Source organism: Hydrogenophaga sp. 2FB (assembly GCF_005503365.1).
Lineage (GTDB): Bacteria > Pseudomonadota > Gammaproteobacteria > Burkholderiales > Burkholderiaceae_C > Hydrogenophaga.
The window spans coordinates 1-55,656 of sequence record NZ_SCML01000003.1 but is presented as its reverse complement, the minus strand read 5'-3'; the positions used below and the strand labels follow the sequence as shown (position 1 = coordinate 55,656).

54 protein-coding genes (1 of these 54 only partly in view) are annotated in these 55,656 nt (G+C 67.8%); 32 read left to right on the top strand and 22 right to left on the bottom strand.

What is annotated here, in order from left to right:
- Positions 1-497: the 5' portion of an amino acid synthesis family protein gene (locus FFS09_RS02440; protein WP_171019840.1), read on the bottom strand. The gene continues 85 nt to the left of window position 1, outside the view; the window shows 497 of its 582 coding nt (coding positions 1-497); it begins with the start codon at positions 495-497; its stop codon lies off the left edge, out of view.
- Between the two features lie 87 nt (positions 498-584).
- On the opposite strand from FFS09_RS02440, the gene FFS09_RS02435 reads away from it, so the two are divergent.
- Genes FFS09_RS02435 through FFS09_RS02425 form a run of 3 tightly spaced genes read left to right on the top strand, consistent with a single transcriptional unit; the run spans position 585 to position 2,960 of the window.
- A complete protein-coding gene (locus FFS09_RS02435; protein ID WP_137917277.1) occupies positions 585-1,265 on the top strand; it encodes a DUF4286 family protein in 681 nt (226 codons plus the stop codon).
- A 20-nt stretch (positions 1,266-1,285) separates the two neighbouring features.
- Complete coding sequence (locus FFS09_RS02430) at positions 1,286-1,963, top strand: GntR family transcriptional regulator (RefSeq protein ID WP_171019839.1); 678 nt, start codon at positions 1,286-1,288, stop codon at positions 1,961-1,963.
- 28 nt (positions 1,964-1,991) lie between these two features.
- On the top strand, positions 1,992-2,960 hold the full coding sequence (locus FFS09_RS02425; protein ID WP_171019838.1) for a Bug family tripartite tricarboxylate transporter substrate binding protein: 969 nt from the start codon (positions 1,992-1,994) through the stop codon (positions 2,958-2,960).
- Between the two features lie 12 nt (positions 2,961-2,972).
- Here the strand turns inward: FFS09_RS02425 and ubiA are convergent, their stop codons facing one another.
- The 4 genes from ubiA to recG form a co-directional block, all read right to left on the bottom strand.
- Positions 2,973-3,827: a 4-hydroxybenzoate octaprenyltransferase gene (gene ubiA, locus FFS09_RS02420; RefSeq protein WP_137917274.1), complete on the bottom strand. Its 855-nt coding sequence runs from the start codon at positions 3,825-3,827 to the stop codon at positions 2,973-2,975.
- Between the two features lie 136 nt (positions 3,828-3,963).
- On the bottom strand, positions 3,964-4,467 hold the full coding sequence (locus FFS09_RS02415; protein WP_137917273.1) for a Dps family protein: 504 nt from the start codon (positions 4,465-4,467) through the stop codon (positions 3,964-3,966).
- A 45-nt stretch (positions 4,468-4,512) separates the two neighbouring features.
- Positions 4,513-5,472, bottom strand: a complete 960-nt coding sequence (locus FFS09_RS02410; RefSeq protein ID WP_137917272.1) for a hydrogen peroxide-inducible genes activator — start codon at positions 5,470-5,472, stop codon at positions 4,513-4,515.
- Between the two features lie 55 nt (positions 5,473-5,527).
- Positions 5,528-7,624: an ATP-dependent DNA helicase RecG gene (gene recG, locus FFS09_RS02405; protein ID WP_137917271.1), complete on the bottom strand. Its 2,097-nt coding sequence runs from the start codon at positions 7,622-7,624 to the stop codon at positions 5,528-5,530.
- Between the two features lie 70 nt (positions 7,625-7,694).
- Here recG and queA point away from each other — a divergent pair, with 70 nt between their 5' ends.
- Genes queA through FFS09_RS02390 form a run of 3 tightly spaced genes read left to right on the top strand, consistent with a single transcriptional unit; the run spans position 7,695 to position 11,173 of the window.
- Positions 7,695-8,795 carry a tRNA preQ1(34) S-adenosylmethionine ribosyltransferase-isomerase QueA gene (queA, locus tag FFS09_RS02400; protein WP_137917270.1) on the top strand — a complete coding sequence of 367 codons (1,101 nt, stop codon included), beginning with the start codon at positions 7,695-7,697 and terminating at the stop codon, positions 8,793-8,795.
- A 10-nt stretch (positions 8,796-8,805) separates the two neighbouring features.
- A complete protein-coding gene (locus tag FFS09_RS02395; RefSeq protein ID WP_252374197.1) occupies positions 8,806-9,903 on the top strand; it encodes a saccharopine dehydrogenase family protein in 1,098 nt (365 codons plus the stop codon).
- A gap of 4 nt (positions 9,904-9,907) precedes the next feature.
- A complete protein-coding gene (locus tag FFS09_RS02390) occupies positions 9,908-11,173 on the top strand; it encodes a PQQ-dependent sugar dehydrogenase (RefSeq protein WP_171019837.1) in 1,266 nt (421 codons plus the stop codon).
- A 3-nt stretch (positions 11,174-11,176) separates the two neighbouring features.
- Here the strand turns inward: FFS09_RS02390 and FFS09_RS02385 are convergent, their stop codons facing one another.
- Complete coding sequence (locus FFS09_RS02385) at positions 11,177-12,517, bottom strand: MFS transporter (protein ID WP_137917268.1); 1,341 nt, start codon at positions 12,515-12,517, stop codon at positions 11,177-11,179.
- A gap of 154 nt (positions 12,518-12,671) precedes the next feature.
- On the opposite strand from FFS09_RS02385, the gene tgt reads away from it, so the two are divergent.
- Together tgt and yiaA are read left to right on the top strand one after the other, a co-directional pair.
- Entirely contained in the window at positions 12,672-13,838 is a 1,167-nt protein-coding gene (tgt, locus tag FFS09_RS02380; protein WP_137917267.1) for a tRNA guanosine(34) transglycosylase Tgt, read from the top strand.
- 80 nt (positions 13,839-13,918) lie between these two features.
- Positions 13,919-14,365, top strand: coding sequence for an inner membrane protein YiaA (gene yiaA, locus FFS09_RS02375; protein ID WP_137917266.1), 447 nt, complete (start codon positions 13,919-13,921; stop codon positions 14,363-14,365).
- Between the two features lie 10 nt (positions 14,366-14,375).
- Here yiaA and FFS09_RS02370 read toward each other — a convergent pair whose 3' ends face one another.
- The 6 genes from FFS09_RS02370 to FFS09_RS02345 all read right to left on the bottom strand — a co-directional run bounded on the left by FFS09_RS02370 (position 14,376) and on the right by FFS09_RS02345 (position 20,219).
- Positions 14,376-15,425 (bottom strand): zinc ribbon domain-containing protein, encoded by a 1,050-nt coding sequence (locus FFS09_RS02370; protein WP_137917265.1) that lies wholly within the window; start codon positions 15,423-15,425, stop codon positions 14,376-14,378.
- A gap of 27 nt (positions 15,426-15,452) precedes the next feature.
- Positions 15,453-16,256, bottom strand: coding sequence for a DUF2145 domain-containing protein (locus FFS09_RS02365; protein ID WP_137917264.1), 804 nt, complete (start codon positions 16,254-16,256; stop codon positions 15,453-15,455).
- On the bottom strand, positions 16,253-16,720 hold the full coding sequence (locus tag FFS09_RS02360; RefSeq protein ID WP_137917263.1) for a hypothetical protein: 468 nt from the start codon (positions 16,718-16,720) through the stop codon (positions 16,253-16,255). The genes FFS09_RS02365 and FFS09_RS02360 overlap by 4 nt, the downstream gene beginning before the upstream one ends.
- Before the next feature lie 34 nt (positions 16,721-16,754).
- Positions 16,755-17,258: a YiaA/YiaB family inner membrane protein gene (locus FFS09_RS02355; protein WP_137917262.1), complete on the bottom strand. Its 504-nt coding sequence runs from the start codon at positions 17,256-17,258 to the stop codon at positions 16,755-16,757.
- Positions 17,259-17,403: 145 nt separating this feature from the next.
- A complete protein-coding gene (locus FFS09_RS02350) occupies positions 17,404-19,362 on the bottom strand; it encodes an MFS transporter (protein WP_137917261.1) in 1,959 nt (652 codons plus the stop codon).
- 26 nt (positions 19,363-19,388) lie between these two features.
- Complete coding sequence (locus tag FFS09_RS02345; protein ID WP_252374196.1) at positions 19,389-20,219, bottom strand: hypothetical protein; 831 nt, start codon at positions 20,217-20,219, stop codon at positions 19,389-19,391.
- Positions 20,220-20,341: 122 nt separating this feature from the next.
- Here FFS09_RS02345 and FFS09_RS02340 point away from each other — a divergent pair, with 122 nt between their 5' ends.
- Together FFS09_RS02340 and FFS09_RS02335 are read left to right on the top strand one after the other, a co-directional pair.
- Positions 20,342-21,073 carry a helix-turn-helix domain-containing protein gene (locus FFS09_RS02340; protein ID WP_137917260.1) on the top strand — a complete coding sequence of 244 codons (732 nt, stop codon included), beginning with the start codon at positions 20,342-20,344 and terminating at the stop codon, positions 21,071-21,073.
- A gap of 5 nt (positions 21,074-21,078) precedes the next feature.
- Positions 21,079-22,272, top strand: a complete 1,194-nt coding sequence (locus FFS09_RS02335; protein WP_137917259.1) for an MFS transporter — start codon at positions 21,079-21,081, stop codon at positions 22,270-22,272.
- A gap of 61 nt (positions 22,273-22,333) precedes the next feature.
- Here the strand turns inward: FFS09_RS02335 and FFS09_RS02330 are convergent, their stop codons facing one another.
- Both FFS09_RS02330 and FFS09_RS02325 read right to left on the bottom strand, forming a co-directional pair.
- Positions 22,334-22,498, bottom strand: a complete 165-nt coding sequence (locus tag FFS09_RS02330; RefSeq protein ID WP_137917258.1) for a DUF1328 domain-containing protein — start codon at positions 22,496-22,498, stop codon at positions 22,334-22,336.
- A 140-nt stretch (positions 22,499-22,638) separates the two neighbouring features.
- Positions 22,639-23,271: a response regulator gene (locus FFS09_RS02325; RefSeq protein ID WP_137917257.1), complete on the bottom strand. Its 633-nt coding sequence runs from the start codon at positions 23,269-23,271 to the stop codon at positions 22,639-22,641.
- 239 nt (positions 23,272-23,510) lie between these two features.
- Between FFS09_RS02325 and FFS09_RS02320 the strand changes: the two genes are divergently transcribed.
- From FFS09_RS02320 to pyk, 7 genes are all read left to right on the top strand, one after another.
- A complete protein-coding gene (locus FFS09_RS02320) occupies positions 23,511-23,762 on the top strand; it encodes a CsbD family protein (protein WP_137917256.1) in 252 nt (83 codons plus the stop codon).
- A 75-nt stretch (positions 23,763-23,837) separates the two neighbouring features.
- Positions 23,838-24,299: a BON domain-containing protein gene (locus FFS09_RS02315; RefSeq protein ID WP_137917255.1), complete on the top strand. Its 462-nt coding sequence runs from the start codon at positions 23,838-23,840 to the stop codon at positions 24,297-24,299.
- 113 nt (positions 24,300-24,412) lie between these two features.
- Positions 24,413-24,727: a BON domain-containing protein gene (locus tag FFS09_RS02310; protein ID WP_137917254.1), complete on the top strand. Its 315-nt coding sequence runs from the start codon at positions 24,413-24,415 to the stop codon at positions 24,725-24,727.
- A gap of 129 nt (positions 24,728-24,856) precedes the next feature.
- A complete protein-coding gene (locus tag FFS09_RS02305; RefSeq protein ID WP_137917253.1) occupies positions 24,857-25,258 on the top strand; it encodes a response regulator in 402 nt (133 codons plus the stop codon).
- A gap of 20 nt (positions 25,259-25,278) precedes the next feature.
- Complete coding sequence (locus tag FFS09_RS02300) at positions 25,279-26,664, top strand: CHASE3 domain-containing protein (RefSeq protein WP_137917252.1); 1,386 nt, start codon at positions 25,279-25,281, stop codon at positions 26,662-26,664.
- Complete coding sequence (locus tag FFS09_RS02295) at positions 26,661-28,022, top strand: sensor histidine kinase (protein ID WP_137917251.1); 1,362 nt, start codon at positions 26,661-26,663, stop codon at positions 28,020-28,022. Before FFS09_RS02300 ends, FFS09_RS02295 begins: the two co-directional genes overlap by 4 nt.
- Positions 28,023-28,122: 100 nt before the next feature.
- Entirely contained in the window at positions 28,123-29,556 is a 1,434-nt protein-coding gene (gene pyk, locus FFS09_RS02290; protein ID WP_137917250.1) for a pyruvate kinase, read from the top strand.
- 7 nt (positions 29,557-29,563) lie between these two features.
- Here pyk and FFS09_RS02285 read toward each other — a convergent pair whose 3' ends face one another.
- Positions 29,564-30,331, bottom strand: coding sequence for a DUF481 domain-containing protein (locus tag FFS09_RS02285; RefSeq protein ID WP_137917249.1), 768 nt, complete (start codon positions 30,329-30,331; stop codon positions 29,564-29,566).
- A 33-nt stretch (positions 30,332-30,364) separates the two neighbouring features.
- Positions 30,365-30,949, bottom strand: a complete 585-nt coding sequence (locus FFS09_RS02280; protein WP_171019836.1) for a phosphatase PAP2 family protein — start codon at positions 30,947-30,949, stop codon at positions 30,365-30,367.
- A gap of 140 nt (positions 30,950-31,089) precedes the next feature.
- On the opposite strand from FFS09_RS02280, the gene fba reads away from it, so the two are divergent.
- A complete protein-coding gene (gene fba, locus FFS09_RS02275) occupies positions 31,090-32,154 on the top strand; it encodes a class II fructose-bisphosphate aldolase (protein WP_137917247.1) in 1,065 nt (354 codons plus the stop codon).
- 156 nt (positions 32,155-32,310) lie between these two features.
- Complete coding sequence (locus FFS09_RS02270) at positions 32,311-33,219, top strand: phosphoribosylaminoimidazolesuccinocarboxamide synthase (protein ID WP_137917246.1); 909 nt, start codon at positions 32,311-32,313, stop codon at positions 33,217-33,219.
- A gap of 27 nt (positions 33,220-33,246) precedes the next feature.
- Here FFS09_RS02270 and trxA read toward each other — a convergent pair whose 3' ends face one another.
- Entirely contained in the window at positions 33,247-34,155 is a 909-nt protein-coding gene (trxA, locus tag FFS09_RS02265) for a thioredoxin (RefSeq protein WP_137917245.1), read from the bottom strand.
- A 113-nt stretch (positions 34,156-34,268) separates the two neighbouring features.
- On the opposite strand from trxA, the gene purE reads away from it, so the two are divergent.
- The 3 genes from purE to FFS09_RS02250 all read left to right on the top strand — a co-directional run bounded on the left by purE (position 34,269) and on the right by FFS09_RS02250 (position 37,145).
- The gene (gene purE / locus FFS09_RS02260) at positions 34,269-34,757 is read left to right on the top strand and encodes a 5-(carboxyamino)imidazole ribonucleotide mutase (RefSeq protein ID WP_137917244.1); all 489 of its coding nucleotides are present in this window, start codon (positions 34,269-34,271) and stop codon (positions 34,755-34,757) included.
- A gap of 128 nt (positions 34,758-34,885) precedes the next feature.
- Positions 34,886-36,124 carry a 5-(carboxyamino)imidazole ribonucleotide synthase gene (locus FFS09_RS02255; RefSeq protein WP_137917243.1) on the top strand — a complete coding sequence of 413 codons (1,239 nt, stop codon included), beginning with the start codon at positions 34,886-34,888 and terminating at the stop codon, positions 36,122-36,124.
- A 13-nt stretch (positions 36,125-36,137) separates the two neighbouring features.
- Positions 36,138-37,145, top strand: coding sequence for an L-threonylcarbamoyladenylate synthase (locus FFS09_RS02250; RefSeq protein WP_502703711.1), 1,008 nt, complete (start codon positions 36,138-36,140; stop codon positions 37,143-37,145).
- 4 nt (positions 37,146-37,149) lie between these two features.
- On the opposite strand, the gene FFS09_RS02245 is transcribed toward FFS09_RS02250, so the two are convergent.
- The gene (locus FFS09_RS02245) at positions 37,150-38,313 is read right to left on the bottom strand and encodes an SGNH/GDSL hydrolase family protein (protein ID WP_212745038.1); all 1,164 of its coding nucleotides are present in this window, start codon (positions 38,311-38,313) and stop codon (positions 37,150-37,152) included.
- A 201-nt stretch (positions 38,314-38,514) separates the two neighbouring features.
- Positions 38,515-40,053 (bottom strand): D-alanyl-D-alanine carboxypeptidase/D-alanyl-D-alanine endopeptidase, encoded by a 1,539-nt coding sequence (gene dacB, locus FFS09_RS02240; protein ID WP_137917240.1) that lies wholly within the window; start codon positions 40,051-40,053, stop codon positions 38,515-38,517.
- Between the two features lie 117 nt (positions 40,054-40,170).
- Between dacB and tsaB the strand changes: the two genes are divergently transcribed.
- From tsaB to FFS09_RS02225, 3 genes are read left to right on the top strand one after another with little or no spacing between them, the layout of a single operon-like run.
- A complete protein-coding gene (gene tsaB / locus FFS09_RS02235) occupies positions 40,171-40,947 on the top strand; it encodes a tRNA (adenosine(37)-N6)-threonylcarbamoyltransferase complex dimerization subunit type 1 TsaB (protein WP_171019835.1) in 777 nt (258 codons plus the stop codon).
- Positions 40,948-40,960: 13 nt separating this feature from the next.
- Positions 40,961-41,563, top strand: a complete 603-nt coding sequence (gene rimI / locus FFS09_RS02230; protein WP_137917239.1) for a ribosomal protein S18-alanine N-acetyltransferase — start codon at positions 40,961-40,963, stop codon at positions 41,561-41,563.
- A gap of 50 nt (positions 41,564-41,613) precedes the next feature.
- Positions 41,614-42,411 (top strand): uracil-DNA glycosylase, encoded by a 798-nt coding sequence (locus FFS09_RS02225; protein ID WP_137917420.1) that lies wholly within the window; start codon positions 41,614-41,616, stop codon positions 42,409-42,411.
- On the opposite strand, the gene FFS09_RS02220 is transcribed toward FFS09_RS02225, so the two are convergent.
- Positions 42,408-43,307, bottom strand: a complete 900-nt coding sequence (locus FFS09_RS02220) for a DMT family transporter (protein WP_137917238.1) — start codon at positions 43,305-43,307, stop codon at positions 42,408-42,410. The two genes, FFS09_RS02225 and FFS09_RS02220, sit on opposite strands and share 4 nt — an antisense overlap.
- A 76-nt stretch (positions 43,308-43,383) precedes the next feature.
- Here FFS09_RS02220 and pyrF point away from each other — a divergent pair, with 76 nt between their 5' ends.
- The 6 genes from pyrF to FFS09_RS02190 all read left to right on the top strand — a co-directional run bounded on the left by pyrF (position 43,384) and on the right by FFS09_RS02190 (position 49,881).
- Positions 43,384-44,223: an orotidine-5'-phosphate decarboxylase gene (gene pyrF, locus FFS09_RS02215; protein ID WP_171019834.1), complete on the top strand. Its 840-nt coding sequence runs from the start codon at positions 43,384-43,386 to the stop codon at positions 44,221-44,223.
- A 155-nt stretch (positions 44,224-44,378) separates the two neighbouring features.
- A complete protein-coding gene (locus FFS09_RS02210) occupies positions 44,379-46,247 on the top strand; it encodes a DUF1800 domain-containing protein (RefSeq protein ID WP_252374195.1) in 1,869 nt (622 codons plus the stop codon).
- Between the two features lie 10 nt (positions 46,248-46,257).
- Positions 46,258-47,721 (top strand): DUF1501 domain-containing protein, encoded by a 1,464-nt coding sequence (locus FFS09_RS02205; protein ID WP_137917237.1) that lies wholly within the window; start codon positions 46,258-46,260, stop codon positions 47,719-47,721.
- A gap of 75 nt (positions 47,722-47,796) precedes the next feature.
- Positions 47,797-48,525 carry a glutathione S-transferase family protein gene (locus FFS09_RS02200; protein ID WP_137917236.1) on the top strand — a complete coding sequence of 243 codons (729 nt, stop codon included), beginning with the start codon at positions 47,797-47,799 and terminating at the stop codon, positions 48,523-48,525.
- Positions 48,522-49,139: a glutathione S-transferase family protein gene (locus tag FFS09_RS02195; protein ID WP_137917235.1), complete on the top strand. Its 618-nt coding sequence runs from the start codon at positions 48,522-48,524 to the stop codon at positions 49,137-49,139. Before FFS09_RS02200 ends, FFS09_RS02195 begins: the two co-directional genes overlap by 4 nt.
- Before the next feature lie 181 nt (positions 49,140-49,320).
- Positions 49,321-49,881, top strand: coding sequence for a hypothetical protein (locus FFS09_RS02190; protein ID WP_137917234.1), 561 nt, complete (start codon positions 49,321-49,323; stop codon positions 49,879-49,881).
- Between the two features lie 30 nt (positions 49,882-49,911).
- On the opposite strand, the gene FFS09_RS02185 is transcribed toward FFS09_RS02190, so the two are convergent.
- Positions 49,912-51,471 (bottom strand): CYTH and CHAD domain-containing protein, encoded by a 1,560-nt coding sequence (locus FFS09_RS02185; RefSeq protein WP_137917233.1) that lies wholly within the window; start codon positions 51,469-51,471, stop codon positions 49,912-49,914.
- A gap of 89 nt (positions 51,472-51,560) precedes the next feature.
- Between FFS09_RS02185 and FFS09_RS02180 the strand changes: the two genes are divergently transcribed.
- On the top strand, positions 51,561-52,376 hold the full coding sequence (locus FFS09_RS02180) for a MipA/OmpV family protein (RefSeq protein WP_137917232.1): 816 nt from the start codon (positions 51,561-51,563) through the stop codon (positions 52,374-52,376).
- On the opposite strand, the gene uvrA is transcribed toward FFS09_RS02180, so the two are convergent.
- Positions 52,373-55,534: an excinuclease ABC subunit UvrA gene (gene uvrA, locus FFS09_RS02175; protein WP_137917231.1), complete on the bottom strand. Its 3,162-nt coding sequence runs from the start codon at positions 55,532-55,534 to the stop codon at positions 52,373-52,375. The two genes, FFS09_RS02180 and uvrA, sit on opposite strands and share 4 nt — an antisense overlap.
- Positions 55,535-55,656: the final 122 nt, after the last annotated feature.

Here is a 55,656-nt window from a genome sequence, read left to right as displayed (position 1 = left end):
AAAATCATGGCGATTTCTTCGGGACCGGGCACATCGTGCAGCGTGAGCGTCATGCCGTTGTAGTGCGAGCGCACATAGACCGCGTGGCGGTGGTTCATGGGCACGTCGATCGGTGTGCCGGGCGTGACCACCTTGGTCATCGACGAAATCCAGGCCTTGCCACCACCAATGGCGCGGCGGATCGGCTCGGCGAAGTCGCTGGTCAACAAGGCATTGGCGTGCTCCTGCTCGCCATGGATGCCGACCAGGCCGGCCTTGCCGTAGCTCTCGACGCCGTGGCCCCCCATCGCCTGCACCGCCATGGCGCCCATGCGCTCGCCGATCCCGACGCTGGCACGAATATAGGGCGTGAGGTCTTCGACATAGCGCCCCGCGAAGGGGTTGTCCACGACCACCACCACGGCGGCCCTCACCAGCGGTGGCTCGGCCACCAGCCCCTGGTGGTCGATGAGTTGGTTGTCGATCACCGTCATGGTGCGTTTGATCTTCAGCTGCATGGCATCTCCTGGTTGTTCCGTGAAAAGGTGTTGCATTATTTTTGTCAGATCGTAGAATTGTCAAACAATTTATCGATCGAGGTCACCATGCAAGGCCACTCCATCCTGTTCTCCGAGATGACGCCGCCCCCCAACGAGGAGGCGTCTTTCAACCATTGGTACGACGAGGAACACATCCCGCTGCGCATGGGCGTGCCGGGCTTTCGCTCCGCCCAGCGCTACCGGTCGCTCAAGGACGCGAGCTACCTCGCGGTCTATGAGATGGATTCGCTGGACACGCTGCAATCCCCGGCCTACCAGCAAGTCAAGGGCCAACCCAGCGAACGCTCGCGCCACATGCTGGGTGCGGTCTCCGGCTTCACACGCTACCTGTGCGACACGATCTGGCAAGCCACCGCGCCGCACGCCACGGCCGACGCGCTGGGCGCGGCGGTGCTCTACCCGGTGTTCTTCAACGTGCCCGAAGCGCGGGAGGACGACTTCAACGCCTGGTACGAGCAGGACCACGTGCCCCTGCTGTTCGGCAACCAGGACTGGCTGATGTGCCGGCGCTTTCGCATCCGCGACGGCGAGCCCGGCCGTTGGACACACCTCGCCCTGCACTACCTCGCCCACGAAGACGCGCTGAACTCTCCCGAACGGAAGCGGGCGCGTGCCACACCCTGGCGCGCCCGCCTGGCCAGCGAACCCTGGTTCAACGCGCACTACCTGCTGTTCCAGCGCCAGGGCGCGCGGCAGACCGCCACCCATTCAGCAGCCCAAGCATGACAACGAGAGGAAACAACCCCATGGACCTGAAGATTCAAAGCCAGAGCGTGCAGGAACAAGCGGTCGAAAAAATGCGCACCGCCATCCTGCGCGGCGTGTTCCAGCCCGGCGAGAAGCTGGTCGAGGCCACCTTGGGCGAGATGCTCGGCATCAGCCGCGGCTCCTTGCGCGAGGCGCTGCGGCAGCTCGCGGCGGAGAAGCTGGTGACCATCATCCCCAACCGCGGGCCCTTCATCGCCGACGTCGGCATCGAAGAAGCGCTGGAGATCTACCACGTGCGCGCCATGCTCGAGGGCGAGGCCTGTTACCTGTACGCATCGCGCGCGGACGAAGCCGGCATCGAGCAGATGCGCCAGGCGCTCAAGGACTTCGAGCGCGCCGTGAAAAAGGGCGATGCACCCGAGCGCCTGGAATCCACCGCCCGCTTCTACCAGGTGATCCTCGCCGGCTGCGGCAACCGGATCATCGCGGAGATGCTGCAAGGCCTGATCGCCCGCATCAACTTCCTGCGATCGCGCTCCATGGCGACGCCCGGCCGCGCTCGCCACAGCCTGGCCGAGCTCACCGACATGTTCACGGCGATCGAAGCGCGCAACGCCCGGTCCGCGCGCGCGGCCGCTGTCCATCACGTTCAACAAGCCTGCGATGCCGCGCGCAGCTCATTCGAGGAGACATCGGAAGCGGCCCAAGCCAAATGATCCACGCCAGTCCAGAAAGGAAACCTCCATGCCCAGCCTTCGTGCCCTTGGCACCTTCCTCGTTCTCGCCCTCCTCGGTTCGGCCGCGTTAGCGCAGCAGAACTGGCCCAACAAACCCATCCGCATCCTGGTGCCGTTCGCAGCCGGTGGCAACACGGACAGCATCGCCCGTGTGACGGCCGAATCGCTGGCGCGCAAGCTCAACACCTCGGTGATCGTGGAGAACCGGCCCGGCGCCAACGGCGCATTGGCCGCCGAAGCCGTGATGCGCGCCCCGGCCGACGGCTACACCTTGTTCATGTCCACGGCGCCGCAGATGGCGATCCTGCCGCAGCTGACCAAGACCAAGTACGACCCGGTGAAGGACTTCGAGCCGATCTCGATCGTCGCGAGCAACGTGTTCGCGCTGGCGGTGGGGCCGGGCTCAACGGCCAAAACATTGTCGGAGTTCGTGGCCACGGCCAAGGCAGCGCCGGGCAAGGTGTCGTATGCCTCCGCAGGCAATGGCAGCGTGAGCCACCTGTCCATGGCGATGTTCGCGCAACGCGCGCAGCTGGACATGGTGCACATCACCTACAAGGGCGGCGCGCCCGCCATGGCCGACGTGATGGCCGGCCACATGCCGGTCTACTTTGCCAACGTGCCCGAAGTGCTGCCGCACATGGGTGGCAACCGCGTGCGCGTGCTCGCGGTTTCCAGCAGCAAGCGCCTGTCGCAGTTGCCCGATGTGCCAACCGTGTCGGAGGCCGGCTACGCGGGCTTTCGCTCGGCCACCTGGAACGGCTTGAGCGCGCCCGCCCAGACGCCCAAGGCCGTCGTCGACCGCATCGCGGCCGAACTCGCGGCCCTGGCGAAGGAGCCGGATTTCGTCGCGAAGATGGAGACCCTGGGCGTGCAGGTGGTGTGCAACACGCCGACCGAGTTCGCCGCGCAATTGCGCGAAGACATCGGCGTGTGGGGCCAGGCCATCAAGACCTCGGGCGCCAAGCTCGACTAGCGGCTGGACGGTTCAGCGCAGCAAGCCCAGCACCACGCCCGCGAACACGGTGAAGCCCAGCCAGTGGTTGAGCCGGAAGGCCTTGAAGCAGCCGTCGCGGGTGCGGTCCTTGATGAGACTGAAATGCCAGGCCACCTGGGCCAGCGCCACCACCAGCATGGCCATCCACACCCAGGGGTTCACCACGCTCCACAGTGCCCAGGTCCACACCGCGAGAAACACCAGGTAGAACGCGGTGACGGCGGGCACGTCGGCTTGGCCCAGCGTGATCGCCGAGGTCTTCATGCCGATGCGCAGGTCGTCGTCGCGGTCCACCATGGCGTACTCGGTGTCGTAGGCCAGCACCCAGAACAGGTTGCCGATCAGCAGCACCCAGGCCGGCAACGGCACCTGCGACTGCACCGCCGAAAAGGCCATGGGCACGCCGAAGCTGAACGCCACGCCCAGCACCGCCTGCGGCATGGACACATAGCGTTTCGCATACGGGTAGACCAGCGTGATCGCCAGCGCCGCGAACGACATCCATACCGTGAGCGTGTTGGTGGTGAGCACCAGCGCGAAGGCCGCCAGCGCCAGCACCGCGCCCACCGCGAGCGCCTCGCGCGTGGAGACCTTGCCGGAGGTGACCGGGCGCTGCGCGGTGCGCTTGACGTGTTTGTCGAAGTCGCGGTCGGCCACGTCGTTCACGCAGCAGCCGGCGCTGCGCATGAGGATGGTGCCGAACACGAACACCGCCAGCAGATGCCAGCCCGGGAAGCCGCCCGCCGCCACCCACAGCGCGGCCAGCGACGGCCACAACAGCAGCAGCCAGCCTGCGGGGCGGTTCCAGCGGATCAGGTCGAGGTAGAGGGCCAGACGCAAAGGCATGCGAAAACCGAAAAAAGAAAAGTGATTTTGGAGTGAAGCTCACCCCACCAAGAAATGCCGCGGATCCGGCTCCGCCGGTCCGCAGGCATTGCCCCCTTGAGGGGGTGACGCGCCACCGGCGCGGCGCGGGGGTGGGTTATTCCTCGAGCAAGGAGCGCAGCATCCACGCGGTCTGCTCGTGCACGGTCAGGCGCTGGGTCAGCAGGTCGGCGGTGGGCTCGTCACCGGCCTTGTCCACCACAGGGAACAGCTGGCGCGCCGTGCGCGCCACGGCTTCGTGGCCCTGCACCAGGATGCGCACCATCTCCAGCGCTTTCGGCGGCATGGCCGGCGCGTCGGGCACCGAGCTGAGCTTGCCGAACTGCGCGTAGCTGCCCGGCGCAGCGTGGCCCAGCGAACGGATGCGTTCGGCGACCGGATCGACCGCGTTCCACAACTCGGTGTATTGAGTCATGAACATCGTGTGCAGCGAGGTGAACATCGGACCGGTCACGTTCCAGTGGAAGTTGTGCGTGGTCAGGTACAGCGTGTACGTGTCGGCCAGCAAATGGGACAAGCCTTTGGCGATGGCGGCGCGGTCCTTCTCCGCGATGCCGATGTTGATCGAGGGGGCTGCGGCTTTTGCGCTGGTTTTGGCCATGGGTACTGCTCCTTGTGAAACGATGGAAAAAAAGAGAGAGAGAGGTTAAGACAAGCGTTTGACGCCCGGCAGCTCGCAGGCATAGATCGCGTTGCGCAGCTCGGCGATCGCCTCATAGCGCGTGAAGCTGCGCCGCCAGGCCAGCACCACGCGCCGCGTGGGCGCTTCGCCTTTGAACGGCAGGTAGCGCACATAAGAAGAGTCGCCGAAGTCCTGCCCCGGCGCGGTCGCGCCCTGCAACGCCGATGAGGGCACCGACAAACGCGGCACCAGCGTCACGCCCATGCCGGCGGCCACCATGTGCTTGATGGTCTCCAGCGACGAGCCTTCGAAGCTCTTGCGGATGCCCTCCGCGTCGTTGGAGAAGCGCGCGAATTCGGGGCAGACCTCGAGCACGTGGTCGCGGAAGCAGTGGCCGGTGCCCAGCAGCAGCATGGTCTCGCGCTTGAGTTCCTCGTTGGTGATGCTGTCCTGCCGGGCGAGCGGGTGCGTGTGGGGCACCGCCGCCAGGAAGGGTTCGTCGTACAGCGGCGCGATCGCGAGGTTGGTGTCGGGGAACGGCTCGGCCAGGATGGCGCAGTCGATCTCGCCCAGGCGCAGTTGCTCCAGCAGCTTGACGGTGAAGTTCTCCTGCAGCATCAGCGGCATCTGCGGCGTGCGGTCGATGACGTTGCGCACCAGGTCCGGCAGCAGGTAGGGGCCGATGGTGTAGATCACCCCCAGGCGCAACGGCCCGGCCAGCGGGTCCTTGCCGCGCTTGGCGATTTCCTTGATGGCCGCGGCCTGCTCCAGCACGGTCTGCGCCTGGCGCACGATGTCTTCGCCCAGCGGCGTGACGGCGATTTCGTTGGCGTTGCGCTCGAAGATCTTGAGCTCCAGCTCTTCTTCCAGCTTCTTGATGGCGACCGACAGCGTGGGCTGCGAGACGAAGCAGGCCTCGGCCGCTTTGCCGAAGTGCTTCTCGCGCGCCACGGCGACGATGTATTTGAGTTCGGTCAGCGTCATGACGAAGTATTTTGCGCCAGCGGCCTGGTGTGCGCTCGCCGCCGCACCCAAACACTCAGGCTTTCAGGTACTCCGCCTTGCCGCCCAACCAGCGCGCGATGTGTTTTTCCGCGGCCTGTGGGTATTGGGTGAGCATCACCGGCGCCGCCTCGCGCGCCCATTCGAGCAGGTGGGTGTCGGTGGCGAGATCGGCGAAACGCAGCAAGGGGGCACCCGACTGGCGTGCGCCGAGAAACTCGCCGGGGCCGCGGATCTCCAGGTCGCGCCGGGCAATCTCGAAGCCGTCGTTGGTGTCGGCCATGGCCCGCAGGCGCTCGCGCGCGGTCTCGCCCAGACGCCCCCCATCGGGTGGCGTGTACATCAACACACAGGCCGACGCCGCCGCGCCGCGGCCAACGCGGCCGCGCAGCTGGTGCAGTTGGGAGAGGCCGAAACGCTCGGCGTGTTCGATCACCATCAGCGAAGCATTGGGAACGTCCACCCCCACTTCGATCACGGTGGTGGAGACCAGCACGCCCATCTGCCCGGCGGTGAAGAGCGCCATCACGGCCTTCTTCTCCGCCACCGGCATGCGCGAATGGAGGAGGCCCACGAGGACGCCGGGCAAGGCCTGCGACAGTTCGGCGTGCGTGGCGGTGGCGTTCGACAGGTCGATCGCCTCGCTCTCCTCGATCAGCGGACAGACCCAGTAGACCTGCCGGCCTTGCGCGACCTGGCTGCGGATGCGCTCGACCACCTCGGCGCGGCGGCTGTCGGCGACCACCTTGGTGACGATGGGCGTGCGCCCGGGCGGCAGCTCGTCGATGGTGGAGACGTCGAGGTCGGCGTAATAGCTCATGGCGAGCGTGCGCGGGATCGGGGTGGCCGTCATCATGAGCAGGTGGGGCTCCTGCTCGGTGCCGTCCTCCGCCACGCCCACCTTGCTGCGCAGCGCCAGCCGCTGCGCCACCCCGAAGCGGTGTTGCTCGTCGATGATGGCCAGGGCGAGGTTCTTGAAGACCACCTGTTCCTGGATGACGGCGTGCGTGCCCACCACCAGCGCCGCTTCGCCGCTGGCGATCAGCGCGAGCATTTCGCCGCGCTGCTTTTTCTTCTGGCTGCCGGTGAGCCAGGCCACGCGTTTGCCCAGCGGCGCGAGCAGCGGCTCCAGCCAGCCGATGAGTTTGGCGAAGTGCTGCTCGGCCAGGATTTCGGTCGGCGCCATCAGCGCGCACTGCCAGCCCGCGTCGATCGCGATGGCAGCGGCGAGCGCGGCCACCACCGTCTTGCCCGAGCCCACGTCGCCCTGCAGCAGGCGGTGCATCGGCACCTGGCGCGTCAGATCGTGCGCGATTTCCTCGCCCACGCGGCGCTGCGCGGTGGTGAGCTGAAAGGGCAACACCCCCAGCAACTGCTCGTGCAAGCCGCCCGGCGCGGCGCGCAAGGCCGGCGCGCGCAAAGCCGCACGCTCCTGCTTGGCGGTGAACTGCGACAACTGCTGGGCCAGCAACTCCTCGGCCTTGAGGCGCTGCCAGGCGGGGTGGCTGCGGTCTTCCAGGGCGTCGAGCGACACGTCCGGCCCCGGGTGGTGCAGGTAGCGCAAGGCGTCGCGCAGGGTCCAGGTGCCGCGCACCACCGCCTGCAAGCCGCCCAGCAACGCCGGTGGCAACGTCTCGCTCAGGTCCGCGCGCTGCACACCGCTGGCCACAGCCTTGCGCAGATACGCCTGCGGCAACTGCGCGCTGGTCGGGTAGACGGGCGTGAGCGCATCGGGCAATTCGCCACCCGCCGCGTGGAACGCGGGGTGCACCATGGTCCAGCCCAGGAAGCCGCCGCGCAGTTCACCACGCACGCGCACCCTTTCGCCCACGGCCAATGTTTTCTGGTGCGCCGGGTAGAAGGTGAAGAAGCGCAGCGTGCAGGTGTCGGTGCCGTCGTCCAGCGTCACCAGCAACTGGCGGCGCGGGCGAAAGCTGATTTCGTTGTTCGTCACCGTGCCTTCGATCTGCGCCAGCTGCCCGTCGCGCGCGCCGCGCAGCGTGACGATGCGCGTCTCGTCCTCGTAGCGCAGCGGCAGGTGCAGCGCCAGGTCGATGTCGCGCACCAGCCCGAGTTTGTGCATGGCCTTCTGCGGGGCGGAGAGCGGCTTGCGGGTCGGGGCGGCATCGGGCATGGGACAATTCTGCCCGGTTCTTCATCGTCTCCTTTTCACTTGGCACGGGCTTGTTCAGCCCTCAAGCAGCATGACCTCTTCTTCCGACACCGTCGCGCGCGCCTTCACCGTCGCCGACTTCGATTTCCAACTCCCCTCCGAGCTGATCGCCCAGCACCCCGCGCCCGAGCGCAGTGCCTCGCGTTTGCTCGACGGCACGGGCGATGCGCCGGTGGACCGCATCTTTCGCGACCTGCCCTCGTTGCTCAACGCGGGCGACCTGCTGGTGTTCAACGACACGCAAGTCGTGAAAGCGCGCCTCTTCGGCCAGAAGGCCAGCGGCGGCCAGCTCGAGATGCTGATCGAGCGCGTGCTGCTGCCGCACGAAGCCCTCGACGGTTCGGCGCACGAAGTGGTGGCGCACGTGCGTGTGAGCAAGAAGCCGCAGCCCGGTGGACGGCTGCACATGGCCGGCGGCCTTGAAGGCGGTGGCTTCGACGCGGTCTACCTCGGGCGCTGGCCCGACGCGCAAGGCCAGCTGTTCCGCTTCCGCCTGCACGGCCCTGCGGACGACACGCCGTACGACCTGATGGCGCGCCACGGCCACGTGCCGCTGCCACCCTACATCGACCACGGCGACGATGCGGACGACGAGCGCCGCTACCAGACCGTGTTCGCGCGCGTGCCCGGTGCGGTGGCCGCGCCCACCGCCGCGCTGCACTTCGACGACGCCGTGCTGGCCGCGCTCGACGCGCGCGGCGTGCGGCGCGCCAGCGTCACGCTGCACGTGGGCGCGGGCACTTTCGCGCCCATGAAAGCCGGGCGCATCGAAGACCACGTGATGCACCACGAGCGCTACGCCATCCCGCCCGACACCTTGCAAGCCATCGCCGATTGCCGCGCGCGCGGCGGCCGCGTGGTCGCCGTGGGCACGACCACCGTGCGCACGCTGGAGAGCTGGGCGCGCTCGGGCGAGACGCAGGGCGACACCAACATCTTCATCACCCCGGGCTTCGGCTTTCGCGTGGTGGACCTGATGGTCACCAACTTCCACCTGCCGCAGTCCACGCTGATGATGCTGGTGAGCGCCTTCGCCGGCTACGACCACATCCGCGCGCTGTACGACCACGCCATCGCGCAGCGCTACCGCTTCTTCAGCTATGGCGATGCCATGCTGCTGCGCCGTTCCTGAGAAAGCCCGCATGCCACCGCTGAAGACACTGGTGTTGGGCGGGTATGGCAACTTCGGCGCGCGTCTGGTTCGCTCGCTGGCGCGCGACGCAGAGTTGCAAGTCGTGGTGGGAGGGCGCGACGCGGACCGCGCGAACCGCCTGGCCGCCGAGTTGGGCGGCAGCGTGTCGGCCCTGCGGATCGATGCGGGCAACACGGAACTCGCCACGGTTCTGCGCGCAGAAGGCATTGGCCTGGTCATCCACACCGCCGGGCCATTCCAGGCACAGGGCTACGCGGTCGCGCGCGCCTGTGCCGAGGCGGGCTGCCACTACATCGACCTCGCCGACGGCCGCCGCTTCGTCTGCGACTTTCCCGCCGCGCTGCACGACAGCTTCGTGCGCGCCGGTCGCACCGCCATCAGCGGCGCCAGCACGGTGCCCGCGCTGTCGTCGGCGGTGGTCGATCACCTCACCGAGGGGTGGCAGGCCATCCATGCGATCGACATCTGCATCGCACCGGCACAAACCGCGCCGCGCGGTGCGGCCACGATCGCGGGCGTGCTCAGCTATTGCGGCGCACCCGTTGAGGTGTGGCGCGACGGCGCGTGGCAACAGGACTCGGGTTGGGAAAAGCGGCAGCGCGTCGAATTCGCGCGCATGCGCCCTCGCCTGGGGGCCTTGTGCGATGTGCCCGACCTGGAACTCTTCCCCGCGCGCTACCGGGTGCGCGACGAGATGCGGGTGGAGGCCGCACTCGAGGTGCCACTGTCGCAACGCGCGTTCTCCTGGATGGCCACCGCACGCCGGCGGGGTTGGCTGAACCGGCCGGAGCGACTGGCCCCATGGCTCAACACGCTCGCGCCGCTGCTCGACCCCTGGGGCAGCGCGCTGGGCGGCATGGTGGTGCGCGTCGCGGGCCTCGACGCGAAGGGCCAGGCGATCCGCCGCGCCTGGCACGTGACGGCAGGCCTCGGCCATGGACCGGAAATCCCCACCATGCCCGCCCTCCTGCTCGCGCGGCAGCTCCACGCCCTGCCGCCTGGTGCGCACACCGCCGCGGGTCTGCTGCCGCTGAGCGCGTTTGCCGACGAGTTCCGGCGCTGGGGCATGCCCACGGACGAGGAATGAACGCATGACGCCACAACCCCACCGCTTTTGCCACAGCCCCATGCGATCCTCCGTCGCGAATCGCCTCGCCGCGCTGCTCATCACACCGCTGCTGCCGCACGCCACGCCCGCCGCCGAGCCGCCCTACGCGGCAAAGGCCACCTGCGCCGGTCACCCCGGCGTGGCGCTCACCGTGCCCGCTGGCTGGTGCGCGGGCCTGGTGGCCGATGCGCGCGATGGCCTGCGCATGCCGCGCCGCCTGCTTGAGATAGCGCCGCACCGGTTCTGGATCGTCGACATGGGCAACTGGGAACCGCGCCGAGGCCGCCTGCTCGAACTGCGCACCGACATCGCACGCGGTCAGCCGGGGCGCGTGCGCGTGCTGGCCTCCGGCATGGACCGCCCACACGGACTGGCGAAAGGGCCGGACGGGCGCATCTACATTGGCGAAGCCGGTACGGTGTGGCGCACGCCGGTGGGCGAGGCTGTGCAGCGGCAAGACGTCATCACCGACCTGCCCGCCGACGGCGCGCACCCCCTCAAGGAACTGGCGTTCACGCCCGATGGCCGTCTGCTGGTCAACATGGGTTCGATCACCGACGCCTGCCGCGGCGAAGACCAACAACAGCCCTTGCCCTGCCCCGAGATGGCGGGACCCAAGCCACGTGCCGCCGTGTACGTGGCCACCTTCGGTGGCAGCGATTTCGCGCTGCAAAGCTTCAAGCCATTGGCGACCAGCCTGCGCAACTCCCTCGGCCTGGCCAGCACCACCGCGCGCGACGGCACGGTGCGCTTGTGGCAAGCAGAGAACTCGGTGGACTACACCGATACCACGCTGCCCGCCGAGGAACTCAACGAACTGAAAGAAGGCGCGTCCTACGGCTGGCCCTATTGCGTGAGCGATGCGAAAGGCAAGGCCGTGCCGGCGCGTGGCTATGAAGGCCGGGCGCGTTGCACTCAAACCGCCGCAGCGCATGCGGCGTGGCCGGCACACGTGGCGCCGCTGCAGCTGCTCGCCGCACCGAAGGATGTGTCCAGGGGTCCGTTCGCGGGTCGGCTGCTGGCGGTCTGGCACGGTTACCGCACGGGCGGCCACCGCATCGTGGCCTGGCGGCTCGACGACCAGGGCCGCCCCACGGGTGCCCGCGAAAACCTCGTGAGCGGCTGGCAGGCTCAGAAGGGCGTTCGCCCGATGGGCACACCGGCCGGCATCACCTTCGATGCCGAAGGCCGCCTGTGGATCGTCGAAGACCGCAACAAGACGGTCATCGTGATCGCACGGCAACCTTGAACGTCAAGCGACCTTCGCCAGATCGATGGACATGGTCTCGCGCGACGAGATCAACGCCGCCAGCGTGAGCACGCCGTTGGCCGCCAGGTAAAGGCCCACGCCCACCAGACCATAGCGCTTGTTCAGATCGATGGCGATCAGGGTCGGCACCGAAGCACCGACGATCGAGGCCAGGTTGTACGCCATCGACGCGCCGGAATAGCGCACCTCCGTCGGGAACAGCTCGGGCAGCAACGCCGCCATCGGGCCAAACGTGCAACCCATGAGCACCATGCCCACCACGATGAAGACCAGCACCGACACCGGCGTGCCGTGGGTCAGCAGGGAAGGCATCACCGCGCCGAAGGCCATGATGGCCACCGTGATCCAGATCAACCAGCGGCGGCGACCGATGCTGTCGGCCAGGTGGCCCGAGAGCAGGCAGAAGATGCCGAAGACGATCGAGCCGATCAGCAGGATGCCGGTGAAGGTGTTGGCCGGAATGCCCAACCCCATCGGGTGCCCCGCCTCGGACAGCACCGCCGGGCTCTTGGAATAGACCTGCACGAAGGCGGTCATCAGATAGAACAACACATAGGTCGTGGTCATGATCAGCGTGCCCTGCAGCAAGCGGCCACCGTGGCGCGTGAACACGGCGCTGACGGGCGCCTTGAGCTGGCGCCCCGCCTTTTCAACGTCTTTGAACACCTGGCTTTCGTGCAGCGTCAGCCGCACGTACAGGCCCACCACCACCAGCACGAAGGACAGGATGAACGGGATGCGCCAGCCCCACTCGACCATCGCCTCGGGGCCGATCGCCCAGGTGATGGCGAAGAACACGCCGTTGGCCGCGAACAGGCCAATGGGCGCACCGAGTTGCGGGAAGCTGCCGAACAGGCCGCGCTTGCCCTTGGGCGCGTTTTCGGTCGCGACCAGCGCCGCGCCACCCCACTCACCGCCCAGGCCAATGCCCTGCCCGATGCGGAACAGGCACAGCAGCAGCGGCGCGGCGATGCCGATCTGCGCGTAGCTCGGCAGCAGGCCAATGGCCACGGTGGACAGGCCCATGGTCATCAAGGACGCCACCAGCGTGCGCTTGCGGCCGATGCGGTCGCCAAAGTGGCCAAACAGCGCCGAACCGATCGGCCGGGCGATGAAGGCCAGCGCCAGGGTCGACAGCGACAGCAGCATGCCCACGGTCGGATCGCCCTGGGGGAAGAACTGGTGGCTGAAGACCAGCACCGCGGCGGCGGCGTAGATGTAGTAGTCGTAGAACTCGATCGCGGTACCCACCAGCGAGGCGATGGCGACTTTCCGGGGGGAGTTGACCGGTGCGGCGGCGGCCGGTGCTGGGGATGCGGACATGGAAACCTTTCGTGCGCGGGCGGCACGCTGTGCAGGCGCAAATACTAGGGAAAACCCTAATTCTAGAGATCCAGACGACCTCGGGCCGCCAGCAGGGTCAATCGCGGGTCCGGCCGAAAAAGCCCGTCGACGGCGCTTTGCGACAATCACCCCCATGCTCCAGTTCGAACTGCTCAAGACCGATGGCCACGCGCGCCGCGGCCGACTCACGCTCAAGCACGGCGTGGTCGAAACCCCCATCTTCATGCCCGTGGGCACGTATGGCACCGTCAAAGGCGTGATGCCACAAAGCCTGCACGACATGGGCGCCCAGATCATCCTGGGCAACACCTTCCACCTCTGGATGCGCCCGGGCCGCGACGTGATGGCCAGCTTCGGCGGCCTGCACGCCTTCGAGCAATGGCACAAACCCATCCTCACCGACTCGGGTGGTTTCCAGGTCTGGTCGCTCGGCGCGATGCGCAAGATCACCGAAGAAGGCGTGCACTTCGCCTCGCCGGTCAACGGCGACAAGCTCTTCATGTCGCCCGAGGTCAGCATGCAGATCCAGACCGGCCTGAACAGCGACATCGTGATGCAGCTTGACGAGTGCACGCCGTATGAGACAAACGGCCACCTCACCACCGAGGCCGAGGCGCGCAAGAGCATGGAGATGAGCCGGCGCTGGGCCAAGCGCTCGCAGGACGAATTCGCGCGGCTGGAAAACCCCAACGCGCTGTTCGGCATCGTGCAGGGCGGCATGTTCGAGCACCTGCGCCAGGAGTCGCTGGACGCGCTGGTCGAGATGGATTTCCCCGGCTACGCCATCGGTGGCGTGAGCGTGGGCGAGCCCAAGGAGCAGATGCTGCAGATCATGGCGCACACGCCGCACCGCCTGCCCGCGCACAAGCCGCGCTACCTCATGGGCGTGGGCACGCCCGAAGACCTGGTGCAGGGCGTGGCCGATGGCGTGGACATGTTCGACTGCGTCATGCCCACGCGCAACGCGCGCAACGGCACACTGTTCACGCGCTTTGGCGACCTGAAGATCCGCAACGCGCGCCACAAGACCGACCACCAGCCGCTGGACGCCACCTGCACCTGCCACGCCTGCGCGGGCAAAAGCGGCGTGAGCTGGGCCGACGGCGGGCGCGACGGCTTCAGCCGCGCCTACCTGCACCACCTGGACCGCTGCGGCGAAATGCTCAGCCCCATGCTCGCCACCATCCACAACCTGCACTACTACCTGAACCTCATGCGCGAGGTGCGCGAGGCGCTGGACGCGGGCAGCTTCGAGGCCTTCCGCGCCCGCTTCAAGGCCGACCGCGCGCGCGGCGTTTAAGACCTTTGGGACCTGCTGGGCCAAGGTGTGCCGCGCCGCTTCCACTACAGTGGCGCATCTCAAAACCAGAGGAAGAGCCCATGCAGAAGTCACCCCACATCCAGAAGCCCACCGGCGCGTTCGTGGCCGCCGCCTGGGCGGCCATGCTGGTCGGCGCCCTCACCTACCTCTCGGGCCTGTGGAACGCCCAGATGCAGCTCAACGAAAAGGGCTACTACTTCACGCTGCTGATGTACGGGCTGTTCTCGGCGGTCTCGCTGCAGAAGTCGGTGCGCGACCGGCTCGAAGGCATCCCGGTCACCGGCATCTACTACGGCTTGTGCTGGCTCTCGTTGGGCTTGGCCGTGCTGCTGCTGACGGTGGGCCTGTGGAACGCCACGCTCGCCGACAGCGAGAAAGGCTTCTACGCCATGGCCTTCCTGCTGTCGCTGTTCGGCTCGGTGACGGTGCAGAAGAACATCCGCGACGGTGCGCAATTCAAAGGTGTGGCCGCGCCGGACGACGACGACATTCCCACCGTGCGCTGAGCGCCACCGCTCAACCCGCCGGCTCGGCCCGCGCCGGCTCCCCGCAGGCATAGCAGTAGCGCGTGAACGCACTCTTGCGCGCGTTGCACGCGCCGCAGTGGTTGTGCAGGCCCATGCCGCAGTGCGGGCAGAAATCGTTCTTCGGGTCTTTCAGATCCACCGGGCGTTCGCAACCTGGGCACACGCTCTTGGCCAGCCGGGTCTGCGCGAGGTCGTAGTCCAGCTCCTGGCGCCGCTCGCGGTCGGGCAAGGCCTCGGCCTGCTGCTGGCGCTGCAGGTAGCGCTGCAGCGCGCCGATGGCGTAGCGACCACCGATCACCGTGAGCACGATGCCCACGATGTAGCGCACATAGCCGCCGTAGCTCGGCAGGTACGGCACCAGCTCCACGAAGAACGCGAACAGCGCGAAGAAGATAAAGCCCCACACGAAGGGCCAGTAGGTGCTCTTGCGTTGCCGGGCGAACAGCCAGCCCGCCACCACCAGCAAGGGCAGCGTGAGCGCCAGGCGGTAGAGGAACACGCGCAGTTCCTGGGCGCGCTGGGCCGCCATGAAGGTGTCGCGCGCCTGGTCTTCCAGCACCTGCAAACCTTCTTGCGCGCGTTGCTGCGCCTGGCTCGCGTTCAGCGCCGCCTGCTGCTGCGCCTCCACCGCCGCCAAGGCGTCGCGCTCGGCCTGGCGGTAGCCGTCCAGCTGGCGCGTGCGCTCGATCAGTTCCGGATCCTGCTCGGGCCGCTGCGTGGCGTTGCGCGTGGCCAGCCAGTTGCCGAAGGTGTCGCGCGCCGCGCGGTGGTTGGCCTGCGCGGTTTGCTGGCGCAGCTGCGCCTGGTCCAGCGCGCTCCGTGCGTCGCGCGCGGCGCGCTGGGCGTCTTCGACCGCGCGCTTGAGCGCGGGCGCCTGCTGCGGGTCCAGAAAGTCGTCCAGCGTGCGCTGTTGTTCCACCTGCGGCAGGTCGCCCACGATGGTGCTGCCCAGCCCCACCAGGAACCATGCGAACAGGAACGCCACCAGCCACAGCCCGCGGTGAAACCACTTCTCCGACCAACGCAATGCCTTGCCCATGTTGATGCCCTCCAGGTAGATGTGTTTTTACAGTGCGAGCGCCTGGGGCGATGAAGCCAGGCCGCTGCGCGAAAGCCATTCGAACACCGAATCGACCGTCACGGTTTCGATGCGATCGGCAAAGCGCTTCTCGTTCGGGTGGTCGTCGAACGCCACGTTGGCCGTGCCGGCGCGTGCCCCCAGCCGCGTGAATGCGCCGAGTTTGAGCGTGGTCGGCTGGTAGGCCTTGAAGCGCAGCCAGGCCTGGGCCTGCTCGCGTGTGGTGACACCGGGCTCGGCAGCCATCGCCAGCGTCTCGATTGCCCACTGGTTGGACTGCTGATAACGCTGGCTCCACGGATAGCTCACCAGGTTGTAGGCACGCTCGTGCAGCGCGGCCGAGCGGCGCGGATCGTTCAACAGCGCCAGCAGCGGCGCCTGCAGGGCCGGTGATGGCACGGCCCAGGCCGCCTCCTGGCGCCACAGGTCGTCCAGGAAGAACTCGCCCAGGCCCTGGCGGTACAGATCACCGGTGGCGGTGCCGCACTGGTTGAGTTTGTGCAGCACACGCCAGGGGCCTTGCGCAGTCTTGTAGGCCCAGCCCAGGTGCGAATAGCGCAACCGGTACTTGCTGAGGTCTTGCCCGGCGCGCGCGAGCACCACCACGCGCGCGCCGCTGCGGGCGTGCTCGGCGTCGAGCGCCTGTGACGTGCGCAGCGCCAGGGCCATGCCCTGCTCGATGGTCTGCGCGGTCAGAGGCTTCTGTTCGCAGGAGCGGCCGGCGTGGGCTGCAGAGGCGAGCAGCAGGGCGGCGGCGAGGCCGCACACGAATCGAAGCGTGGCCTGGATCATTGCCGTGTCACCCGTTCGTTGTGCAGCAGCGCGCGGCCGAGTTCGTTCGGAATGAAGGCCAGCACCTCGCCCGCCGCCGACAGCAACACGCCGGTGCCGATCACGCTCACCGTCACAACGGTGCCGACACCGACCACCACGCCCGAGACCGCGCTCGCGGCCACCTCCACACTGACGCGCGCGCCATCCGATGCGCGCTCCAGCAGGTAGACCGTGCCACGCGCGGTGCTCTCCACCGTCTTGACCACCAGCACCGCGCCGGCGGTGGACAGGGCCACCGGCAGCACGCTGACGGCCACGGCACCGACGGAGGCAGAGGTGGCGACGGAGGCCACCGAGGCCACGGGCAACAACGACAGCGCGACCGAGGCCTCGCTTTGCGCCCGGGCGGGCGTGCTGGCCATGGTCAGAGCGAGGCACACGCTGGCGGCCAGCGCCATCAGGTTTGACGTGATCTTGTTCATGAGAGTGTCCTGTGGTCTGTGAAAGGGTTGAGGCTTATTCGGCGTGGGCGGCGGCGCGTTCCTGCATCGCCTGTTGGCGGCCTTGCATCTCGCCGCGCACTTGCGCTTCGGCCAGATCGGCTTCGTGGCGGTCGCGCAGCGTCTTGGCCAGCGTGAAGGCGGAAGTGACCAGGTAGAGCCAGCTCACGCCGAGGTAGGCGCGGTAGGTGTCGTTGATGTCCATGCGCAGCAGGCCCCAGCCGGTGAGCGCCATGGCGACGGCAAAGCCGCCCCACACCACGATGCGCCACATGGGCGTTTCGGCCTCACCATTCAGGTTGGCCTTCTGACCATCGCGCACGGCCTTGGACAGCACGAACACGGTCGAGAGACAGAACACGTAGCCCATCACCATGAAGGCACGGTCCAGCGCCTGGCCCGGCAGGTAGGCCAGGCCGGTGGCGCAGAGGAACACGGCGATGCCGAACGACACCCAGACCTGGAGCTGCCAGGCGCGGGTGTCGCGCATCACGATGAGGGGAGAACGGTTCGAGGCCATATAAAACCCTTGGGGGTTGTTGAGGAGCCGCGATGGTGCGGCGGCGCGGCCCGAAAAGGCCTACCGGATTGCACCTGTATCGAAAATTTGATTGACTGGTATCGAACGGCGATACCCGGGGCCCAGAGCGCCTGCTCGGGCCGGGTCAGCTCAACAACTGCGCCACCCGCCCGTGCAACCCTTCCGGCGTCACCGCCGACGGCGCCAGGGGTTCGCCCACGTTCAGCCCGACGCGGTTGAAGATGCCCCGGCGGAACGGACGCACCATCGCGGTCTTCGCGCCGTTGCGCACTTCCACCCGGCTGAAGAACGAGCCCCAGAGGTTGGTGAGCGCCATCGGGATCACCGGCACCTGCAGACCATCGGCCTCGGCGCTTTCGAGGATCTTCATGACGCCGCCTTTGAAGGGCTGCAGCGTGCCGTCGGCGGTGATGCCGCCTTCGGGAAAGATTGCCAGCAGGTCGCCTTCGCGCAGCACGGCAGCGGCGGCTTCAAAGGCAGCCTCGTACGCGGCCGGATCTTCCTTCTGCGGCGCGATCGGGATCGCCTTGGCGAGCTTGAACAGCCAGCCCAGCACCGGCACCTTGAAGATGCGGTGGTCCATCAGGAAGCGCATGGGGCGCGGGCTCGCGGCCATGAGCAGCACCGCGTCGACAAAGCTCACGTGGTTGCAGACGAGAACGGCCGCGCCTTCGGTGGGAATGTGCAGATCGCCCGTGACCTTGAAGCGGTAGACGCAGCGCGAGGCCACCCAGGCCACGAAGCGCAGCAGGTACTCGGGCACCAGCAGGAAGATGTAGAACGCCACCACCCCGTTGGCCAGGCCCACGAGCAGGAACATCTGCGGGATCGTGAAGCCGGCCTTGAGCAGCGCGCCCGCGATGACCGCGCTGGCGATCATGAACAGCGCGTTGAGGATGTTGTTGGCCGCGATGATGCGCGCGCGGTGCGTGGGCTGGCTGCGCATCTGGATCAGCGCGTACATGGGCACGCTGTAGAGGCCGGCGAAGAGGCTGAGCAGCGTCAGGTCGACCAGCACGCGCCAGTGGCCCGGCACCGCCACGAACTGCGCCACCCCCTGGGCCGCCACCGGCGGCAAACCACGGGAGGCGAAGTACAGGTCGATCGAGAACACGCTCATGCCGAACGCGCCCAGCGGCACCAGGCCAATCTCGACGTGCCGGCGCGAGAGCACTTCGCACAGCAGCGAACCGGTGCCGATGCCGACCGAGAACACAATCAGCAGCAGGGAGGCGACCTGTTCGTTGCCGTGCAGCACCTCCTTGGCGAAGCTCGGGAACTGGCTCAGGAAGACCGCGCCGAAGAACCACATCCAGCTGATGCCCAGCACCGAGCGGAACACCACCGTGTTGCCGTGCGCGAGCTTGAGGTTGCGCCAGGTCTCGGTGAACGGGTTCCAGTTGATCGTGAGGCCCGGGTCGGTGGCCGGTGTGGCCGGCACGGCCTGCGCGGTCAAACGCCCCACCAGGGCCAGCGCCACGCAGCTGAAGCCGACGTGGTGCGCGCCGATTTCCGGGATGGCGATGATCAGGCCCCCCGCGAGGTTGCCCAGCAGGATGGCCACGAAGGTGCCCATCTCGACCATGCCGTTGCCACCAGTGAGTTCGCGCTCGCTCAGGTGGTGCGGCAGGTAGGCGAACTTCACCGGGCCAAACAGCGTGGAGTGCAGGCCCATGAGGAAGGTGCACGCCAGGAGCAGCGGAATGCTCGCGGTGAAAAAGCCCCAGGCGGCCAGCGCCATGATGAGCACCTCGAACCGCTTCACGAAGACGATCAGGGTCTTCTTGTCGTACTTGTCCGCCAGCTGGCCGCTGGTGGCCGAGAACAGCAGGAACGGCAGGATGAACAACGCGCCAATGGCCAGCCCCGCCAGGGCGGGCGGCAACCACGCCACCTGCAGCTGGTAGGTCACCATCACGGTGAAGGCGAACTTGAACAGGTTGTCGTTGGCCGCGCCGAGGAACTGCGTCCAGAAGAACGGCGCGAAGCGGCGCTGACCGAGCAAGGCGAACTGCCCGCCTTCGTGTGCCGGGGCAGCGGGTGTGTGGGCCACGGCGGACGGGGTGGTGGCGGTGTTGTTCATGCGGGTCTCCTCCGGTTGTGCTGTCTTCATGCGGGTGCCCTCGTGAAGCCCGCGGCTCGCGCATTCTGCCGCATGGCTTGAACGACGGGCCATGCGGTCAGGGCGGCCACCACGTGCTTGAGGCTGTGGCCGGACACCAGCCCGCCCGTGCCGTGAAACACCGCCTCGTCACCGATTTCGAGCAGCTTGGCCACCGCATACAGCGCAACCAGCAGACCCAGCCGCACGCCCATGGCACGGGCCGCTGCGGGCTGCAGCGCCAACCAGACGAAGAGCAACATGCCGCCGAACTGCACCACCGCCCAGGGCAACACGTTGCCCTGCACCACCGGCAGCACGGCCGAGGTCATTGCCATGGGCAGCACCGCGCACAGCGCGAGCACGGCGGCCCGGGCGCTGACCCGTTCCGCCACGGCCAGCGCCAGCGCGCCGGCGAAAGCCACGCCCATGCCGAGCCGGTCCCACACCAAGCCCATCGGGTCGGGTGACCAGTGGTACCAGGCCGAACCCAACGCGGTGAGCACGAGACCCGCGAAGAACATGTGCAGCGCGGGGCGCACCTGCGCATCGATGCGACAGCGTCCCATCGCCCACCCACCACACAAGCCGGCCACCGCCAAAGGCAGGTTGCTCAAAACGTCCAGGGCATTGGGCACGCCCCACAACACACGGGCATCCACGAACGGGTGGCCGTGGGCGTACAGGTGGCTGTGGCCGTGCGGGTTGAGCGACAGGCCCAGCGCCCCGGCGAGCGCCGGACCACCCAGCACCGCCAGCAGCCAGAGCGCGACCAGAAGGACGCCGACGGCCTGAAGGCGCTTTTCGGCGGAGAACGAAGATGCGGCGCGGACCACCATGCGGTCACTCCTGAGGTTGAGATGCGGCGCAGTGTGGGCGGGCGATGCCCCACGCGGCATTGCATTCCGATACAGTCGCAGCATTCCCAACCGCAAGTACCGCCTGTCGATACTTCAAGGCCATGAGCACCACCGCCGACCTCGTCACCGTGCTGAAGAAGGAACTCAAGGCCACGCAGATGACGTACGCCGACCTGGCGCAGGCGATCGGCATGGCGGAGTCCAGCGTCAAGCGCATGCTGGCTGGCGGTGACATGTCGCTCTCGCGCGTGGATCAAATCTGCCGTGCGCTCAAGCTGGACTTCGCCGAACTCTCGCGCCGCGTGGCCGACACACAGCCGTTGCTGCGCGAGATGACGCAAGAGCAGGAGCGTGCGGTGGTGGCCGACAAGAAGCTGCTGCTGGTCGCCATCTGCGTGCTCAGCCAGTGGACGCTAGAGCAGATGACGGCGCAGTACCGCCTGAGCGAAGCCGAGTGCGTGAAGTACCTGGCGCAGCTCGACCGCATCGGCATCATCGACCTGCGCCCGTTGAACCGCTACCGCCTCAAGCTGGCCAAGACCTTCCGCTGGCGGCCGCATGGGCCGGTGATGAACTACTTTCGCGAACACGCCCTGCTCGACTACTTCGCTGGCGGCTTCGACGGCACCGGCGAGGGCGTGATGCTGGTGCACGGCTCGGTCAGCCGCACGCTCGCGCCGGCTTTCCTGGAGCGGCTGCAGCGCGTGGCGCAGGACTTTGCCCAGCAGCACCAGACCGACCAGAAACTCCACGAGAAGGACCGCGAGGGCTACACCCTGGTGCTGGCCATGCGCAGCTGGGAGTTCGAGGCGTTCACACAACTCAGGCGCTGACCACGATGACCACACAGAGCACCACCGTCCCGCGCCACGTCCTGCCGGTGTTGGTGTTGGCGCAGTTTCTCGGCACCTCGCTGTGGTTCGCGGTCAATGCCGTCATGCCCGACCTGCAGCGCGAGCTGGGCTGGGCCACCAGCGCGGTCGGCACGCTCACCTCGTCGCTGCAGTTCGGCTTCATCCTGGGCACGCTGGTGTTCGCGCTGCTGGCCATCGCCGACCGCTTTGCGCCGCGCCGGGTGTTTCTGGTCTGCGCGCTCGCGGGCGCGGCCTGCACCGTGGGCGCCTGGTGGACGGTGCGCGACTACACGGCCCTGCTCGCCTGGCGTTTTGCCACCGGTTTCTTTCTCGCGGGCATCTACCCGGTGGGCATGAAGATCGCCGCGCAGTGGTACACGCGCGGCCTCGGTGCTGCGCTGGGCCTGCTCATCGCCGCGCTGGTGCTCGGCTCGGCCAGCGCGCACGCGCTGCGCGCCATGGGTGGCGCGCTGCCCTGGCCCACGCTGATGCTGGGTGTGGCGGCCCTGGCGGCCAGTGGCGGCCTGCTGCTGTTCTTCTGCACCGCCGACCCACCCGGCGCGCAGCCGCGCGTGACGGTGTTGCAGTGGCGCGCGCTGGCCACACTGTGGACCGACGTGCGCGTGCGCAGCTCGGTGCTGGGCTACTTCGGCCACATGTGGGAGCTCTACACCATGTGGGTGATGGTGCCGCTGGTGCTGGCCACGCGCATGCAGGGCGCCGCGCTGTCCTGGATGGCGTTCTTCGTGCTCGGCGCGGGCGCGATCGGCTGCGCCGGTGGCGGCTGGGTGGCGCAGCGCTGGGGCAGCGCGCGCGTGGCGGGCGTGCAGTTGGGGCTCAGCGGGCTGTGTTGTCTGGCCGCGCCATGGGCCATCGGCGCACCCGATGCGCTGTTCTTCGGCTGGCTGTTGCTCTGGGGTGTCACGGTGGCCGGGGATTCGCCGCAGTTCTCCACCCTCACCGCACGCAACGCGCCGCCGCAAGCCGTGGGCAGCGTGCTCACGCTGACCAACAGCATCGGCTTCGCGATCTCGATCGCGAGCATCCTGCTGTTCGTGTCGCTGGCCGGGCATGTGCCCCTGGGCGCGCTGCTGCCCTGGCTGGCGATCGGCCCGGCGCTGGGGCTGTGGGCTTTGCGGCCCCTGTGGCGCGAAGAGACGCGGCGCTCATCTCCATAAAAAAGTCCGCGGCACTTGCGTACCGCGGACCTCAAGTCCTGGAGAACAGAGAAATGCTTGTCTACCGCTTGCGGATCAACCCGAAGATGACCGACACGACGGCCAACACAAGGAAGATCACAAAGAGGATCTGGGCAATGCCCGCTGCACTGGCGGCAATACCGCCGAAGCCCAGCAAGGCCGCGATCAGTGCGATGACGAAAAAAACGACAGCGTAGTGCAGCATGGTCGGCTCCTGAGGGTCGGCGGGCCGACCCGGTGGGGGTTCACAACGACCGCCGTTGTGATGACCTCACTGTAGGCAGCGGCCCGCGCGAGCGCTGCAAGCCCGCATCCCGCGTGTGCGTAGGAAAAAGCCGACAGCCCTCACTGGATGAGGCCATTCTTGAGCGCGTAATAGGTGAGTTCGCTGTTGCTCGTGAGCTTGAGCTTTTCCAGCACGCGCGTGCGGTAGGTGCTCACGGTCTTGACGCTCAGGAACATCGCCTCGGCCATGTTGCCGATGGTCTCGCCCTGGGCCAGGCGCAGGAACACCTGCAGTTCACGTTCCGACAGCAGTTCGTGCGGCGCGCGGTCGGCATCGCCCGCCGCGTTGTCGGCCAGCAGCTCGGCCACCGCCGGGCTGATGTAGCGCCGCCCTCGCGCCACGGTGCGAATGGCGTTGACGATGTCTTCGGGCTCGCATTCCTTGTTGAGGTAGCCGCTGGCGCCGTTGCGCAGCAGCGTGGTGGCGTACTGCGCCTCGGGAAAACCGCTGAGGATGAGCACTGGCAGGTCGGGGAAGCGCGCCCGGATGGCCTGCAGCGCGTCCACGCCACCCTGGTCGGGCATGGAGATGTCCATCAGCAGCACGTCCACATCGCCACCGCGCGCGAGTTCGAGCGCTTCGCGGCCGTTGTTGGCTTCGCCCGTCACCTTCAGGTCGACGTGCTCCCCGAGAAACTGGCGCAGGCCGGACCGCACGATGGCGTGGTCGTCGACGATGCCTACCTTGATCATGGTGTCCTTCTTCTCGCTTGGTGTGAGGTGGGCGGGTGTGCCGATGCAATTTAACAGGCGCATCGCACGCCGGCAGTCAGACAGCTCCTACAACCCTGCCCGCGCATCGGCTCTGTCCTACACGGCCGCGGCGACCTGCCCGACACCGCCCACGGCCGGCATTGCCTACATTGAGCTACGGCCCGACGCCCTCCAGCGTTCACGGTCGGTTTCACAACCATCCATTCAAGGAGTCGCACATGAACTGGGATCGCATCGAAGGCAACTGGAAGCAGGCCAAGGGCAAGGTGGTCGAGCAGTGGGGCAAGCTCACCAACGACGACCTCGACGTGGTCGCTGGCCGGCGCGAACAACTGTCCGGAAAGATCCAGGAGCGTTATGGCGTTGCCAAGGACGAAGCCGAACGCCAGGTCGCCGACTGGGAACGCCGTGTGGGCGACGCCTGGATGGACGAGACGCCGAAGCAGGACAAGGGTCCGCTCGGAAGCTGAGCAGGCAAGCGCCACGCTATTTCTTCAACAGCAGGGTCGCCACGTTCGACCCCGCCATTCACAAAGGACACACACATGACACGCAACACACGTTACACCGCCCTGGCCGCCGCCGCATTGGCCGCCACCTTGCTGGTGGCTTGTGGGGAGCGCGAAGACGCCACCGTGGGCCAGCGCGTCGACGGTGCGGTCGACAGCACCCAGAGCGCGGGCGCCGAGCTGCGCGCCGACGCCAAGGAGGCCGGCCAGGACTTGAAGGCCGCCGGCAATGAAGCCGCCGACAAGCTGAGCGCCGCCGGCGACAAGATGGCCATCGGCGCCGCCGACGTGGCGATCACCGCGAAGGTCAACGCCGCACTGGCGGGCGATACCCAATTGAGCGCATTGCGCATCAACGTGGACACCCACAACGGGCTCGTCGAGCTCAAAGGCACCGCCCCCGATGCCGCAGCGCGCGACCGCGCGACCATGTTGGCCTCGGCCGTCGAAGGCGTCGTGAAGGTGGAAAACCGCCTGACCGTCGACGCCAAGGGCTGACGCCAGCTCACTCTGTTCCCGCACGTTTCGAATGACCACCCTGCCGCGCGAAATGGCCCCGATCTCGAAGCCCCTTCGCCGGCAGTCCCATACATTGACCTGAGGAGATTGCCATGAAGCTGACCCATGTTGTTCTCGCCGCCGCTGCGGCCCTCGCTGTTGTGCAAGTCACCGGCTGCGCGGTCGCCCGCGACCAGCAGACCGTCGGCTCCTTCATCGACGACGCCACCCTCACCACCCGGGTGAAAGCCGCCTACGCCAAGGACCCGACCGTCGCCGCGACGTCCATCAACGTCGAGACGCTCAAGGGCACGGTGCAGCTCTCCGGGTTCGCCAAGTCCGAAGCCGAACGCGGCGCGGCCGAACGCCTGGCACGCAACGTCGACGGCGTGAAGTCGGTGCGCAACGACATCGTCGTGCGTCCCTGAGTCGGCCGCATTGTGGTGTAGGCAAAGTCCTACACCACAATGCGCAATGCCAGCGGCACAATGGGAATGCGAACGCGGCACGATTCAAGCCTTCGTGCTCCTTCCCCACAACGGTCAGGCCCTGCTCCCATGTCTCCGCTCAGAACCTTCATCGTCGAGGACAACAAGGTGATCTACGAGAACCTGGTTTCGACGCTTGAAGAGCTGACCAATGTGGAGGTGGTCGGGCACGCGCGCGATGAAACCGATGCGGTGCGCTGGCTCCAAAGCGGTGACACCTGCGACCTCATGATCATCGACATCTTCCTCACCTCCGGCTCGGGCCTGGGCGTGCTCAAAGCCGCCCAGGACTCGCGCCTGCCGGTGCGCCGGGTGGTGCTGACCAACTACGCCACCGCCGACATCCGCCAGCGCTGCGCGGCGCTGGGTGCCGATCGGGTGTTCGACAAGTCCAGCGAACTCGAAGACCTGATCACGTATTGCGCTCGCATCTCCGACGGCACGGCCACCTTGCCCGCCGGCCTGCAATAAGTCCGCTGCGCCGAACCCCGATGCCCACCGCCCACCCCTGGCGCTTCGCGCCGTGGCGCACATCGCTGGCCATGGCGGTGGCGGCGGTGCTGGCGCTCGCGGTCTTCGTCGGTTCGGAATGGGTCTACCAGCGCGCGCGCGATTCCATGTTCAGCCTGGGCGCGCGCGACAACGCGCGCACGGCCGTGCAGACGGTGATGCGCCGTCTGCTCGACGTCGAAACCGCCCAGCGCGGGTACCTGCTCACGGGTCGCCCCCAGTACCTGGAACCCTACAACGCCGCGGAAACCGACATGACCCACGCCATCATCCGGCTGCGCGAACACCATCGGAACGATCCCGAACTCCTGCGGCTGGTCGGTGCGCTGGAAGAACAGGTGCTGCAGAAGACGTCCGAGGTCGAAGCGACCATTGCGCTATACAACCAGGGCTCGCACGAGAGCTGGAAGGGCCTGCTGCTGACCGACATCGGGCGCGAAAAAATGGAGAGTGCGCGCCGCATCGCCGACGTGCTTCTGGTGACCGAAGACCGCCGCGTGGCGATCGAGCGCGCCGGCATCTACCGCACGCTCGATGTCGGGCGCCTGAGCGTGCATGGACTGACCGTGCTGAGTTTGCTGGCCTATGTGTTCTTTCTGCGCAAGAACGCCGCGCTGCAGGCCAGCCAGCTGGCACACGCCCAGCAGTTGCAAGCCGAGCGCGATTCGCTCGAACACCAGGTGCGCGTGCGCACCGAAGAACTCGCGCAGCTCAACCTGAGCCTGCAGGAACTGCGCGACGGCGAGCGCAGCGGGCTGGCGCGCTCGATGCACGACGAACTGGGCGCGCTGCTCACCGCCGCCAAGTTCGACCTCACGCGCCTGCGCCACGCCCTGCCAGCCCCCAGCGCCGACGTGATGACACGTCTGCAACACCTGAGCGCCACCCTGGACCAGGGCATCGACACAAAGCGGCGGCTGATGGAAGGTCTCATGCCGGCGGCCCTGCACAACCTCGGGTTGCAGGCGGCGATCGAAGAGCGTGTGCGTGCGTTCCGCCAGCTCACGGGCGTTCCGGTCGACCTGGACGTGCAGGTGGTGGACACCGACGCCGCCACCCGGCAGGCGCTGTTCTCGGTGGTGCAGGGCATCTTTTCCAACATCGAACGGCACGCGAAGGCCAGCCAGGTGACGCTGTCGCTGGTGGCCGATGGCGCCGAACTGGTGCTCACCCTGTCCGACAATGGCCGGGGCTTCGCCGGCCAACCCCGCTCCACATCGGCGCTCGGGCTGAGGAACCTGCGCCACCGCATCGAATCGCGCGGCGGCCATTTCTCCGTGCGCTCCACGCCAGGCGAAGGCACCTACGTGCAGGTGCGTTTGCCCACCCCTGACCCTCAAGCATTGCGATCCGAGAGCCCGCCATGATCAAGTCGTCCATCGAACGCGTCGCCCGCGCCCGGTACGTGATGCCCATCATCGTGGCCTTGGCCGTAATCACCATCGCCATCACCGAAAGCGCCTACCAGCACTCGCGCTCCACGCTCGAACAAGGCGTCATGTTGTCCGACGCGCGCCTGCAGGCCGCACGCACCTTGCAAACGCTGACCGATGCGGAAAACGCCGCGCGCGCGTTCATTGCCAGCGGCCGTCAGGACGACCTGGCGACCTACCGCGAGGCGATCAACGAAATGCAGGGCGTGCGCAAGGGTGTGGCCCAGTTGCTGAACGTCCTCGACCCGCGCCACACCTTGTCCCTGAGCAACGTGAACCAGCGAATCGATGCGCACGCAGCCACGCTGGACGAGTGGGTTCGCACGGCCGAGCAAGGGCGCAGCGCGCAGGCCCAGGCGTTGGCCAACGGCAACCAGAGCCGCCAGCGCTATGCCACCATGCGCGACGAATTTGAATCCGTGCTCGAGCGCACGGCGATCGCCCAGCGCTCGACACGCGTCTCGCTCTTCGACGCCATGCTGATCAACCGCGTCGCCCTGCACGCCCTGGTGGTGCTGGCGGTGCTGGCGCTGGCCCTCTTCATGCGCCAGTTGCGCGAAGGCGATCGCCGCGAGGCCGAGGAACTCGGCCGCCTCGCTTCCCAGGTAGCCCTGCGCACCCAGGCCCTGCGCAACCTGGCCGGCCACCACGTGAACGCACGCGAGGACGAACGCAGCCGCGTGGCGCGCGAGCTGCACGACGAACTGGGTGGCCTGTTCACCGCCATGAAGCTGGAGATCGCCCGCCTGCGGCGCGTGGCCGACGTGCCCGACGCCGCGCGAGAGCGCCTGGCCGGCATCGAACAGCGGCTCAACGAAGGCATTGCCGTCAAGCGCCGCATCATCGAACACCTGCGCCCGTCGTCGCTCGACCAACTCGGCCTCATCCCGGCGCTGGAGATGTTGTGCCAGGACGCGGCGGGCGGCCTCGGCGTCCCGGTGCACATGCAGCTCTCACCGGTGGAACTGGGCAAGGATGCCGAGCTCACCGCGTACCGGTTGGTGCAGGAATCGCTCACCAACGTGAGCAAGTACGCGCGGGCCAAACAGGTCTGGGTGGAGCTGGCGCAGACCGGCCCGTGGGTGCGCGTGTCGGTGCGCGACGATGGCGGTGGCTTCGACACCGACGCCGTGGCCCCCGGCCACCATGGCCTGCTGGGCATGCGCGTGCGCGTGGAGGCGCACGCAGGCAAACTCGAGATCATCAGCGCACCCAACCTGGGCACGCACGTCGAGGCCGAGTTGCCGGCGCAGGCGCCCGAGGTCTCGACCGACACGGAACGCAGCGCGTGACGGTGGTAACCGGGTTGTAACTGGTTTCACAGATAATTGAAACCAAATTACAAACCGGCCTGTACGGCCACTTCCTCGTTCCCTTCAGGAGACAGTTTCCATGCCCATGCGCGCCACCAAGATCGTTGCCACCCTCGGCCCTGCTTCCAGCGACCCGGATCTGCTTGAACGCATGATCCGCGCCGGCGTGAACGTGGTGCGGCTCAACTTCTCGCATGGCATCGCGCAGGACCACATCGACCGCGCCGAGCTGGTGCGCGCGGCCGCGCAGCGCGCGGGCCGCGAGGTCGGCATCATGGCCGACCTGCAGGGGCCCAAGATCCGCGTCGGCAAGTTCGCGCAAGGCAAGGTGATGCTGGAGCCGGGCCAGCCCTTCGTGCTCGATGCCTCGCGCACCGAACCGGGCGACATCGAAGGCGTGGGCCTGGACTACAAGGAACTGCCGCGCGACGTGAAGGCCGGCGACACGCTGCTGCTCAACGACGGCCTGATCGTGCTCACCGTCAACAAGGTGGCCGGCCCGGCGGTGCACACCACCGTCAAGCTCGGCGGCGAGCTGTCCAACAACAAGGGCATCAACAAGCAGGGCGGCGGCCTGACCGCGCCCGCGCTGACCGCCAAGGACATGGACGACATCAAGACCGCCATGGGCCTGAAGGCCGACTACGTGGCGGTGAGTTTCCCCAAGAATGCGACCGACATGGAGCTGGCGCGCCAGCTCTGCAACGTCGCGGGTGCGGCGGTCGGGCACAAGCCCGCGTTGATCGCCAAGATCGAGCGCGCCGAGGCGATCCCCGAGCTGGCCAACATCCTCAAGGTGTCCGACGGCATCATGGTCGCGCGCGGTGACCTGGCGGTGGAAGTGGGCAACGCGGCGGTGCCGGGCTTGCAAAAGCACATGATCCGGCTGGCGCGCGAAATGGACAAGGTGGTGATCACCGCCACGCAGATGATGGAGTCGATGATCGTCAACCCGGTGCCCACGCGCGCCGAGGTGAGCGACGTGGCCAACGCCGTGCTCGACGGCACCGACGCGGTGATGCTCAGCGCCGAAACCGCCGCCGGCAAATACCCGCTCGAGACGGTGATGGAAATGGCCAACATCTGCTCGGAGGCCGAGAAGGCCGAGTACCGCGAACTGAGCGCCGATTTCCAGGGCAAGACCTTCAAGCGCATCGACCAGTCGATCGCCATGGGTGCCCTGTTCACCGCCCACCACCTGGGCGCCAAGGCCATCGTGGCGCTGACCGATTCGGGTTCCACCGCGCTGTGGATGAGCCGGCACAACGTGCGCATGCCGATCTACGCCATGACGCCCAACCTCTCCACGCAGCGCCGCATGACGCTCTACCGCAACGTGCGCCCGCTGTTGATGGACAACAACGCCGACCGCGACAACGCGCTGGCGGACGCCGAAGCGCATCTGCAGAAACGCGGCATCGTGCAGACGGGCGACGTGTATGCGATCACCGTGGGCGAGCCCATGGGCCAGGCGGGCGGTACCAACACGCTGAAGATCTGCCGCGCAGCCTGACGCGCGATCAGTCGATCCGCATCGACACGCCGGTCACGAACATCGCGTCGCCCTTCTTCAGGTTCGCGCCCGGGTCGCTGTCGTAGCGGTAACTCAGGCCCGCCGACAGGTTGATGGTCTGCGTCATGGCCACCGTCAAACCGGTGTCCAGCACGGCGCGGTACTTGCCTGAATCGCGCAGGTCCGGGTACAGCGTGAATTTCTGGCGAAACTGCGTGGTGTCGGTGAGCTTGTGGCTGGACTCCTCGGCCAGCACCAGCTCCAACCGGCCATACCGGTCGCGCATCTCGCCCGAGATGTCGGTGGACCTGACATAACGGTCGTGCGTGTAGCCCAGGCCCACGGACACGTCGAAAAAGCCGCGTTCATCGGCCCACACGTGGCGACCCACGCCGCTGGCCACCGAATACCGCGCGGCGATGTTGGCCAGCTTGTCGCGCAGGGTTTCGCCCGAACCGAAGCCAAACCAGTCGAGCGAGAAATCCCGGTTGTACTGGGTGCGCAAGCCGTAGCGGTCCGTGGTGTCGACGCCGGCGCTGCGCGCGCGGTCGGCCTTGGCGCCCCAGGTCCACTTGTCGTGGTCGCTCTGGCGCGCTCCCTCGGCCGACAGGTTCAGCGAACCGGCATTGTTGTTGCCGGACGAGACGTTGGCGCCCGCGGTCAACAGGTAGCGCCACTGGCCATCGGGCTTGAGCGTGACCTGGGCATGCGCGAGGATGGGTGCGAGCAGGGCCGCGGTGGACGTCAGCGTCGCGATCAGGGAGCGGCAAGGCATGCGGGTTCCTTTCTTGTAGGGTTTGGCGTATCCCTAGAAGGATTCCCGATGGCGCGCCCCTGGTTCCCCTGGTTTTGTGACGATTGGTATCCAGGCCCGCCGCCATCCCGCGAATCCCTGCCGCGCCGTCACCGCGCACGCCGCGCCCAGCAACAGCCCGGCGATGATGTCCGAGACGAAATGCAGGCCCAGAAACACCCGGCTCCAGGCGATGGCCAGCGCCAGGCCGCCGGCCAGGAGCAGCCACCAGCGCGGGCGCTGCGGCGCAAACAGCGCCAGCGCCGCGGCCCAGGCCCCCGCCACGGCGGCGTGAAAGCTGGGAAAACTCGCCGTGGCGGCGTGCGCGAGCCACTGCCCGCCCAGGCCCAGTTCGAAGGGCCGGGCCACGTGCACGGTCTCGCGAATGCCGCGCACCGCCAGCCAGGCCAGCGCCATGGCCAACCCCACGCCCAGCACCTGCCGGCGCGCGGCCGAGCCGAACAGCAGCAGAGGCAGCAGCGCCAGCACGGCCAGGGCGGGCAGGTCGGTGGACAGCCAGCGCGCCAGCGCCAGCAGCCAGGCCGGTGTGTCGGGCGTGGCGTTGATCCAGAGGAAAAGCAGGTGGTCGAGTCGGGTCATGGGTTGCCTGAAGTTCGACCCAGTCTGGCCCGCGCACATTAAGGCTGTGTGAAATGACACAAGCCCATACATCCGGCCAAAAGGCCGAAAGTTAAAATGCCGGGTTACACCACGGTTACCAACTGATAAGGGGATCTTTCATGGCGCTCGTTTCCATGCGCGAACTGCTCGACCACGCCGCCATCAACGGCTACGGCATTCCGGCTTTCAACGTCAACAACCTCGAACAGGTGCAGGCCGTCATGGCCGCGGCCGACGAAGTCGGCGCACCGGTGATCCTGCAAGCCAGCGCCGGCGCCCGCAAATACGCCGGCGAACCCTTCATCAAACACCTGATCCAGGCCGCGATGGAGGCCTACCCCCACATTCCGCTGGTGATGCACCAGGACCACGGCACCTCGCCCAAGGTCTGCGAAGGCGCGATCAACCTGGGCTTCGGCTCGGTGATGATGGACGGCTCGCTGATGGAAGACGGCAAGACCCCGGCTTCGTTCGACTACAACACCGACGTGACCCGCAAAGTGGTCGACATGGCGCACAAGGTCGGCGTCACGGTGGAAGGCGAACTCGGCTGCCTGGGCAACCTGGAAACCGGTGAAGCCGGCGAGGAAGACGGCATCGGCGCCGAAGGCAAGCTGGACCACAGCCAGATGCTGACCGACCCCGAAGAGGCCGCGCAGTTCGTCAAGGCCACGCAGCTCGACGCGCTCGCCATCGCCATCGGCACCAGCCACGGCGCCTACAAGTTCAGCCGCCCGCCCACCGGCGACATCCTGGCCATCAGCCGTGTCAAGGAAATCCACAAGCGCATCCCCAACACCCACCTGGTGATGCATGGCTCGTCCTCGGTGCCCGCCGAGTTGCTGGCCATCATCAACCAGTACGGCGGCAAGATGAAGGAAACCTACGGCGTGCCGGTCAAGGAAATCCAGGAAGCCATCAAGCACGGCGTGCGCAAGATCAACATCGACACCGACATCCGCCTGGCCATGACCGGCGCGGTGCGCAAGTTCCTGGCCGAGAACCCGGACAAGTTCGACGCCCGCGAATGGCTCAAGCCCGCGCGCGAAGCCGCCAAGCAGATCTGCAAGGCGCGCTACCTCGAGTTCGGCTGCGAAGGCCAGGGCAGCAAGATCAAGGGCGAAAGCCTGCAGGTGGTGGCGGCCAAGTACGCCAAGGGCGAACTCGCGCAAGTCGTGCACTGAGCGCGCTGCCGGGACCACCGCAAAGGCGGCACGGGCAAGGGAAGTCAACTTTCGGCCCGCCCCGTCGCCAACTTGCGATAATCCCCCGGAATGGTTCAAAGCCCGTTGGCTGTTCAACGGGCTTTTTTCTTGTCCCGCTTTTTCTTTGATCCGATCATGACCTCTGCCTTGCACACCTCGGCCCTGACCTCTTTGCCCCTGCTGGCGCGGGGCAAGGTGCGTGACAACTACGCCGTGGGCGACGACCGCATCCTGATGGTGGCGAGCGACCGCATCAGCGCGTTCGACGTGATCATGGGCGAGCCGATTCCCGGCAAGGGCGAGCTGCTGACCAGGCTCTCGCTGTTCTGGTTCGACCAGTTGGGCCCCAAGGGCCTGAACATCTGCCCGATCCACCTCACCGGCGATGCGCCCGAGAGCGTGGTCTCGCCCGCCGAGGTGCCGCAGGTGGTCGGCCGCTCGATGCTGGTGCAACGCCTGAAGCCGATTCCGGTGGAAGCGGTGGTGCGCGGCTATCTGGCCGGCAGCGGCTGGAAGGAATACCAGGAAAGCCGCTCGGTCTGCGGTGTGAAGCTGCCCGAGGGCCTGCAGAACGCGTCGCAACTGCCCGAGCCGATCTACACCCCGGCGGCCAAGGCGGCCATGGGCGAGCACGACGAAAACATCACCTTCGAGCGCACGGTCGAGATGATCGGCCCCGCGCTGGCGGCGCAGATCCGCGACGTGTCGATCGCGCTCTACAAGGCCGCGGCGGCGATCGCGCTGAAGAAGGGCATCATCATCGCGGACACCAAGTTCGAGTTCGGCCTGGACAAGGCCGGCAAGCTGGTGCTGATGGACGAAGTGCTCACGCCCGACAGCTCGCGCTACTGGCCGGCCGAGAGCTATGTGGTGGGGCAGAACCCGCCGAGCTACGACAAGCAGTTCCTGCGCGACTGGCTGGAAACCACGCAGGTCAGCGGCAAGCCCTGGGACAAGACGCCGCCCGCGCCGCGCCTGCCCAAGGAAGTGATCGAGAAGACCGCGGCGAAATACCAGGAAGCGCTCACGCGCCTGATGGGCTGATCAGGGCCCGTTCGGGCCCAGCTCACCTCAGCTCAACACCACCGACGACAACCTGCGCCGGTAAGTCGCCACCGTCGGGTCTTCCGGCGGCACCTGGCCCTCGGCCACCTTGGGCTTGGGCGGATCGATGACGTCGAGAATGGCGATGAAGGTCTTGCGCGCCAGGTCCTCTTTCCAGGTCTTGTCGCGCATCAGGATCTCCAGCAACTCGTCCATCGCCGCCGTCCACTGGCCAAAGGCCATGAGCAATTGCGCGAGGGCGAAGCGTGCATCGAAGTCGCGCTTGTTGGCGGCAATGGCCGCCTGCAGTTCGGTGGCGCGCGCGTCCGGGTCGGCCACTTCGGCCTGCGCGTCGCGCGCAGCCATCCAGCGCTGCAGCGAGTCGAGCCGGCGCACGCCAGCCGCTTTGGCGATCACGGGCGCAAAGGCCACCTTGGCATCGTCGTCCTGCCCCATCTCCAGCAGCAGCTTCACCAGGTCGAAGCGCGCGTCGTCGTTGTCGGGCGCGGCCTGCACGGCCTGCTGCATCTTCGCCAACGCGGTTTCGAGGTCACCCTCGGCGAGCGCGTCCTGCGCATCGGGCTCCACTTCTTCGGCTTCGAGCGCTTCGCCCTCGGGCAGGTGCTTGTCGAGGAAGGCCTTGATCTGGCCTTCGGGCAACGCGCCCATGAAACCGTCGACCGGCTGGCCGTTCATGAGCAGCACGCAGGTGGGAATGCTGCGCACGCCGAACGCGGCGGCGAGCTGCTGCTCCTGGTCGGAATCGATCTTGACCAGCTTGAAACGGCCCGCGTAATCGGCTTCCAGCTTCTCAAGCAGCGGGCCGATCACCTTGCAGGGGCCACACCACGGGGCCCAGAAATCCACCAACACGGGGGTGTGCATGGAGGCTTCGATGACCTCGGCTTCAAAGTTGGCGACGGTGACGTTGATCATGAGAGCGGCCTGGGCAAACGTAAAATCGACACTTTACCGGAGACGCCATGCCCTGCCATGCGCGTGGCCGGTCCAGCCCCGGCCCTGGGGCGCATCCGCCAAGAGGCACCTTCATGAACCCCATCCAAGTGGGTGTGCTCATGGGCTCCAGCAGCGACTGGGACACCATGCAGCACGCCGTGCAGATCCTGCAGGACTTTGGCATCGCGCACGAAGCGCGCGTGGTCTCGGCCCACCGCATGCCCGACGACATGTTCACCTACGCCGAGGCCGCCGCCGATCGTGGGCTCAAGGCCATCATCGCGGGCGCTGGCGGCGCGGCGCATTTGCCGGGCATGCTCGCGGCCAAGACGGTGGTGCCGGTGCTCGGCGTGCCCGTGGCCAGCAAGCACCTCAGCGGCGTGGACTCGCTGCACAGCATCGTGCAGATGCCCAAGGGCATTCCGGTGGCCACCTTTGCCATCGGCGCGGCGGGAGCCGCCAACGCCGCGCTGTTCGCCGTGGCCCTGCTCGCCAGCCACGACCCCGCGCTGCGCCAGAAACTCAACGATTTCCGCGCACAACAAACCGCCGCCGCACGCGCGATGACCCTTCCCGCATAAAAAAAACCCACCCCCGTCGCTTGCTCGCTGCGCGTAGCCGCATCACCCCTCAAGGGGGCAGCATCTGCGGCCCGGCAAAGCCGGTTCCGCGATGCTTCTGGACAGGCGCTCACCCACCACCCTATCTCATGAGCCTCAAGACATTTCTTCCCGGTGGTCCCTCCGTCAACGGCCAGCAGACCACGCTCGGCGTGATGGGCGGCGGCCAGCTGGGCCGCATGTTCGTGCAGGCGGCGCAGGCCATGGGCTACTTCACCGTGGTGCTCGACCCCGATCCGTCCAGCCCCGCCGGCCTGGTCAGCCACCACCACATCAAGACGGCGTACGACGACGAGCAAGGCCTGGCCCAGCTGATCCAGCGCTGCGACGCGATCACCACCGAATTCGAGAACGTGCCGGCCGCCGCGCTGGCCACGCTCGCCGCGCAGCGCGTGGTGGCGCCATCGGCGTCGTGCGTGGCCGTGGCGCAGGACCGCAGCAAGGAAAAGGCCCACTTCGAGCAGTGCGCGGCCATCAGCGGCGTGGCGCCCGCGCCGCACGCGGTCATCACCACCGACGCGGCCCTCGCCGCCGTGCCGGCCGACCTGTTGCCCGGCATCCTGAAGACCGCGCGCATGGGCTACGACGGCAAGGGCCAGGTGCGCGTGTCCACGCGCGAGGAACTCGCTGCCGCCTGGGACGGCCTGGACAAAGTGCCCTGCGTGCTGGAGAAGATGCTCAAGCTGCGCGCCGAGTGCTCGGTGATCGTGGCGCGTGGCGCCGACGGCCAGGTGGTGTGCTTTCCGGTGCAGAAGAACACGCACCACGACGGCATCCTCGCGCTGACCGAGGTCTACGACGGCGCGCTCGACGCCACCTTGGCGCAGCGTGCGCAGGCCAGCACCGTGGCGATTGCGAACCACCTGCACTACGTGGGCGTGCTGTGCGTCGAGTACTTCGTGGTCGAGAAAGCCGATGGCGCGCTCGACCTCGTGGTGAACGAAATGGCGCCCCGCCCGCACAACAGCGGCCACTACACGCAGAACGCCTGCGACCTGTCGCAGTTCGAGGCCCAGGTGCGCGCCCTCGCCGGTTTGCCGTTGCCCGTGCCACGCCAGCACAGCCCCAGCATCATGGTCAACCTGCTGGGCGATCTCTGGTTCGAACCCAACGCGACGCGCGCGCAAGCCAGCCAACAACCCGTGTCGCCACCCTGGGGCGCGGTGCTCGCGCTGCCGGGCACGCATCTGCATCTCTACGGCAAGCTGGGCGCGCGCGCAGGCCGCAAGATGGGCCATCTCAACATCACGGGCAGCAGCGTGGCGCAGGTGCGCGAAACCACCGCGCAGGTGTTGGCCCTGCTGGGCCTGCCCGCGCTCGGCGCCTGAGCTCGCCATGCCGCTGCTCCTGAAAGCCGCCGACCCCGCGGCCATCACCACCGCCGCGCAGCGGCTGGCCGCTGGCTCCTTGGTGGGTATGCCGACCGAAACCGTGTATGGCCTCGCCGCCGATGCCGACAACGCCACGGCGGTGCACCGCATCTTCGAAGCCAAGGGCCGCCCGGCCGACCACCCATTGATCGTGCACCTGGCCGCTGGCGATGGCGCACAGGGCTGGCGCGCGGGTGTAGACCACTACGCGCGCGACGTGCCCCCCTTCGCCGCCGCGCTCATGCAGGCGTTCTGGCCCGGCCCGCTCACGCTGATCCTGCCGCGCCGCGACGGCGTGGCGGCGGTGGCGGCCGGCGGGCAGGATTCGGTGGGCCTGCGCTGCCCGTCTCACCCGGTGGCCCAGGCGCTGCTGAGCGCCGCCGCCGCGCAGGGCGTGACGGGTGTTGCCGCCCCCAGCGCCAACCGCTTCGGCCGCGTCAGCCCCACCACCGCCGCCCACGTGGCCGAGGAGTTTTCGGCGCTGGCCGACGAAGACCTGCTCATCCTCGACGGCGGCGCTTGCCCCGTGGGCATCGAGTCCACCATCGTCGACTGCACGCGAGCGCACCCGGTGCTGCTGCGCCCCGGCATGGTCACTGTTGCGCAACTCGAAGCCGCCTGCGGCCAGCCGCTGCGCGAGCGCGACGAGGCCGCGCCACGCGCCTCGGGCACGCTCGAATCGCACTACGCACCGCGCGCCAAGGTGCGACTGATGGATGCAAAACAGTTGCGTGCGGCGTTTCAGGTGCTGGGCAGCGATGCAAAACACATTGCGGTGTACGCCCGCAGCACGTTCGAAACCGCCCGTGGCGTGCCGCGCCGTCGCATGCCCGACGATGCCGCCGCTGCCGCGCAGGAACTCTTTGCGGTGCTGCGCGAACTGGACGCCACCGGCGTGAACCTGATCTGGGTGGAAACACCGCCCGAAGACCAGGCCTGGGACGGCGTGCGCGACCGCTTGCAGCGCGCGGCCGCCTGAGGGCTTACTTCCAGCCCTTGGCCTCCAGGGCTTTCACCACGAGTTCGCCCATCAACTCGTTGGTGCGCGGCGTGCCGTGGAAATTGTCGGAAAACACATAGGTCTTCCACCAGTCGGGACTACTTTTCCCCTGTACTGCACTGAGCGAGGTGTCGGTGCAGGTCGCGATGTTGCCCGGACAGGCCGGCTGGGTGGTGTTGGTTAGTCCATAGGTGGCCGGCGTGTCCAGCCACTTGTTGAACTCGGCGTAGAAGTCCACCAGTACCACGCGGCTCTGGATGCCCAGCCGGGTCTTGAGCTGGTTGTTGAAGGTCTTGACCCATTGCGGCACCGCGAGCTTGATTTGGGCCGCCGCAGGAGGGTTGAGAAGCTCCGCAATCGCCAGCGACTGCACAAACCGGGGCGTGCGGGCCACGTCCGGCGCGGTGATCACCGCGATGCGCTGTGCATCCCGGTTCAGGGCTTCGCTCAACAGGGTGTCGACCAACAAGTCTGCCAGCCTCGTCACGTACAGATTGCCGATCTCATCCCGCGTCAGCCCGATTTTTTCGTCCGCCAGGATCAGCTCGCCCGTCAACGCATTGAACGCCGTGCCGCCATCGAGAAGCAAGGCCTTGGCGTAATCTTCCGCCAGATACGCCAGGTCATTGCCACCACCATCCACCAGCAGCAGCTCCTCGGGCTTGTACAGGCTTTGGGTCCGCAAGTCCTTGAGCTGCTGCACGATCGACAGGGGTGTGTTGTCGTTCGCGGCATCGCGGGGGTTGATGGCGGCGCCCCCGACACCATAGCTGGTACATGCCGTCGCGGCCGGGTTCAGCGCCGGAGCACCGCCCGCCGCCGAGTACCGCGGACACAGGGCCGGCGCAGCCACGGATGCGGCCACACGCTCTGTCCAGATCGGGTAAGGAGGCGTGCCCTGCACGGTGAACTTGAAGCCGAAGGTGCCGCTGTCGTTCAGGCTGTCACCGACCACCTTCACGGACGTGGTTTGCACCCCCGAATTCGAGGCGCTGCCGCTGCTGCCACCGTCACCGCCGCCACCACCACACGCGGCAAGAATCGTGGCGGTCATGGCCGCCGCCAGGCCGATACGGATAAACATGGGGAGGTCCTTGTCGTTGACAGAGCGAAGCGCCGAATGTGCCCGGGAAAGGAGCGCTTGCATGCGGCCTAGGCCATCTGGCCGACGCTGCTTCCTGCCCATGACCTCAAGGGCCTTCACGACCACGTCACCCGTCAGCTCGGGGGTGCGCGGTGTGCCGTGGAAGTTGTCCGAGAACACATGGGACGTCCACCCGCCGCCGGTGGGTGGCGCCGAACGCGCCATCGGTGCTCCACGCCACGGGGCCGCGGGCGGCGCGTCGGCTCAGTCGGGCAGCGCCGCCGTCCACTCCAGCAGCGCGTCCAGCGCGGGCCGCGCGGCCGGGGCGTTGGGGTGGTTGACGAACCCCACCACCACGTAACGCGTGCCGCTGGCGGCGTTGACGTAGCCCGCGATACCGGTCACATCGCGCAGCGTGCCGGTCTTGATGAAGGCGTTGCCGCGCGCGGCGCTGTTCCCGCCGCGTGCCAGCCGCACCGCCGTGCCGTTGACACCGGCAACGGACAGCGACTCGACGAACGACATGCCCTGGGGATGGCGTGCTGCGTGCCGCAGCAGACTCGCCAGCGCTTCGGGTGTGATGCGCTCCTCGCGCGAGAGGCCCGATCCGTTCTCGAGCACCGGGCCGGGTACGCGTTGGCCGAAGGTGCGTTTCCACCAGTCGGCCACCACCTCGCGCGAGTGCTCGAAACGCGCGGGGCGCGAAGGCACCAGCCGGTCGGCGGCGAAGGCCGGGGTCACCAGTGAGAACCGGGGCGCAGCCGTTTGCGGCACCGCCAGTTGCCCCAGCGTGAGAAACACCTGCTGCGCCATCACGTTGTTGCTCCAGCGGTTCACGTCCACGATCACCTCGGACAGCGGCAGCGAGCGCGCTTCGTGCAGCAGTTGCACTTCCGTGGGCATGGTGCCGTCGCGCACGCGGCCGGTGATGGCGCCGCCACTGGCACGCCACAGTCCTTCCAGGGCGCGCGCGGCGTAACTGGCCGGCTGCTGGTAGGCCACGGGCCACTTGAGTTCGCCGCAGTTTTGCGGGTAGCGGCCTTCGAAGCGGATGGCGTTGGGATCGTCGAACTGCGCCTGCAAAGCATTGCGCCAGTCGCCACACGCGCCCCGCGAGAGCGGCACGGTGGCGTCGATCGCAAGGCCCGCCAGCGGCGGCTCGCTGATCACGGTGGCCACGCCATTGGCCAGGTCGGGCTGGAAGGTGAGGATGACCGACTTGAAGTTGACCAGCAGCGCATCGGGCGTGGCGTTGTACGGGCGCAGGGCCTCCCCATCGAAGGCACCAGGGTCGATGGGCGGCAGTTCGAACGCGCTGTGGTCGAGCACCATATCGCCCAGGATCACGGTCACGCCCTTGGCCTGCAGGGCGGCATAGGCCTCGTGGACGCGTTCGAGCACCAGCTTGGGGTCGCCACCGCCGCGCACGTACAGGTTGCCGCGCAGGATGCCGTTTTCAACCATCCCGTCGGTGTAGAAGCGCGTGTTCCAGGTGAAGTCGGCGCCCAGCATGTCGATCGCGGCGTAGGTGGTCACCAGCTTCATCACCGACGCCGGGTTCACCGGTACGCCGGCCTGGTGGCGCAGGCGCTCGCGCGCCTCGGGCGCCACCGACACCACCATCGCCGAGAGCGCGCTGGTCGGCACCTGGGCGCGGTTCAGCGCCTCTACAACTGCGGGCGGCAAACCTGCGCCACGCCCGGGCATCTGCGCGCAGGCCGGCAGCCCGACGCAGGCCAGCAGCCACAGCGCGAGCAGGCGCGCGAGGAACGGAAATCGCAGGAGCAGGACGCGTGTCGACATAGGTGTTTCATTATGAAACGCGGGACCCCCGTGCGCACCTTCGCCAGGCCGGTGGTGCGCGAAAGCACACGCGGCAGCCCATCTGCCCGCCCGACACGGTGGTCGATAATCCACCCCATGCCCTCTGCCCTGCGCCTGCTTGCCATCGAAACCAGCACCGACACCCTTTCGGTGGCGCTGGGCAGCGGTGCGGCCGACGGGCCCTTGTGGCAACACACCGGCCCTGGCGGCGCGATGGCCTCCACCACCCTGCTGCCCCTGGTGAAACAGCTGCTCGATGCCTCGGGCTGGACGCTGAGCAGTCTGGACGCGGTGGTGTTTGGCCGCGGCCCAGGCTCGTTCACCGGCCTGCGCACCGCCTGCGCCGTGGCCCAGGGCCTGGCCTATGGCGCGCAGGAGACGGCCCGCCCCGGCGGCGTGCCGGTGCTGCCGGTCGATACCTTGCTGGCCCTGGCCGAAGAGGCGCGCCATGCCCACGCACAGGCAGGTGGGGCAAGGCCCGACACCGTGGTCGCGCTGCTGGACGCCCGCATGAGCGAGCTGTACCTCGCGCCTTATGCCTGCACGCCAACCGGGCTGTCGCCGCTGGCGCCGCCGCGCCTGTGCGCGCCGAAAGACCTCGCCGCCCATCTTCAAGGGTCTGTGACCGACGACACCCTGTTGGCCGGCAACGTGTTCGACAGCTATGCCCCTGACCTTGCGGCCATCCCCGGTCTGCGTCGGCACGCCCTGCCCACCGCCACCGCCTTGCTGCGTCTGGCGCCCGCCCTGATCGCGCAAGGCGCGGCGCTGGCGGCGCGCGACGCCCTGCCGCTGTACGTGCGCGACAAGGTGGCCCAGACCACCGACGAGCGCGAACGGTTGCGCGTGGCCGCCCACGCGGCAGCGCGGTGAGGAGGTCTTCTCCATGAGCCATGCCGTGAACGACCTGCTGCGGGCACCCCAAGCCTGGCCAACGGCGCAGGCCGTAAGCCCCACCGCGCAGGAACGCCGCATTGCCTTCGAGCCCATGTCCGAGGCCGATCTGGACTCGGTGCACGCCCTCGAGTCCGCCACCTATGCCCACCCCTGGTCGCGCAAGCACTTCCACGATTCGCTGCAGGCCGGCCACCCGGCCGTGCTGCTGCTCGGCGAGGCGCTGCCACACGAAAGACCGCCCTACCCGGCGCGCGCGGACGGCCGCCTGCTGCTGGGCTACCTGGTCGCGATGCCGGGCGTGGACGAGGTGCACCTGCTCAACGTCACCGTGGCCACCGCGCACCAGCGCCAGGGTTGGGCGCGTTTCATGCTCGATGCACTGGCGCTGTGGTCGCGCGGACAGGGCGCGCACTGGCTCTGGCTCGAAGTGCGCGAGAGCAACGCGCCCGCGCGCCGGCTCTACGAGCGGTATGGCTTCACGCAGGTGGGGCTGCGCAAGGGCTACTACCCGGCCGGCCATCTGCGGCGCGAGGACGCGGTGGTCATGAGCCTGAGCCTCGCACCCGACAACACAGCGGAGACGCAGCCTTGACCGCCGACGACACCTCCTTCGTGCCCCAGCTCGACGCGCGCCAGCGCGCCATGCTGGCCGAGATGGGCGTGCGCGTCTGGGCACCGCGGCCCACACCGCCGCAGGAAGCCGCTGCACCCACCGTCGCGCCACGGGCCAGCGCGCCCACGCCACCCGCCGCCACGCCGCCCCTCGCAACGCCCGTGCGCCAGCTGCCTGCCTCGCCGCCGCTGGAGGAAGCCCCACCCGTCGAGAGCCCTGTCGCAGAGCGTCCGCGCACCAGTCCGGTGGACACCATGGACTGGCCCGCGCTGCGCGAAGCCGTCGCCAGTTGCCAGGCCTGTGGCCTGTGCCAGAGCCGCAAGAACACGGTGTTCGGCGTGGGCGACACGCAAGCCGACTGGATGATCGTGGGTGAAGCCCCCGGCGAAAACGAAGACCGGCAGGGCGAACCTTTCGTGGGCGCGGCCGGCCAGTTGCTCGACAACATGCTGCGCGCCGTGGGCCGCAGCCGCCATGCCGAAGGCGCGAAGGGCGCCTTCATCGCCAACGTGCTCAAGTGCCGCCCGCCGGCCAACCGCAACCCGCAGCCCGAGGAAGTGGCTCAATGCGAGCCCTACCTGGTGCGCCAGGTGGCACTGGTGAAACCCAAGGTCATCGTCGCCATGGGCCGGTTCGCGGTGCAGGCGCTGCTCAAGACCACCGAGCCCATCGGCCGCCTGCGCGGCAAGGTGCACCGCTACGAGGGTGTGCCGGTGATCGTGACCTACCACCCGGCCTACCTGCTGCGCACCCCGGGTGACAAGGGCAAGGCCTGGGCCGACCTGTGCCTGGCGATGGACACGCTGGACAAGGCACCGGCCCGCTAAGGCCGCATTCGGCGAGACGCCGCCGAGGCAGGCCACAGCACCGACGCGATCGCCACCATCACCAGCGCCACGGCGGCCCAGTCCTGCCAGTGCAGCACCTCGCCCAGCCACCAGGCGCCGGTGAACACGCCGAGCACGGGGATGAACATCACCGACAGCGTGGACGCGATCGGGGGCAGGTCGCGCGCGAGCGAGAGCCAGGCCACCTGCGCGAAGGCGAACACGCCGACCGCGTTGTACAGAATCGCCCACCAGATCCCGGGCGTGGGCCAAATCCAGGCATCGCGCTCGAACACCAGCGCCAGCAGGGACATCCACACCGTGGTGAAGGCGGTGAGCCAGAACGAGATGGTCAGCGTCGGCTGCGGAATGCGTGTGTGGCGCAGCATCTGCGTGCCCACCGCCCAGGTGGCCGCGCCCACCAGCATCATGGCCACGCCCCAGGGCTTGCCGGCCAGGTTGGTGAGCTCGTGCCACAACAACAGCGCCACGCCCAGGCCGGCCGCGGCCACGCCACCCCACGCACGGCCTCTGAGTCGCTGCCCGAACCACAGGCTGCCGACCAGCGCCGAGAACACCGGCATCGTGTAACCGAGGATGGCCGCGCGACCGCTGGACAAGGTCTGCAGCGCGATGATCACCAGCGCGTGCCAGATCAACATGTTGAACACCGTGAGCCAGGCCAGCTCGATCCAGTGCGCTCGCTCAATGCGCAGCGGCGTGCGCCGCCACCACACGAACAGCCCCAGCACGAACAACCCGATCCACATGCAGATGGCGCGAAACGTGAGCGCCGGAAACCCGGTCACGCCAAACTTCATGATCGGCCAGTTGACGCCCCAGACCAAAGTGATCAGGGCAAGCAGAACGAGCTGTTGGCGGGTCAGGGTATGCATGGCCGCGATCTTAGGGGCGCGCTCCGTCGCTCGGCCGCCAACACCTCGCGCCAAGCCGCCAACTAAAATCGCGGACATGACTTTTCTCGACATGCTGCGAAACGCCGAGCGCCAGAACCGTTCCCTGTTGTGCGTTGGCCTGGACCCGGACCCGGCCCGCTTCCCCGCCCACCTGAAGAACGACGCCAGCCGCATCTATGACTTCTGCGCCGCCATTGTCGAGGCCACCGCCGACACCGCCATCGCCTTCAAGCCGCAGATCGCCTACTTCGCGGCGCACCGCGCGGAAGACCAGCTCGAGCGCCTGATGGCGCACATGCGCCGCGTCGCACCGCAGGTGCCGGTGATCCTGGACGCCAAACGCGGTGACATCGGCAGCACGGCGCAGCAGTACGCCATCGAAGCCTTCGAGCGCTACGGTGCCGACGCGGTCACGCTCTCGCCCTTCATGGGTTTCGATTCGGTGGAGCCTTACCTGGCGTACCACGGCAAAGGCGCGTTCCTGCTCTGCCGCACGTCCAACCCCGGTGGCGACGATCTGCAGAACCAGCGCCTGGCCTCCATCGATGGGGAGCCCCGGCTGTACGAACATGTGGCGCGCCTGGCGCAAGGCCCCTGGAACCTCAATGGCCAGCTCGGCCTGGTGGTGGGCGCGACCTACCCCGCCGAAATCGAACGTGTGCGCGAGATCGCACCGACCTTGCCGCTGCTGATCCCTGGTGTCGGCGCGCAGGGCGGCGACGCGGTCGCCACTGTCAAAGCGGGTCTGCGCACGCACGGCGACGAGACCACCGGCGCGATCGTCGTGAACTCGTCGCGCGCGATTCTGTACGCGTCGGCGGACGCCAACTTCGCCAGCGCGGCGCGGCAGGTGGCCCTGAAAACGCGAGACGAATTGCACGCAGCGCGCAGCTGAATTTCGACCAATGGCCGCCGGCGAATCGCCGGCGGTAGGGCTGCGAAACCACTGCCGCGGCGGCGCCACACCTACCTGTAACCACTTGAAAACCCGCCCCGTTCCGCGGCGGGCGGCTACCTACACTCGCGCTCGTCTCGATCTGGAGGAAGCCCATGATGGACATCGAAACACCGGATACACCCGACGGTGACACCGTCACTGCGCCCTGGCGCGCCGACGCCCCAGCACCTGCGCACACCGCACACGCACTGAGCGTGGTGGCCGCTGCCGCACTGCTGGCCGCCTGCGGCGGCGGAGGTGGTGGTGGCAGCAGCGGCAGCAGTGGAAGCGGAGGCAGCGGCAGCGCTGCAGCGCCGACGGGCGTGGTCGACTTCCCCATCAGCGGTTACGCGTACCTCAACGCTCCCACCGCCGAAGACGCAGCGCGCTTCCTGCAGCAGGCCCAGTTCTCGTCCACCACCGCAGAGATCGCCGAGCTGCGCAGCACGGGCTACGCGCAATGGCTGGCCAACCAGTTCGTGCGCTACCAGGGCATCACTGGCTGGAACTGGCTCGAGGCGCGGGGCTACGGTGCGGTCGACAGCTACGGCCATTTCTTCAACGCCTACCAAGCAGACTTCATGCTCTGGAGCCAGCTCCTGAGCGGGCCGGACATGATGCGCAAGCGCATCGCGCTCGCGCTCTCCGAATTCTTCGTGGCCTCGCTCGCCTCGAGCGACTTCACCTGGTTCTCCCATGCCTACGCCAGTTGGTGGGACATGCTGATGCGCCACGCCTTCGGCAACTACCGACAATTGCTCGAGGACGTGACGCTGCACCCCGCCATGGGTGCATTCCTCAACACCAAGGGCAACCAGAAAGAGAACGCCAACGGCCGCGTGCCCGACGAAAACTACGCCCGCGAGGTGATGCAGCTCTTCACCGTCGGCGTGGTCGAGCTCAACCTGGATGGCACGCCGAAACTCAGCGGCGGCGTGCCGGTGGAAACCTACGGCCAGGCCGACGTGACCGGCTTGGCGCGCGTGTTCACCGGCTACGACTTCGACACCTCCGACGGCGTGCGCCACGCCGTGCCCGGTCAGAGCTACACGATCGAGTCGCGCGCCTTCGCGGGCAAGCGCATGGCGTTCAACGCCAACCGCCACTCGTTGCTGGAAGCGCGCTTCCTCGGCACCACGGTGCCGGCCAGCACGTCCGGGCCGGCCGCGCTGAAGACCGCGCTGGACACCTTGTTCAACCACCCCAACGTCGGCCCGTTCTTCGCGCGCCAGATGATCCAGCGCCTGGTGACCAGCAACCCCAGCCCGGCCTACGTCGAACGCGTCGCCACGCGCTTCAACGACAACGGCGCGGGCGAACGCGGCGACCTGAAGGCGGTGTGGGCCGCGATCCTGCTCGACGACGAGGCGCGTGGACCGCACACGCTGCAAAGCACCACCTTCGGCAAACTGCGCGAGCCTATGCTGCGCTTCATCCAGTGGGCACGCACCTTCGGCGTGACCTCGGCCGCGGGCAGCTGGAAGATCTTCGAGCTCAACAACGTGGCCACGCAACTCGGCCAGAGCCCCCTGCGCTCGCCCTCGGTCTTCGGCTTCTTCCGCCCGGGCTACGTGCCACCGGGCACCGCGCTGTCGGCCTCGGGCGCCACCGCGCCGGAGTTTCAGCTGGTCAACGAGTCCACGGTCGGCGGCTACCTGAACTTCATGCAAGGCGCGATCCAGAACGGCATCCACTGCCCCGAACCCGGCGTGCCGCAAGCCGCCTGGACCAACTATGCCTACGACGTGCAGGCCAACTACACGCGTGAACTCTCGCTGGTCGCCGACGCCACGGCGCTGGTGAACCACGTCTGCCTCGTGCTGGCCGCGGGCAACATGTCCAACGCCACGCGCGCCATCATGGTCGCGGCGCTCGAGGCCACGCCCGTGACCACCGCCAGCACCGACACGGCCAAGCGGCGGCGCGTGTGGGCGGCCATCCTGATGGTCATGGCCTGTCCCGAATACCTGATCCAGAAGTAAGGGGCGCGCCATGCACTTCATCCAGCCCGACCTGCACACCCGCCGCGCCTTCCTGCGCCGCGCCGGCCAGCTCGCCTTCACCGGCGCGGCCCTGCCCACCGCGCTCAACCTCGCCGCCATGGGCGAGGCGGCGGCGCTCGACGCCACCGACTACAAGGCGCTGGTCTGCGTGTTCCTCAACGGCGGCAACGACTATGCCAACACCGTCATCCCCTACGACACCGCGACCTACGACCTCTACAGCGCGGTGCGCGGCGGCGGCGCGAACCGCACGGCGGGCGGCATTGCCCTCGCGCACGCGGCCCTCGGTCCGACCTTGCTCGACCCCACCGCCGCCCTGCCGAACGGCCGGCAGTACGCACTGCACCCGTCCATGCCGGGCCTGGCCGGCCTCTTCAACAGCGGCGCCGCGGCGGTGCAACTCAATGTCGGGCCACTGGTGGCTCCGATCACGCGCCAGCAATACAACGGCAGCAACCGCGCGCTCTATCCGCTGCCGCCCAAGCTGTTCTCGCACAACGACCAGCAGTCGGTCTGGCAATCCTCGCAACCCGAAGGCGCCACCACCGGCTGGGGCGGCCACCTGGGCGACCTGGCGCTCGCCGCCAACAGCAGCAACCGCGTGCTCACCTGCGTCTCCGTCACCGGCAACACGGTGTTCCTCAGCGGCGACCAGGCCTTGTCGTACCAGGTCAGCACCAGTGGCGCGGTGAAGATCGGCGCGGTCACGGGCAACGTCTACAACTCGCCCCAGGTGCGCGCGGCGATCGCGCAGCTAGCCCAGCAAACCCGCACCCACGTGCTGGAGAACGAATACAACCTCGTGACCGCGCGTGCCGTGGGCGCCGAGAACGCGCTGAGCACCGCGCTGGCCGCACGCCCCGCCAACACCGCGCCGTTCAACGCCTTTCCCACCAGCAACAACCTCGCCGACCAGCTGAAGATGGTCGCGCGCCTGATCGCCGCGCGCGATGACCTGGGCAACCGCCGCCAGGTGTTCTTCGTCTCCATGGGTGGCTTCGACCTGCACGACAACCTCGTCAACGGCCAGGCCACCTTGATGACCCGGCTGAGCGAGGCGCTCACCGCGTTCCACAACGCCACCGCGGCGCTGGGTGTGGCCGACAAGGTGACCACGTTCACCGCGTCCGACTTCGGCCGCACGCTCACCTCCAACGGCGACGGGTCCGACCACGGCTGGGGCAGCCACCATGTCGTGGTCGGCGGTGGGGTCAAGGGCAAGGCGTTCTATGGCAAGGCGCCACCGGTGAGCGTGGGCAACTCCACCGTGGACGCCAACGACCAGTGGCACGTGGGCCAGGGCCGCCTGCTGCCCAGCACCTCAGTGGACCAGTACGCCGCCACCATGGCCACCTGGTTTGGCGTGCAGGGCGCCGAGATGAACGGCATCCTGCCCCAGCTCGGCAACTTCGGTGGTGTCGACTACCCGACCAACCTCGGCTTCATGGCCTGACCGTAGCCTGCGCGACAGGCCAGATGCGACAGCGCGCTAGGATGCTCGCTGCTCGCACCAACGGGACCGCCGCGCATGATCGATCTTTACACCGCCGCCACACCCAACGGACACAAGGTGTCCATCGCGCTCGAAGAACTGGGCCTGCCCTACACGCTCAAGGCGCTCAACCTGAGCGAAGGGGAGCAGCGGCACCCCGACTACCTCAAGATCAACCCCAACGGCCGCATCCCTGCCATCGTCGACCACGAAGCCGGTGGTTTCGCGGTGTTCGAGTCCGGCGCCGTGCTGATCTACTTGGCGGAGAAGACCGGGCGCCTCATGCCCGCCGATGTACAGGGCCGCTCGCGCGTTCTGCAGTGGCTGATGTTCCAGATGGGGGGCATCGGTCCGATGATGGGCCAGGCCAATGTGTTCTTCCGCTACCTCCCCGAAAAGATCCCGCTCGCCATCGACCGCTACCAGGGCGAATGCCGGCGCCTGTTCCGCGTGCTGGACGGCCATCTGGAACACCACGAGTACCTCGCGGGCGACTACTCCATTGCCGACATCGCCAACTGGGCCTGGGTGCGCACGCACCGGTGGTCGGGCGTGGAGATCGATGACCTGCCGCACCTCAAGCGCTGGCGCAATGCGATCCGCGCGCGGCCCGCGGTGCAGCGCGGCATCGAACAACCGGCGTCGACGACAGACCTCGAGCGCGATGGCGATGCCGGCGCGAAGCGCTTTGCCGAGGACGCGCGGCGCATGGTGGAAACCGGCCAGAGCCTTCAAGCCGGGAAGACCGGCAAGGGAACGGCATGAAGCTCTATGTGTCGCCGCGCGCGCCCAACCCGCGCCGGGTGCTGATGTTTCTGGTGGAGAAAAACATCAACCGCCTGGAGCTCATCAACATCGATCTGAACGCCCAGGAACACAAAGCCGCAGACTACCGCGCCAAGAGCCCCCTGGCGCGCGTGCCGGCGCTGGAGCTCGACGACGGCCGCGTGCTCACCGAGACGCGCGCCATCTGCACCTGGCTCGAAGGCCGTTACCCCGAGCCCAACCTGATGGGGCACAACGCGGACGAGCGCGCCTTCATCGAAATGGCCGACCGCCGCATGGAGTGGTACTTCATGCTGCCCATGGCGAACTCGATCCGCCACACCCATCCCGGTCTGGCGCCGCTGGAGCAACCGCAGTTCCCGGACTTCGGGCAGTCGCAGCTCATCAAGGCGCGCGAGACCGCCGCCTGGCTCGACGGCGAGCTGCAACGCCAGCCGTGGGTGGCGGGCGAGCGCTTCACGATTGCGGACATCACCGCGTTCTGCACGGTCGAGTTCGCGCGCCTGGCGCGTTTCAACCCCGCCGGCGAAGGCCTGCACGCCCTGCAGGCCTGGCGTGATCGCGTGGCCGCACGGGCCAGCGCGAAGGTGTAGCGCCGCGCGCCATCCGGCGCTTGAGGTTGGCGCGGATGACCTGCCCCAGCACATAAAGACCCACAGCACGCTGGCTTACGCCTTGTAACAGCCGCCGCAGAGCGCACTGCCAGAATCGCAACAGGCTTGGAACCACGCAGGCCTACCGGCTGACACAACACTTCACAAACAGTCCCACGATATGACCTTTTCACTCCGCGCCTCCGTCCCCCTGATGCTGCTTGGTCTGGCGTTGACGGCCGGTGTACCGGCCCTGGCCGAAAAACCCGACCGCGACGACAAGCACGGGGGCAAGCATGACAAACACCAGAAGCAAGACAAACGTGAGAAGCATGGGTCGTCTCGCCAGGATGACCGCCGCGACGACTACCGTCCCCGCGAGGTCGTGCGGGCGCCGTCCTCCGGCGTGACGGTAAACATCCAGATCGGCAGCTATTTCGGCGAACCGCAACGCCGCGCTGCCTATTCGTACTACGAGCCACGTTTCAAGGCCGGCAATTGCCCACCGGGCCTGGCCAAGAAAAACAACGGCTGCATGCCGCCCGGCCAGGCGAAGAAGTGGCGCAAGGGCTATGTGCTGCCGCACGACGTCGTGTACTACCCCGTGCCCAGCGCGGTGAGCGTGCAGCTGGGCGTGCCGCCAGCCGGCTACAAATACGTGCGCGTGGCAGCCGACATTCTGCTGATCGCCGTGGGCACGTCCATGGTGGTCGACGCGATCGAAGACCTCGGCCGGTTCTGAGTCCGCCACGCGGCACCACGTCGACGTCGCTCAGTGCCAGGGCGTCGGACGCCGCTCCAATGCCCGCTCCATCGCGGGCAGCTCCTTCAATTTGGCTTGAAGCTCTTCGTCCAGCGCGTGCTGCCAGCGCTGCACCCACGCCGACGCGAGCGCCGGCGGCAAGCCCGCCAGCAAGGCCTGTGCGGTGTTGAGGTCGTTGAGATGCCCCAACAGTGCTTGCGCATTGGCCAACATCGCCGTGCTGCGCGCCACCCCTTTGGGCGGCAGCACGCCGGCCAGCAACTCCTGCGCGTAGCGCAGCTTCTTCAACACGATGCGCAGTTCGTGCCGGCCTTCGGGCCCTGCACGGCGGGCGACGTGCGCCGCCCTCTTCACGGCGGCGTGGCGTTCGCGAACAGCGGTGCGGGCCCAGTCGGTCAATGAAAGCGCCGAAGATTCAGCAGATGCCGGCGTGTCAACCGGTTCCAGCGCGAGCACCGCGCGGGTGAAAGCCAGCAGGCGCAGCGCGTGCGCCGACCCGCTCAGCACCTCGGCCGCCCGCCGTCCCGCATCGAGGCGCAGCGCCTGCACATGGGCCAGCAAGTCCGGTGGCGTCTGCCCATCACCGGTAGCGGCACTCCAGTCCGGCAGCCGCTCGGCCACGAACACATCCCAGTTGCGCGCATCGCCGAGCGCACCCGCCACCGACCGCCATTCGCGCGACCAATGCGCCACGAACCGCCGCGGCAGGTGGTCGCGGAACACGCGCAGCGCGGTGCGCAGACGCCGCAGCGCGACGCGGCATTGGTGCACGAACTCCGGGTCGGGCAGGCCGCCGTCGTCGCTGGGCGGCAACACCCCCGTCTCGTTGGCCTGCAAGTGGGTCAGGCAGCTCAACGCCACGGCACGGAACGCCTGCACAGGGTGCATGTCGGCGTCGAGTTCAACCCGTGACGACTTCGCCGGTTGTGCCCGCTCACCGACGAACAAGGCGTAGCCGCGCTCGGCCTTGCTGCGCTGCGCCGGCAGCAGGCGCAAGCCCTGCGCGGCCTGTCCTGATGGACCGAGAGCCAGCGTGTGCGCCAGGTCCAGCAAGGCATCCACCGGCCCGCTCTTGAGTTCGAGCTCCAGCTCCAGGATGGGCTGGCAATGCCGCCCCTGCGCGTTGCCGGTGGTGATGACACCCTCGTCCAGCGCCACCTCGACGCACGCCGGTCCCTGTTGCAGCAGCCAGCTGCGGCGGGTGAAGTCGGTGCGGAACACGGGCACCAGCTGCCAGGCCACGCGCACCAGCGCCTGCGCCAGGGTCTCGTCATCGACCAGCGCGGCGAAATCGAACTGGCCTGGGCGGCAGGGCGCTTCCCACTCCCCACGGCGCGACAGACCGCCCACCGAGGTCCCCGCGGTTTTCACGGTGAGCAAGGTGCTGCGGCCCACGCGGCGCTCGCGCACGGCCATGCGTTGCGCGCGCAGAGCGAGTGTGGACGTGTCGAAGTAGGTGTTGAACAACCGCTCGCGGCGCGGCGGCTGCGCGCTCAACAGCGGGTGCGCGAGCAGGCGCGACAGATCGTCGGGGTGCAGTTCGAGTTTGAGTTCGGTTTCGACGGGCATCGGACAGTGAACGGAGGGCGGACCTCGAGAGTCTGCCGTCGAATGGCGAATGCATCTACCATGGCGCCACAAGCCCTTACACGAACGCCATGCGCCCCGCCATCGTTGCCAGCACCCTGATCGCCCTGACCACGGGCGCACATGCCGCCGACCCGGTCGCGCTGGAGGCCAGTCGCGACTACCTCGTGGGTTTCGGGCTGGTGTCGTCCGCGCCGCACCTGGGCAGCGACGTCGATCAGCGCCTGCGGCTGCGGCCGATCTGGGCCTTCCAGCTCGGGCGCTTCCGTTTCGCCACCTCGGGCGCCAGCGCCTTGCTGAGCCAGGGACGCAAGACGGTGGACTCGGGTGTGAGCACCGAACTCGCGGGCAACGACACGTGGTCGCTGAGCACCTCGCTGGCGATCGACGACAAGCGCTCGTGGAAAGACGATGCCGTGTTCCGCGGCCTGCCCGACGTGCGGGCCACCCTGCGCGGGCGCGTCGCGGCGAATGCGGCGATCGGCAAGGAGAAACGCTGGACGTACTCGGTGCGCGCCTCGCAAGACCTGCTGGGCCGTGGCGGGGGCCTGCGCCTGGACCAGGGCCTGAGCTACCGCCATCCGGTGTCGAAGCAGACCCACTGGGACCTGTCCCTGGGCGCGGGCTGGGCCAATCGCACCCACCGGCAGACCTACTACGGCATCGACCCCGCGTCGGCCGCGGCCACCGGCTTGCCGGCGTACGCCATCGGTTCGGGTTGGGACAGCGTCTCGCTCGGCTGGCGCATCACCTCGGCGCTCAGCCACCACTGGGTGGCATACGGCGGCGTGAGCGTGGCGCAGCTGCAGGGAGCGGCCGCGCGCAGCCCGCTGACCGGCCGCAAGATCGCCTACGGCGCGACCGTGGGCATCGCCTACCGGAATTAGGGCAAGGCCAACAAGCGGCGCAGGTAGTGCCCGGTGTGGCTGTCGGGATGGGCCGCGATGGTCTCGGGCGTGCCCTGCACCACCACCGTGCCACCGCCCGAACCGCCTTCGGGGCCCATGTCGATCACCCAGTCGGCGGTCTTGATGACGTCAAGGTTGTGCTCGATCACCACGATGGTGTTGCCCGCGTCGCGCAGCTGGTGCAGCACCTTGAGCAGCAACTCGATGTCGGCGAAGTGCAAGCCGGTGGTGGGTTCGTCCAGGATGTAGAGCGTGCGCCCGGTGTCGCGTTTGCTCAGCTCCAGCGCGAGCTTGACGCGTTGCGCCTCGCCACCCGAGAGCGTGGTCGCGCTCTGCCCGAGCTGGATGTAGGACAGGCCCACGTCGAGCAATGTCTGCAGCTTGCGGTGCAATGTGGGCACGGCGCTGAAGAAAGCATGCGCCTGCTCCACGGTCATGTCCAGGATCTGCGCGATGTTGCGGCCCTTGTACTGCACGTCCAGCGTCTCGCGGTTGTAGCGCTGGCCACCACAGACCTCGCAAGGCACGTACACGTCGGGCAGGAAATGCATTTCCACCTTGACCACGCCATCGCCCTGGCAGGCTTCGCAGCGGCCACCGGCCACGTTGAAGCTGAAGCGGCCGGGGCCGTAGCCACGCTCGCGCGCGGTGGGCATCTCGGCCATGAGCTCGCGAATGCCGGTGAACAGGCCCGTGTAGGTCGCGGGATTGCTGCGCGGCGTGCGGCCGATGGGCGACTGGTCGACGTTGATGACCTTGTCGAAATGCTCGATGCCTTCGATCGCGTCGTGCGCCGCCGGCTCGTCGTGTGAGCGGTAGAGCGTGCGCGCCACGGCGGCGTAGAGCGTGTCGTTGACGACCGTGGATTTGCCCGAGCCCGAGACCCCGGTGACACAGGTGAGCAGACCCACCGGGAACGCCACGTTCACACCCTTGAGGTTGTGGCCGCGCGCGTTGAGCACGCGGATTTCCTGCAAGTCGCCCAGCGTGGCCTGGTGCGCGGCTTCGCGGGCGGCACGGCGCTCCGCGGCGGGGCTGGGTGCAAAGCGCGGTTTGGACGGTGCGTCAGGCTTGGCCGTGTCACCCCGCTTGACCACCGGCAGCCAGGGCGTGCGCCGCTGCGGCACCGCAATGCTTCGCGCGCCGCTGAGGTATTGGCCGGTGAGCGATTCGGTGGCAGCCATGATGGCGTCACAGCTGCCCTGCGCCATCACCCGCCCGCCATGCACACCGGCACCCGGGCCCATGTCGATCACGTGGTCGGCGGTGCGGATCATGTCCTCGTCGTGTTCGACCACGAGCACGGTGTTGCCCAGGTCGCGCAGGTGCTGCAGCGTGGCGATGAGACGGTCGTTGTCGCGCTGGTGCAGGCCGATGCTGGGTTCGTCGAGCACGTACATCACGCCGGTCAGGCCGCTGCCGATCTGGCTGGCCAGGCGGATGCGCTGGGCTTCGCCGCCGGAGAGCGTGTCCGCGCTGCGGTCCAGGCTGAGGTAGTTCAGGCCCACGTCGTTGAGGAACTTCAGCCGCTGGCGGATTTCGTTGATCACGCGCGCGGCGATGTCGCCCTTGGCGCCGTGCAGCTCCAGCGTCTTGAAGTACGCCAACGACTCGCCCAGCGTGATGTGGCTGATCTTGTAGATCGGCTGTTTCTGATCGCCCTCGCCCACGAACACGTGGCGTGCCTCGCGGCGCAGGCGCGAGCCGCCGCAGTCCGGGCAGGGTTGCACGGCGCGGTAGCGCGCCAGCTCTTCGCGCACGGCGGCGCTGTCGGTCTCGCGGTAGCGGCGCTCGAAGTTGCGGATGATGCCTTCGAAGGGGTGTTTCTTGCTCACCTTGCGGCCCGCGCGCTCGCCCGATTCGAGCGCGTAGCTGAACTTCACCTCCTCTTCGCCCGAGCCGTACAACAGCACCTGCTGCACGCGCTCGCTCAGGCTTTCCCAAGGCGCCTCGGCGTCGAACTTGTAGTGCGCGCCGAGGCTTTCGATCATCGCGAAGGAATAGCCGTTGCGCCGGTCCCATCCCTTGATGGCGCCACTGGCCATGCTGAGCGAGGGAAACGCCACCACGCGCGCCGGGTCGAAGAACTCGGTGTGGCCCAGACCGTCGCAGGTCGGGCAGGCCCCCATGGGCGAGTTGAAGGAGAACAGACGCGGTTCGAGTTCGCCCACGGTGTAGTGGCACAGCGGGCAGGCGAAGCGTGCGGAAAAGCCGTGTTCGCGCGGGGTCTGGCCTGCGCCGTCGGCGTCCATCTCCACGGCAAGGGCGCGGCCATCGGCCAGGCGCAGCGCGGCTTCAAAGCTCTCGGCGAGGCGCTGGCGCAACGGGTTCACGCCCTCTTCCTCGCCATCGCCGCGCACCTTGATGCGGTCGATCACCACATCGATGTTGTGTTTCTCGGTCTTCTTGAGCGCGGGCAGCGTTTCGGCCTCCACCACCGCGCCGTCGACCCGGAACCGCACATAGCCTTGCGCCTGCATGTCGGCAAAGAGTTCGACGAACTCGCCCTTTTTCTCGCGCGCCACCGGCGCCAGGATCATCAGGCGCGTGCCTTCGGGCAGCGCGAGCACCGTGTCCACCATCTGCGCCACGCTTTGCGCCGCCAGCGGCAGGCCGTGGTCGGGGCAGTGCGGCGTGCCGGCGCGCGCGTACAGCAGGCGCAGGTAGTCGTGGATCTCGGTGACCGTGCCCACGGTGGAGCGCGGGTTGTGGCTGGTGGCTTTCTGCTCGATCGCGATCGCGGGCGACAGGCCTTCGATCAGGTCCACATCGGGCTTGTCCATCAACTGCAGAAACTGCCGCGCGTAGGCCGACAGGCTTTCCACGTAGCGGCGCTGGCCTTCCGCATACAGGGTATCGAACGCGAGGCTGGACTTGCCTGAACCCGACAGACCGGTGATCACCACCAGCGAATGCTTGGGGATGTCGAGGTCGATGTTCTTGAGGTTGTGCGTGCGCGCGCCGCGCACCGTGAGGAAGGCGCTGGCGTGCCGCAGCGCAGCGGCCAGGTACCGGGCATCCGGCTCGGCAACGGACAGCGTTTCGGGAGGCGTGCCGCCGGGCGCTCCAGTCAATTTCAGGTCCGGGTGCAGGTTCTGGTTCAAGGCGCTACGGGAGTGTTGAGGGCAACCGGGCATGATAAGCCGCCAACCGAGCCGAAACCAACCTTCCGGCGGCCATGCGCCGTTCACCGACAATACGCCATCCCCTGCCTTGCCCCGCCCGACCATCGCTCCCGTGCCTTCTCTGAGTCCCACCC

Coding starts and splice junctions, on each gene's coding strand:
- FFS09_RS02435 (WP_137917277.1), top strand. CDS start 585: ATGCAAGGCCACTCCATCCTGTTCTCCGAGATGACGCCGCCCCCCAAC.
- FFS09_RS02430 (WP_171019839.1), top strand. CDS start 1,286: ATGGACCTGAAGATTCAAAGCCAGAGCGTGCAGGAACAAGCGGTCGAA.
- FFS09_RS02425 (WP_171019838.1), top strand. CDS start 1,992: ATGCCCAGCCTTCGTGCCCTTGGCACCTTCCTCGTTCTCGCCCTCCTC.
- ubiA (WP_137917274.1), bottom strand. CDS start 3,827: ATGCCTTTGCGTCTGGCCCTCTACCTCGACCTGATCCGCTGGAACCGC.
- FFS09_RS02415 (WP_137917273.1), bottom strand. CDS start 4,467: ATGGCCAAAACCAGCGCAAAAGCCGCAGCCCCCTCGATCAACATCGGC.
- FFS09_RS02410 (WP_137917272.1), bottom strand. CDS start 5,472: ATGACGCTGACCGAACTCAAATACATCGTCGCCGTGGCGCGCGAGAAG.
- recG (WP_137917271.1), bottom strand. CDS start 7,624: ATGCCCGATGCCGCCCCGACCCGCAAGCCGCTCTCCGCCCCGCAGAAG.
- queA (WP_137917270.1), top strand. CDS start 7,695: ATGACCTCTTCTTCCGACACCGTCGCGCGCGCCTTCACCGTCGCCGAC.
- FFS09_RS02395 (WP_252374197.1), top strand. CDS start 8,806: ATGCCACCGCTGAAGACACTGGTGTTGGGCGGGTATGGCAACTTCGGC.
- FFS09_RS02390 (WP_171019837.1), top strand. CDS start 9,908: ATGACGCCACAACCCCACCGCTTTTGCCACAGCCCCATGCGATCCTCC.
- FFS09_RS02385 (WP_137917268.1), bottom strand. CDS start 12,517: ATGTCCGCATCCCCAGCACCGGCCGCCGCCGCACCGGTCAACTCCCCC.
- tgt (WP_137917267.1), top strand. CDS start 12,672: ATGCTCCAGTTCGAACTGCTCAAGACCGATGGCCACGCGCGCCGCGGC.
- yiaA (WP_137917266.1), top strand. CDS start 13,919: ATGCAGAAGTCACCCCACATCCAGAAGCCCACCGGCGCGTTCGTGGCC.
- FFS09_RS02370 (WP_137917265.1), bottom strand. CDS start 15,425: ATGGGCAAGGCATTGCGTTGGTCGGAGAAGTGGTTTCACCGCGGGCTG.
- FFS09_RS02365 (WP_137917264.1), bottom strand. CDS start 16,256: ATGATCCAGGCCACGCTTCGATTCGTGTGCGGCCTCGCCGCCGCCCTG.
- FFS09_RS02360 (WP_137917263.1), bottom strand. CDS start 16,720: ATGAACAAGATCACGTCAAACCTGATGGCGCTGGCCGCCAGCGTGTGC.
- FFS09_RS02355 (WP_137917262.1), bottom strand. CDS start 17,258: ATGGCCTCGAACCGTTCTCCCCTCATCGTGATGCGCGACACCCGCGCC.
- FFS09_RS02350 (WP_137917261.1), bottom strand. CDS start 19,362: ATGAACAACACCGCCACCACCCCGTCCGCCGTGGCCCACACACCCGCT.
- FFS09_RS02345 (WP_252374196.1), bottom strand. CDS start 20,219: ATGGTGGTCCGCGCCGCATCTTCGTTCTCCGCCGAAAAGCGCCTTCAG.
- FFS09_RS02340 (WP_137917260.1), top strand. CDS start 20,342: ATGAGCACCACCGCCGACCTCGTCACCGTGCTGAAGAAGGAACTCAAG.
- FFS09_RS02335 (WP_137917259.1), top strand. CDS start 21,079: ATGACCACACAGAGCACCACCGTCCCGCGCCACGTCCTGCCGGTGTTG.
- FFS09_RS02330 (WP_137917258.1), bottom strand. CDS start 22,498: ATGCTGCACTACGCTGTCGTTTTTTTCGTCATCGCACTGATCGCGGCC.
- FFS09_RS02325 (WP_137917257.1), bottom strand. CDS start 23,271: ATGATCAAGGTAGGCATCGTCGACGACCACGCCATCGTGCGGTCCGGC.
- FFS09_RS02320 (WP_137917256.1), top strand. CDS start 23,511: ATGAACTGGGATCGCATCGAAGGCAACTGGAAGCAGGCCAAGGGCAAG.
- FFS09_RS02315 (WP_137917255.1), top strand. CDS start 23,838: ATGACACGCAACACACGTTACACCGCCCTGGCCGCCGCCGCATTGGCC.
- FFS09_RS02310 (WP_137917254.1), top strand. CDS start 24,413: ATGAAGCTGACCCATGTTGTTCTCGCCGCCGCTGCGGCCCTCGCTGTT.
- FFS09_RS02305 (WP_137917253.1), top strand. CDS start 24,857: ATGTCTCCGCTCAGAACCTTCATCGTCGAGGACAACAAGGTGATCTAC.
- FFS09_RS02300 (WP_137917252.1), top strand. CDS start 25,279: ATGCCCACCGCCCACCCCTGGCGCTTCGCGCCGTGGCGCACATCGCTG.
- FFS09_RS02295 (WP_137917251.1), top strand. CDS start 26,661: ATGATCAAGTCGTCCATCGAACGCGTCGCCCGCGCCCGGTACGTGATG.
- pyk (WP_137917250.1), top strand. CDS start 28,123: ATGCCCATGCGCGCCACCAAGATCGTTGCCACCCTCGGCCCTGCTTCC.
- FFS09_RS02285 (WP_137917249.1), bottom strand. CDS start 30,331: ATGCCTTGCCGCTCCCTGATCGCGACGCTGACGTCCACCGCGGCCCTG.
- FFS09_RS02280 (WP_171019836.1), bottom strand. CDS start 30,949: ATGACCCGACTCGACCACCTGCTTTTCCTCTGGATCAACGCCACGCCC.
- fba (WP_137917247.1), top strand. CDS start 31,090: ATGGCGCTCGTTTCCATGCGCGAACTGCTCGACCACGCCGCCATCAAC.
- FFS09_RS02270 (WP_137917246.1), top strand. CDS start 32,311: ATGACCTCTGCCTTGCACACCTCGGCCCTGACCTCTTTGCCCCTGCTG.
- trxA (WP_137917245.1), bottom strand. CDS start 34,155: ATGATCAACGTCACCGTCGCCAACTTTGAAGCCGAGGTCATCGAAGCC.
- purE (WP_137917244.1), top strand. CDS start 34,269: ATGAACCCCATCCAAGTGGGTGTGCTCATGGGCTCCAGCAGCGACTGG.
- FFS09_RS02255 (WP_137917243.1), top strand. CDS start 34,886: ATGAGCCTCAAGACATTTCTTCCCGGTGGTCCCTCCGTCAACGGCCAG.
- FFS09_RS02245 (WP_212745038.1), bottom strand. CDS start 38,313: ATGCAAGCGCTCCTTTCCCGGGCACATTCGGCGCTTCGCTCTGTCAAC.
- dacB (WP_137917240.1), bottom strand. CDS start 40,053: ATGTCGACACGCGTCCTGCTCCTGCGATTTCCGTTCCTCGCGCGCCTG.
- tsaB (WP_171019835.1), top strand. CDS start 40,171: ATGCCCTCTGCCCTGCGCCTGCTTGCCATCGAAACCAGCACCGACACC.
- rimI (WP_137917239.1), top strand. CDS start 40,961: ATGAGCCATGCCGTGAACGACCTGCTGCGGGCACCCCAAGCCTGGCCA.
- FFS09_RS02225 (WP_137917420.1), top strand. CDS start 41,614: ATGCTGGCCGAGATGGGCGTGCGCGTCTGGGCACCGCGGCCCACACCG.
- FFS09_RS02220 (WP_137917238.1), bottom strand. CDS start 43,307: ATGCATACCCTGACCCGCCAACAGCTCGTTCTGCTTGCCCTGATCACT.
- pyrF (WP_171019834.1), top strand. CDS start 43,384: ATGACTTTTCTCGACATGCTGCGAAACGCCGAGCGCCAGAACCGTTCC.
- FFS09_RS02210 (WP_252374195.1), top strand. CDS start 44,379: ATGATGGACATCGAAACACCGGATACACCCGACGGTGACACCGTCACT.
- FFS09_RS02205 (WP_137917237.1), top strand. CDS start 46,258: ATGCACTTCATCCAGCCCGACCTGCACACCCGCCGCGCCTTCCTGCGC.
- FFS09_RS02200 (WP_137917236.1), top strand. CDS start 47,797: ATGATCGATCTTTACACCGCCGCCACACCCAACGGACACAAGGTGTCC.
- FFS09_RS02195 (WP_137917235.1), top strand. CDS start 48,522: ATGAAGCTCTATGTGTCGCCGCGCGCGCCCAACCCGCGCCGGGTGCTG.
- FFS09_RS02190 (WP_137917234.1), top strand. CDS start 49,321: ATGACCTTTTCACTCCGCGCCTCCGTCCCCCTGATGCTGCTTGGTCTG.
- FFS09_RS02185 (WP_137917233.1), bottom strand. CDS start 51,471: ATGCCCGTCGAAACCGAACTCAAACTCGAACTGCACCCCGACGATCTG.
- FFS09_RS02180 (WP_137917232.1), top strand. CDS start 51,561: ATGCGCCCCGCCATCGTTGCCAGCACCCTGATCGCCCTGACCACGGGC.
- uvrA (WP_137917231.1), bottom strand. CDS start 55,534: ATGCCCGGTTGCCCTCAACACTCCCGTAGCGCCTTGAACCAGAACCTG.